The sequence below is a fragment of the Acidobacteriota bacterium genome (genome assembly GCA_028875725.1).
In the GTDB taxonomy this organism is placed as follows: domain Bacteria; phylum Acidobacteriota; class Thermoanaerobaculia; order Multivoradales; family Multivoraceae; genus Multivorans.
Map to the genome: position 1 here is coordinate 111,585 of JAPPCR010000023.1, position 57,671 is coordinate 169,255.

The following is a 57,671-nucleotide window of genomic DNA, read 5'->3' on the forward strand; positions in this document are numbered from 1 at the left end:
GTCGGTCAGCTCCTCGAAGGACTTGACCCGCTCCCCGAGAACGTTGCCATCCACGTCGCAGAGCGCCGCGCACTCGACCCCGTCGATGTCGAGCATCGAGCCCATGTTGCTCGAACCCATGCCCCTCACGCCGATCGCGCCGACCCGGATGCGGTCGCTCGGAGCCACCGCCTTGCCGCGCGCCGGCCGCGCGAACGCCGCGCCCGCCGCGCCGAGCCCGGTAGCGGCTGCTCCGAGACCGCCCACGCCATGAAGAAAGGAACGCCTGGTCGTCGTCATCGTCTCGCTCCCCGCTGGAAATCCCCAGTGACCCGAATGCCTGTACACTGCGCCATGCAGACCGCGCATGATACCCACTTGAAGGCGCCGCTCTCCCGCGCCGATCTCATCGGCAGGCTTCCGAAGACCGACCTTCACGTCCACCTCGACGGTTCGCTCCGGCTCGACACCCTGATCGAGCTTTCGCGCGACGCGCGGCTGGAGCTTCCCTCCCAAACGCCGGAGGGCCTCCTCGAGCTCGTCTTCAAGGAGAGCTACGACGACCTCGAGGACTATCTGCGCGCCTTCTCCTACACTTCGCCCGCGCTCTGCACGGCTGAAGCGCTGGAACGGGCCGCCTACGAGCTGGGGGCCGACAACCTGGCCGAGAACGTCTGCTACGTGGAGGTGCGGCTGGCGCCTCAGCTCCACACCGGGCCCGACCTCGACATCGCCGGCGTGCTGGCCGCGGTCGACCGCGGGCTCGCCCGCGTCCAGCGCGAGCACGAAGCGACGGACAACGTGCGGAACGGCGCCGAGCCACCCTTCCGCTACGGGATCATCGCCTGCGCTCTGCGCATGTTCGGCGCCGGCCACAGCCCCTACTACCGGGGACTGTTCACCGCGCTCCACGGCTGGACCAAACCGGAAATCTACGCTGCCGCCTCTCTGTCGCTCGCCCGTTCCGTCGTCGAGGCGCGGGACCGGCTCGGGCTTCCCGTCGTCGCCTTCGACCTCGCCGGCGCCGAGGCGGGCAACCCGGCCGCCGTGCACCGCGACGCCTTCCTGTACGCGCAGCAGCACTTCCTGAAGAAGACGATCCACGCCGGCGAGGCCTACGGGCCCGAGAGCATCTTCCAGGCGATCACGCTGCTCCAGGCGGACCGTATCGGCCACGGCACCCACCTCTACGCCGCCGACCGGCTCCGCCGCGACAACCCGGACTCCGCGGCGGCCAGGGACCCCGAGCGCTACATCCGCAACCTGGCCCAGTACATCAGCGACCGGCGGATCACTCTCGAGGTCTGCATCACCTCGAACCTGCAGTCCATCCAGCGCCTCGAGAGCTTCGCGGACCACCCCTTCGGCCGGATGATCGAGGACCGGCTCTCCGTCACCCTGTGCACCGACAACCGGCTCATGTCCCGCACCACCGTGACCAGGGAGATCGCCTCAGCCTGCGAGGCCTTCGACCTGTCGCTCGAGGACCTGCGCAACGTGATCATCTACGGCTTCAAGCGCAGCTTCTACCCCGGCACCTACATCGAGAAGCGGGCCTACGTGCGGCGGGTGATCGACTACTACGACGAGGTGGTGGCGGCGGAGACCTAACCCGCCGCGGCCATCCGCGCCTGGCGCCGCCGCCACCGCTCGCGCGCCTTCTCGGCCTCGGCCTCCCGGTTGCGTGGCGGCGCGGTCGTGGTGAGTTCCTGGAGCAACCGGGCAGTCGTTTCGGCGACGGCGTTCACCGCCCGTTCGAAGGCGGCTTCGTTCGCGCGCGACGGCTTCGTCGAACCGCTGACCTTGCGCACGTACTGAAGCGCCGCGGCGCGCACTTCCTCGTCATTGGCCGGCGGCTCGAAGTTGTAGAGGACACGGATGTTCCTGCACATGGTGGTCTCCTTCAGCGGACGGCGTCACTCGCCTTCGCGTACGTGGGCCAGTCCGGTTCGTACTCGCTGCTCTGGTCGCCCCAGGCGGTCCAGAGGTCCGAGTGGCGGCCGCGGGCGAACAGTTCGAGGTACGGGCCCGGACTGCACGCTTCGATGATGTCGTAGAGCTCGTCCGGTTTGCGGGAGTGCTCCCGCTTGCGCGATCGGATGATGTTGACCTGGCGGCGGCCGGGAGCCAGCGTGCGCAGCTTGCCGCGGACGCCGAACAGGACGAGTTCCGTCGTGTTGCGGAAGTAGAAGCCGACGCCGCGGCCGTCGGGGCCGCCGTCCTTGCGCACCTTGTGCCAGACGAGGTTCGTCTTGTAGGTGAAGCCCCAGCGCTTCATCACGTCGAGGCCTTCCTGGAGGAGGGCGTTGGGCACCCAGAGGTAGAGGTGGGCGGCTTCGGCGCAGGCGGCGGCCACCGGAATGGCTTCGATCTCGGCCCGCGACAGGGTCGCGTAGCGGCTGAGGCGGTGGTGCTCGGGCGCCACCTTGCCGGTGCGGTTGGTGAACTGCCAGGGCGGGTCGGCGAGGACTGTGCCGAAGGCGCTGTTGGCGTGAGCGCGTTCGAAGTCGGCGGCGGCCGTCAAGCGGGGCGGCATGGCGTCATCGTAGCGCCGAGTAACTCATGAGGAGCCAGGCGTCCGGGTCGATCCGGAGCCGCTCGGGGCGGGCCGGTAGACGCAACGAGGCGGTCGTCCGCTCGCCTTCGACGTCGACGCGGCCGCGGACGGTGCGGCCGTCGTCGAGTACGGCTTCCACGTCCAGAGGCAGCCGGTAGATCGTCGGACCGAGCTGGGTCACCGTCAGCTCGACCGCCGACGTCGCCTCATCGAACCGCCACGCGATCTCCAGCTCCGGCACGCCGGGCCGGCGCAGCCACTGGCCGAAGAACCACTCGAGACTCCGGCCGGAGGCCTCCTCCATCACCGCCACAAAGTCGGCGGTCGAGGCGTTCCGGTCGCGGAAGCGCTCGTAGTACGTCCGCATCCCCTTCCAGAACGTGCCGTCGCCGACTTCGCCCCGGAGCATGTGCAGCACCCAGGCTGCCTTCTGGTAGACGTTCGGGCTGAGCAGGCGCCGCGGGTCGGGCACGGACTCCGGCACGATGACCGAGTCCGGCGCCTCCGCCGCGTACGCGAGCACCCGCTCCCGCGCCGCGTCCATCTGGCCCATGAAGCGGCCGCGACCGTACGTCCAGTCGAGGTAGCAGGCGGTCAGGTAGGTCGCGAAGCCCTCGCTGAGCCAGACGTGCGGCCAGTCGCTCTCGGTAACGGCGTCGCCGAACCACTGGTGGGCGATCTCGTGCGCGATCAGACCCTCGATGCCGCCTTCGCGGTCGACCGCGTCCTCGTCGTAGAACACGTTGCCGGCGTTCTCCAGGCCGCCCCAGCGGGTCGTGGTCTGCACGTTGGCGAGCTTGGCGTACGGGTAGTCCCCGAGCCGTCGCTCGAAGGTCCCCAGCACGCGCGGCCCCGGAGCGAACGCCCGCAGGCCGACGTCCCGATCCTGCGGGTAGACCCAGATCTCCACGGGCACACCGTTGACTTCGCCTTGCCGGTGTCGGACGAAGCGCGCGACGCCGACCGCCATCACCTTGGTGGCGATGGGAACGCGACTGCGCCACTCGGTGCGACGCATGCCGTCGCCCAGGTCGACCGCCTCGACGAAGGCGCCGGTGGCCACGACCTGGTATTGCGCCGGCGCCGTGACGACGAAGGCCACGGTCGCCTTGTCCGAGGGATGATCGACAACCGGCAGCCAGTGGTGGGCCCGATCCGGCCAGTTGTCGGCGAAGAAGGTCCGCTCGCCGTGGCGGTTCGTGCCGATCGCGAAACCGTCGGCGGGGACGCCGCGGTAGCGGATCTCGATGCGGCGTCGTTCGCCGGCAGTAGCCTCGCGGTCCAGCGCCACGAAGAGCCGGTCGTCCTGCTGCCGGAACTGCAGAGCCATGTCGGCGAGGGTCGCCGAGGAAACGACCATGCCGCCGGCTTCCGGGCCGCCGTCCGCGGCCGGGTCGTCGAGATCGAACTCGACCTCGCCAACGGGTCGCAGGACGCGAAAGGCGATGGCCGCCCGTCCCTCGATCTCGTCCGTCTGGTCCGAGAGGTCGAGTTCGAAGCGATAGTCGAGGACGTCGATCGCCGCGCCGGGAAACTGCGCCCGGGCGCCCGGAGACACGGCCAGAAGGAGCGGCAACGCCAGACGCACCGCAACGTGCCCCAGTCGACGGACCGGGGTCACGTGCGGTCTCTGGCGCCGGCGTGCGCCGGCGTCAGTCTCAGTCGTTGAGGAACTTGTAGACGAGCGCCGCCACCGCGCCGCCGACCAGCGGACCCACGCCGTAGAGCGCCAGGGTGTTGGCGTCGAAGCCGCCGCCCGTGATCGCCTCCATGACCTGAGGACCGAGACCAACTGCGGGATTGAACGCACCACCGGATACACCAGCGCCCGTGTAGAGGGCAGCCGAGAGTGTAAAGCCGATGGCCAGGCCGCCGACAGGGTTGCCGGCCGACCGCGAGGACATCATGTTCAGGACGACGGTGACGAGCGCGAAGGCGAGCAGCGCCTCGGCCACCACGCCGTGCATGACCGGATGCTCGGTCGGCATAGGCGCCGTGCTGCCGCCCATCAGGTAGCTGTGGACGAGCCAACCAAGGCAGGCGCCGACAACCTGGGCCACCATGTACTGGACCATGTCGGCCACGCCGAGCTTGCCGCGCATCCATGCGGCCAGGCTCACTGCCGGGTTGAAGTGTCCGCCGGACAGGTGTCCGCCGCTGTAGACCATCACCGCCAACATCAGACCGACGGCGATGGGGTTGTTCCCGCTGAAGGCCACGGCCATCATCAAGAACAGCGTGCCGATGCACTCCATGAGCAGCTTGCGCATGTGCCTTTCCTCCCTTGGTTTCTGCTTCTGCCTCTTCCTCCTTGTTTACGCTCAGCCGGAGACCAACCGGCGGCGTTTCCCTAACGATGTTAGCCTCCGGTTATCGTCGCCAGACCATTGAATTTTCCTGATTTTTCCTAAGGGGAGGCAGGCATCAAATGAAGTCAAGAGCCGCCGTGGCCCACGAAGCCGGCAAGCCACTCGAGATCGAAGAAGTCGACGTCGAAGGCCCGAAGGAAGGCGAGGTCCTGGTGCGCGTCGTCGCCACCGGCGTCTGCCACACGGACGCCTACACCCTGTCGGGCGCCGACCCGGAGGGACTGTTCCCCGCGATCCTCGGCCACGAGGGCGGCGCGATCGTGGAAGAGGTCGGGCCCGGCGTGACCTCCGTGGCGCCCGGCGACCACGTGATCCCGCTCTACACGGCCGAGTGCCGGGAGTGCAAGTTCTGCCAGTCCGGCAAGACGAACCTCTGCCAGGCGATCCGCGCCACCCAGGGCCAGGGCGTGATGCCCGACGGCAGCTCCCGGTTCTCGAGTGGCGGCAGCTCCCTCTACCACTACATGGGCACGTCGACGTTCTCCGAATACTCGGTCATTGCCGAGATCTCGACCGCCAAGGTGAACAAGGCGGCGCCGCTGGACAAGGTGTGCCTGCTCGGCTGCGGCATCACGACCGGCATCGGCGCGGTGCTCAACACGGCCAGGGTCGAGCCCGGCTCGACGGTCGCGGTGTTCGGCCTCGGCGGTATCGGCCTGTCGGTGATCCAGGGCGCGGTGATGGCGAAGGCGGGCCGGATCATCGCGATCGACGTCAATCCGTCCAAGTTCGACTTTGCCCGCTCCCTTGGCGCCACCGACTTCGTGAACCCGGCCGACTACGCCGACCCGATCCAGGAGGTCATCGTCGACCTGACCGACGGCGGCGTCGACTACTCGTTCGAGTGCATCGGCAACGTCGAGGTCATGCGCGCCGCCCTGGAGTGCTGCCACAAGGGCTGGGGCGAGTCCGTGATCATCGGCGTCGCCGGTTCCGGTCAGGAGATCGCCACCCGCCCCTTCCAGCTCGTCACGGGCCGCGTCTGGCGCGGCACCGCCTTCGGCGGCGTCCGCGGCCGCACCGACATCCCCGGCATGGTCGACCAGTACATGGCCGGCGAGATCGAGATCGACAGCATGATCACGCACACGATGGGGCTCGACGACATCAACCACGCCTTCGACCTGATGCACGAAGGCGAGAGCATCCGCTCGGTGGTGCTGTACTAGCAGCGCAGGGAACTGGCCGCCGCTGGGTGCGCGGGTCTGACGTCCGACCGCCCGCGGACGGGCGCTCGGACCGTGACGCTGACGGCGCGGGGGCGCGCCGCCAGGGTGCTGACCCGCTGCCGCCGAAGGCGGCCAGAGACACGCGCCGGCCACCAGGCCGGCTCCGTTTGGCGCGCCGGCCCCTGCCTCGGCCTCAGTCTGCCTGCGCGATCGGGTTCAGGACCATCGTCATCTGACGGCCCTCCAGTCCCGAGCGGGTCTCCACCTCGCCCACGCCCTCGATCGCGTCGCTCACCTTGTCCAGGATGGCGATGCCGAGTTCGGGCCTGCGGAGCTGCCGGTAGCGGAAGAAGATCGTCACCTTGACCTTCTTGCCCTCGCGGAGGAAGCGGAGCGCGCGGTCCGTCTTGATCTGGTAGTCGTGCGGGTCGATCGTCGGCCGGTACTTGACCTCCTTCAGATCGATCGTCGCCGCCTTCTTCCGCGACTCGCGCTTCTTCTTGTCGCGCTCGAACTTGACCTTGCCCCAGTCCATGACCCGGACCACGGGCGGATCCGCGTTGGGACCGACCTCGACGAGATCGAGCCGAGCGTCCTGGGCCCTCCTCTTCGCGTCCTCCAGGGGAACGACGCCTAGCTGGGCGCCGTTCTGATCGATGAGCCGTACCGGGGTCTTCCGGATCCGGTGGTTGATGCGCGGCTCGTTTGATGGGCGTGCGATCTCGAGGCCTCCTGTGCTGCTGCCTACCGGCGCGGGCCGGAACGGACGGCTACCTTAGCCGCTTCCCGCCCGCGAGTGTGTGCGGATCCAGTCAGTTGAACGGACACGGCCGCGGCCGCAACGCGGCCTTCGCGACCCGTCCTCACGAACGGGTACTCACGTCAACCGGCCACGGCCCGCTTCGCCGGGGCGTCTGCAGCCCGTCGAGCCCGCTTCTTCTTCGTCGCCTTGCGCTGTGCCGACGCCTTCCTGGCCGGCTTGGACTCGGCGGTTGCCTCCGCCTCCGTCTCGCCGTTCTTCGACAGGCTCGCCTTCAACGCCTCCATCAGGTCGATGATCTGCGCCTGCGGCGCCTCCGTCTCGTCGTCCGCGAGCTCGCGGCCGTCGATCTTGCTCTGGATGGCGTCCCAGAGCCGCTTGCGCACCTCGTCCGTGTACTGGTCCGGCTTGAAGTCATCCGACGCGATCTGCTCGATCAACTGCACAGCGAGTTCCACTTCGCCCGGCTTGAGTTCCGCCTCCTCGCCGAGCGGCACCTCGTCAAACGACTTCAACTCGTCCTCGTACTTCAACTGCTGCATCAGGAGACCGGAACCGTAGGGACGCAGCATGACGAGGTACTGCTTGCCGCGCGCCGCGTGCTTGGCCAGCGCCGAACGGCCCGTCTTTCGCATCGCCTCGCTGAGGAGGCGGTAGGCGCGTTCGCCGCCCTTCTCCGGGCCGAGGTAGTACGACTTCTCGAAGTAGATCGGCTCGACTTCCGCGAGCGGCACGAACTCGGTGATCTCGATCGCTGGCGACGCCTTCTCCTGGAGTTCCTTGATCTCCTCGTCGCTGAAGGTGACGTACTGGCCCTTGCCGAACTCGTAGCCCTTGATCGTCTCTTTGCGCTCGACAACGTCGCCGGTGCGAGGGTTGATCAACTGCTGCTTGACCCGCGAATTGTCGCTCGGGTCGAGCATGTTGAAGCGAACCGCGCCGGAGGTCTCCGACGTGGAGTACAGACGGACAGGAATCGAAACCAGTCCGAACGAGACGGTGCCGCCGCCAACGGTACGAGCAGGCATAGACGGCGGACTCTAGCACCGGAAGCCGTTTCGCGGGGCATGGAGCCGGTCTGTGAGAATGCTGGCCTCATGCCGCACGGCAATCTGGAGGCCTACCGTCGCAAGCGTTCGAGCGAGGCGACGCCCGAGCCGATGGGCTCTCGAGCCGCGGCCGGCGGCGGGCGCTTCGTCGTCCAGAAGCACGCCGCCCGCCGGGTCCACTTCGACCTGCGGCTGGAGCTCGAGGGCACGCTCAAGTCCTGGGCGGTGCCGCGCGGGCCAAGCCTGGACCCCGAGGTCAAGCGGCTCGCGGTGGCCACCGAGGACCACCCGCTGGAGTACGCCGACTTCGAAGGGTCCATCCCTGCCGGCAACTACGGTGCCGGCGCGATGATCGTCTGGGACAGCGGCCGCTGGGTTCCGCTCGAGGACCCGGTTGCCGGGATGGAGAGCGGCAAGCTGCTGTTCGAACTCCAGGGCTACAAGCTGCGCGGCGTCTGGACCCTGTTCCGCACGGGCGGTCGACGGCAGACCGACGACGGCAGCCAGTGGCTGCTGATGAAGAAGCCGGACGCGGCGGCGCGCCCGCGGGAGGTGGAAGGCGGCGACGAGGACGGGTTGCCGCCCGAGTCCGTGCTGTCGGGCCTGACCATCGAGGAGCTTCGGGACGGCTGCGACCGGATCGAAGAGGTGCGGACCGGGATCGAAGCGTCGGATGCGCCGCGCCGGCCGGTGGACCCGCGCTCGCTGCCGCTGATGCTCGCGACAGCCGCTGACCGGCCATTCTCGCGCGCCGGCTGGATCTACGAGTTGAAGTACGACGGCTATCGTCTGGTCGCCGCCAAGGAAGGCGGCAGCGTCTTCCTCCGATACCGGCGCGGCGGCGACGTCACGACGCTCTACCCCGAGCTGGCCCGCGCCCTGCGCCGCCTGCCAGTGGACTCGCTCGTCCTCGACGGCGAGGTCACCGTCCTCGACGGCGGCGGCCGGCCCAGCTTCGCCAGGCTGCAGACGCGCGCCCTGCTCAATCGTCCGGTCGACATCGAACAGGCCTCGGTACGCCAGCCGGCAACGCTGTTCGCCTTCGACCTCGTTTCGTTCGAGGGCCGCGACCTTCGGCCGCTGTCCCTGCTTGAGCGCAAGGGCTGGCTGGCTCAGATTCTGCCGCCCGCCGGACCGCTCCGCTACTCGGACCACATCGAGGAACGGGGCGAGGCGTTCTTCCAGCAGGCGGTCGCGATGGGACTCGAGGGCACCATGGCGAAGGACGGCGCGTCGCGCTACACAGGCCGCCGGTCGTCGTCCTGGGTCAAGCTGCGCGCCGAGCGGACGGGGGACTTCGCCATCGTCGGCATGTCGCCGCCCAAAGGCAGCCGGGTCGGCCTGGGCTCGCTCCACCTGGCGGTCTGGAACGCCGAGGCCGGCGGCCTGGTCTACGCCGGGCGCGTCGGCACCGGATTCAGCGATGCGGATCTGAGGCACCTGGCGGAGCTCCTCTCGGCGCGCCAACGCGAGGATCCTCCCTGCCACGCGCCGGTCGGCGAGGATGGAGCGGCCGGGAACGAGCTGACCGACGGCCACCTGATGGGCGGCCGCATCGAGGACCAGACCTGGGTCGAGCCGGACGACGGGTTCATCTGCGAGGTCCGGTACAAGGAGTGGACTCCCCACGGCATGCTCCGGCATCCCGTCTTCCTCCGCCTGCGTGACGACAAACCGCTCGAGGACTGCGTCCGCCGCGCCGCGCCTCACGGCGTTGAAGCCGCCCAGCCGGCACCGCCGAAACGGCAGGTCGAAGTCACGAACGAGTCCAAGGTGTTCTGGCCGGACGAGGGCTACACGAAAGGTGACCTGATCGACTTCTACGCCGCCATTTCACCGGCGATGCAGCCCTACCTCTCCGACCGCCCGCTGGTGATGACCCGCTACCCCGACGGGACCGAGGGTAAGTCCTTCTTCCAGAAGAACGCGCCCGACTTCGCGCCCGACTGGCTGCAGACGGTCAGGCTGACCAGCCCGCGGACCGGCAAGGACGTCGAGTACTTCGTCTGCCAGAACCGGGAGAGCCTGGTCTACGTGGCCAACCTGGCCGCGATCGTCCTCCACGTCTGGTCCAGCCGGTTGCACCAGCTCGGCCAGCCCGACTGGTGCATCCTCGACCTCGACCCGAAGGACGCGCCCTTCGGGGACGTGATCGAGATCGCCCTCGCCATCCGGCGCCTGTGCCGGAAGATCAAGCTGCCCAGTTTCGTCAAGACCAGCGGCTCGAGCGGCTTGCACGTGCTCCTGCCGCTGGGCGGCGCCTGCACATACGAGCAGTCCCGCAGTCTGGGACAACTGATCGCGCAGATCATCTGCCGGCAACTGCCGGAGATCGCCACCGTCACCCGCAATCCCGAACGCCGCGGCGGCAGGGTCTACATCGACTTCGTCCAGAACGGCCGCGGCCGCCTGCTCGTCGCCCCGTTCAGCGTCCGTCCCCTGCCGGCAGCGCCCGTGTCGACGCCACTGCGCTGGTCCGAAGTCAAGCCCGGCCTCGATCTCCGCGACCACAACATCCGGACCGTGCCGAAACGGCTCAGGAAGCTGAAGACCGACCCGCTCCGCGGCGTGCTGACGGAGACGCCCGACCTGCTGGCCGCGCTGAGGCACCTCAGCGAGCTTGTGTAGGACGTCAGAACTGAAGCCGCAGCCCCGCCCGCACCCGCCGGCTGGTCTGGAACGCGACCGGCAGTGACTCGCGCAGATCCGGCCTTGCCCCCTGAGCCGCCGCGGAGACGAGCAGGTCGGTGCGGCCCGGGCCGACGAAAACCGGGTCGAGGTAGGCAAGCGGCCAGAGCTGGTTCGCGGCGTCCTGGTCGAAGACGTTGAGGGCCTCGGCGAACAGGGAAAGCCGCCGGTCGTCCGAGCGAAGCGGCACGCGGTAGGTCAGAGACAGGTCCGCGCGCTTGAGATCGGCGCTCTTGACCGGCGCGTCCGCGCCGGGCGCCAGGGGCGTCAGGCCGGTGCTGAGGATGCGCCTCGCTTCGTCGACCCGCACCGTCAGGGCCCGCGGCACGTAGGCAGCCCCCGTGCGGAAGCGGTAGACCAGAGCCATCAGCCAGCGTTCGCCCGGCGACAGGACGAGCCAGCCGGAGAGCTGGTGCTCGCGGTCGAGGCTCAGGCGGCGGCTGTCCGTCGTCACATCGAACATGTCGCAGGGCACGGGCGAGGAGCAGACGTCGAGCGCGGCCAGGACCGGATGGGCGCCAGGCAGGGTCCCCGCCTCGAGCCCGAGTCCGCCGGCCTCGTGGTTGCCGGTGAGGCGGCTCAGGAGGTACGAAAAGTGGATCCTCCAGGAGGGGCTGAAGCCGACGTTCGCATTGAGCTCGGCGCCCCACCAGTCCTGTGCGAGTTGGGGAAGCTCGCCGCCGGCGCCGCGGCCGGGGGTCAACAACGTCGGGACGACCTCCCCGCCGGCCAGTAGCGGCATGAGACGGATGCCGTCCCGCAGGCGCCGTCGCGCGACGCGGGCCGAAATCACGACGTCGGGCAGGAACTGATAGCCCGTCCCCAACTGGAGTTCGCGGACCCGGCCCGGACGGAGATGCGGATCGACCGCCGCACTCGCGAAGTCGAGGCCGGCGCCGCTGTAATCGCCGGTCGCGTCCAGCGTCGCGACCGCGTCGAGGTCGGAGCGACCCGCCCGCGGCCGGGAGACGTCAATGTGCCACCAGGCGGCGCCGCCGTAGACCTTCCATCTTCCGCGGCCGGCGACGTCCCAGACGAACGCGAGCCGCGGTTCCGTGCGGTCGTCGAATTCGAGGTCAATGGGGCCCACCTGTTCCTCTTCAGCGCGAAGTCCGCCGTGCAGGGTCAGGTGCCTCCTGAAGGCGCCGCCCACGCGCCATGCGTCCTGCACGTAGAGGGCGCGCTTCTCCTGCCGCAGGCCGGCGGCGCCGAGCGGTCTACCGCTCCAGGCGTCGAGCCTGCCGCCCGGAAAGCGCAGCATCCGTCCGGAGCCCTGGGAACGGACGAGCTCCAGGCTGCTCCGGGAGTCCTGGATGCCAATCTCCAGCGTGTGGTCGAAGAGGAAGAACGACGGCTCCACCGCCCAGTTCCGGCGTTCCGCAGCGCGACGGACCCGGCCCGCCGGCGCGGCCTCGTACCAACCCGCCAGCCGCCCGGAGGCGGGCGCCACGAAGTACAGACCCGCGTCTTGCCAGGGGTCGCCGTCCTCGATGAAGTCGGATCGACCGCCGAACACGCGCAACCACAGGCGGTCGGTGACTCCCCACTCGACGTTGAGGCTGGTCGTCTGCCGTCGCGACCGGTCGCTCTCGATTCCGTCCAGCGACGGAAGGATCTCGAGTGCCGGTCGCCGGCCGTCGAGGTCGCCGGATCCGGCATGGTGCTTCAGGGTCAGGTTGCTGGCCGAGCCGGCCCACCAGTCGAGCTTGCCGACCGACTGTTCGATCGTCTCGACCCAGGTCATCGGCGCGCCCGCACCGAACAGGCTCTCCGTGCCGCGGGTGCGGCTTCTCGAGTAGCCGCCGAATGCACGGGCCCGCTTGTCCCGCAGCGGGCCGCCGGCAAAGACGGTCGCCTCGTCGCCCTCGATGCGTCTACGGTCCCTGCCGCCGGCCGGCGATTCTCCGGCAGCGAACAGGCGCAGGGCGAGCCGCTCGCCGTTGTCGAGCGGTTCGACCGTCGACCAGCCGCCGTTCACCTGCCATTCGGTCCCGCCCGAGCGAGTGATCAGGTCGATGTGGGGTCCTGCCATCGTCGCCGCCAGTTCCATCGTCCAGACGCGCACCTGATCCACCCAGCGGGGATCGATGGCGGTCGACCCCGGTTCGCGAAGCGCGCTCTCCTGACCGTCGACGCGGTAGTTGGCGAAGCCGGGCGGCCAGCCGTTGACCGCGATGTCCGAGTCCAGCGCGTCCAGGCCAGAGGCGAGGTCCAGGTTGAGCGCCGCCACGGGACCGGGTAGCTGCCGCAGGTCGTCGCCCGCCAGGACGTTCCCGTCGCTGCCGGTGACCACGTCGAGCAAAGGCGAGGAGACGAGGTCGAGCGCCGACTCACTGCCCGCCCTCATCTGGAAGTCCACACGCAGCACGCCGCCCGCGACCAGGATCAGGTTCTCGACCACGGACGTCGCGTAGCCGTCCACGGTCGCCTCGACGTAGTAATCGCCCGGAGGCAGGCCCGGCGCCCGGAAACTGCCGCCGCGACCGGCGCGAACGGTCTGGGTGCTGTGCAACTGGTCACCGGTGATCCTGATCTCGGCGCCGGGCAACGGGACGTCGGTCGTGGCGTCGCGCACCTGGCCGTTGATCTCGCCGTTCAGACCGGCGGAAGCCGGGCGCGGCCAGAGAAGAGCCATGCCGGCGAGCGCCACAACGAGCACGGTCGACACCGCTGGCGCCGCCGACAGTCGACTCGGTTCGCGTTTCGGCAGGAGCAGGGAAGCACAGGCGGACACCAGACCGACGACGGCGCCGGCCTGCAGCACAGACGTCAGTTCGAAACGATCGGCGAGTCCTCCGATTCCCCAGGTGGCAAGCCCGCCCGTCGCGAACAGGAAGCCGAGCGCCGTTCCCGAAGCCAGACCCCGGCGCCAGGGCAGCAGTTCCTGGGCCATGACGATCAGGATGGAGTGCGACGCCCCGAGCAACGCTCCGCACGGCAGGACGACGGCGAAGATGAGGCTCCCGGAGCCCGGCACCAGGGCCAGCAGCAGGGAACCCAGCAGCGTGGTCAGGAAGACGACGGGACGCCGCCCCCAACGGTCGGCCCAGGCCCCCGCCAGCACCGCGGTCACGGCGCCTCCGAGCAGGAACAGCCCGCTGGCGAGCCCCTGGGCCGAGGAGCTGTACCCCTGCTGGCTCAAGAGGAGAGGCAGGAACGCCATCGTTCCGAACATGGCCCAGGAACGGCTGGCGAACACCACCGCCAGGAGAGCGATGACGCCGCCGCGCACCGGGCGCCGCCGGCTGGCCCGCGTTTCCGGCGCAGCGGGCGGAGTCTCATCGGCCGACCGCACCTGGCCGGGCGCGCGATGGAGCCGCCGCGGGCCCATCGCGAACACCATGAAGATCGGTACGGGCACTGCCAGGAGCACGAGCCAGTAGATCCCGTTGAGCCCCGCCCGATCGAGAGCCAGCCCCGCCAGAAGCGGCCCGGTGGTGAGCCCGAGCTGACCGCAGAAGAAGAAGATGGCCGTGAACGTGGCCGAACGGGCGAGGTTCACCGTACTGGAGTGCATGACTCCCAAGGGATGAAAGGCGCCTGAGGCAACCGCCGCGAGCGCGAACGGGACGAGGAACAGCAGGAACCTCCCCGTGGCGGCGGCCGCATAGACCGCCAGCGCCATGCAGGCCAGGTTGAAGGCGACGCTGAACGGTCCGAGAAAGCGGCTGCCGACCCGATCGACCAGCCAGCCGAACGCCGGCTGGGTAGTGCCGGCCAGGACCTGGAACAGGCCCACGGCCAGCCCGATCTGGGCGGCGCTGAGACCGAGCGGCGCCTGGAGGAAGGCCAGCAGCACCGGCCCCATGCTGTTGAAGATGTCGATCCCGAGGTGACCTATGGTCACCGCCGCGAAGATTCGTCGCCCGTTCATGGCGAACCGATCCCGGCGTGAGCGTAGGTCACCGCCGCGAAGATCCGTCGCCCGTTCATAGGGAACCGATGCCGGTGTGAGGGTACGTCACCGCGGCGAAGATGCGCCGGCCGTTCATCCGCGGCCCGCTACCCGCCCGCGGGCGCGTCCCCTCTTGGTGCGCTGACGTCGCCGCCCCGGCGCGGATCCGCCACGCCAAGCAGGCTCGACCCCTCTACCAGGACCGCGGACACGTCCCCGCTCAGGCCGCGCTCGACCAGCTCGTGGCCCCTCGCCGCCAGAGCCTCGAGCGTCTCGGCGGCAAGACCGCCTTCCTCGTAGAACACCTGGTCCGGCCACGCCTGGTGATGCACCCGCGGACTCTCGACCGCCTGCCGCAGCCCCATTCCGTGGTCGATGACGTTCGAGATCACGTGGTAGACGGTGGTGATGATCGTCGGGCCGCCGGGTGTGCCGACGACCATCATCAGTTCGCCCTCGAGGTCGAGCACAATGCTCGGGGTCATGGACGACAACATCCGCTTGCCCGGGACGATGGCGTTGTTCTCGCCCTCGACCAGGCCGAACTGGTTCGGCTGACCCGGCGAGGCGGCGAAGTCGTCCATCTCGTTGTTCAGCAGGAAACCGGCGCCGGTGACGGTGACGGCGTTGCCGAAGCCGCTGTTGATCGTCGTCGTGACCGACGCCGCGTTGCCCCAGCGGTCGACCACGGAGTAGTGGGTCGTCTCGGTGCTCTCCGCGGGCGGCGCGACCTCGATCGGCGGCAGCGGCCGCGCTCTCTCGGGATCGATCCGGGCCCGCAGCCCGTCGGCGTAGTCCTGCGACTCGAACTGCCCGCGCGGTACGTCGACGAAGTCCGGGTCGCCGAGCAGGGTGTTTCGGTCCCGGAACGCGAGCCGCATGGCTTCGGCCTCCAGGTGGATCAGGTCGGGACTGCCGAACGGCGGCAGGGGATCCCAGCCCTCGAGGATGTTCAGGATCAGGCCCAGGGTCAGGCCGCCGGAAGAAACCGGCGGCATCGAGTAGATCGTGTGTCCGCGGTAGGCGACCTCGACCGGCTCGCGCCACACCGGCGCGTAGTCCTCGAGGTCCTGGAGCGAGATGAGCCCCACGCCGCGCTCCATCTCAGCGACGATCAGGTCGGCAACGCGGCCGCGATAAAAGCCGTCCGGACCCTGGTCCGCGATCGCCTGAAGCGTGGCCGCGAGGTCTGGCTGTTCCAGCATCGCCCCCGGTGGCGGTGCCTCGCCATCGACCAGGAACTGCATCGCGCTGGCCGGGAACCGGTTGAGGCGCGGCGCGGCCGACTCCAGACTCCGCGATCGCGGCTCGTCGATCTCGTGGCTCCGGGCCAACTCGACCGCCGGTGCGACCAGGTCGCTCCAGGGCAGGGATCCGTACGTCCGGTGCATCTCCCAGAGCCCGGCCACCGAACCCGGCACGCCGGCCGCGAGGTGACCGACAACCGCGCTCTCCGCGACCTTGCCTTCATCGTCCAGAAACATGTCGCGGGTCGCCGCACCCGGCGCCTTCTCGCGGTAGTCCAGCGCACGGACTTCGCCGTCGTTCGACCGGTAGATCAGAAACCCGCCGCCGCCGATGTTGCCGGCGGCGGGCAGGACCGCGGCGAGCGCGAAGCCGACAGCTACGGCGGCGTCGATAGCGTTTCCGCCCTGTTCCAGAACCCCGGCGCCGACGTCGGAGGCGAGGCCGTGGCCGCTGACGACCATGCCGTGTGCGCCCTCAGCCGCCGGCGCCGTGCCGCCGAGACCCCAGGACGACTGTCCCGAAGCAGCTTCTCGTACCGCCTCGGGCCCCGCGCAGGAAACGCCGAGCAGGAACGCGGCGACCAGAACGCCTGCAACCGGGCGGCGAGCGAGCGGACGCGAGGCAATGGTCGCGAGCCGGCTCATCGCGGGAGGCACGGTATCAAAGCAGCCGGATACGCTTGTTCCATCCCTGCCCGGAGACGGCCTCCCTACACCGGAGAAGAACCATGCAGACCAAGCTCCCCGAGCTGACGATCGGCATTGAGGAGGAGTACCAGATCATCGACCCCGAAACCCGGGAGTTGAAGCCCTTCATCCAAGAGTTCCTGGAGCAGGGACAGATCGTGCTCCAGGAGCAGATCAAGGCGGAGCAGCTGCAGTGCCAGGTCGAGGTCGGCAGCGAGGTCTGCCGCTCGATCGACGAGGCCCGCCAGGAGCTCATCCGGCTGCGGCGCTCGATCGGACACCTGGCGTCGCGGAACGGCCTCCGCATCGCGGCCGCCAGCACCCATCCGTTCTCCTCCTGGCAGGAACAGGACGTCACGGAGGCGGAGCGCTACGTCACGATGCAGGAGACCTTCGGCGACGTTGCACGGCGACTGCTGATCTTCGGCATGCACGTCCACATAGGCATTCCCGATCGCAACCTGCGAATGGACATCATGGACCAGTCGCTCTACTTCCTTCCCCACCTACTGGCGCTGTCGACGAGCTCGCCACTCTGGCAGGGGCGGGACACCGGGCTCAAGTCCTATCGGTCCGTGATCTTCGAGAGCCTGCCCCGCTCGGGCCTGCCGCCTTCGCTCCGGTCCTATGCCGAGTACGAGCGGCTGGTCGACGTCCTGGTGCAGACGAGGTGCATCGAGGAGCCGACCCAGATCTGGTGGGACGTCCGCCCCCACCCCAAGTTCCCGACGATCGAGTTTCGCGTCTGCGACGTATGCACGAAGATCGACGAGGCGCTGTGCCTCACCGCGCTTCTGATGGCGATCGTGGCCAAACTGATCCGGTTGCGCAGGAACAACCAGGCGTGGCGCCGCTATCCGCGCCACCTGATCTACGAGAACAAGTGGCGCGCCATGCGCTACGGCATCGACGGCAAGCTGATCGACTTCGGCAAGGGCGAGGAGGTGCCGCTACGGTTCCTGACCCTGGAACTGCTCGAGTTCGTCGACGACGTGCTCGACGAACTCGGCGTCCGCAAGGAAGCCGAGTACGTCCACACGATCCTCGCCGAAGGCACCAGCGCCGACCGCCAGATCGCCCGCGCCGAAGGGGGCAACCTCCACGCCGTCGTCGACGGCCTGATCGAAGAGACCCGCGAAGGCTGCGACTGATCGTTGGTGACCCGTCTGCGGCCCGGTCCGGAGGGGAGGGTCCCGGACGGACGCTCACCCCCTCTTGGTGAGTGGAGGGATGGGGGTTCGCTTCGGTCGACTTCGCTCCGACTCGATGTCGGTTGATGCAGCAACGTGGGCAGTCGCTCGTCTCTAGCCCGCCGGGACCCTCCCCTCCGGACCGAGCCGCAGACTAGACGTCGTTGCACACTGGGTGCGCCGGCGCCCCCGCCGGCTGCCGCCACAGGCGGCCAGAAAGACGCGCCGCGAAGCGGCGACCGCATTGGCGGACCCTAGAGAGAGTCCTGGGGTGTGCCGCGCGACGGCCGAGCCATGAACAGCGGAACCACTGCGAGGAGGGAGAAGAAGAGGAGAGCAGGCGCGAGAAAGCCAGGCCAGATCCAGATCCTGTTGCCGCCCGCAGCACTCTCGTACGTCGGCACGGGGACCGCGCCCTCCTGCTGCAGCCGCCGGACCCGGTCCGGCGGGAAGGCGTGGCGCAGGCTGCCGTCGGGATTCCGTACTTCCTCCAGCACGGCCGGGTAGTAGCGGTTCAGGATTGCCTGTTCGGCCGCGGCGGTCGGCCAGTCCTCCGCGTCGAAGGCCTCGTTGCGGGCCTGGACGTGCCAGGCGGCCTCGGACAGGAAGTGGTCCTCGACCTGCCAGGGCTGGAAGGGTGGCGTCGGCGGCTGATTCGCGGGCCAGCGGGCGCGTCGGTCCTCGTTCAGGCTCTCGAGCCGCTCGGCGCTGTAGTTGCTGCGGAAGCTGCCGAGTTCCGGGTCGCTGATCCGGTGGCCGAGGTTCGTCAGGTCGACGAGGCCGACCGACGCCACGGCGAAGACGACCCACAAGCCAGCAAGCGCGCGGCGTTCGGCTGGGCTGGGCGCATCGGTGTCGAATCCGAACAGGCCCGCCCCGAAGACGACGCCGCAGCCGGCGGCGGAGGCGTTCAGCAGGCAGTCGTAGAAGTCGCCGGCGCGGACCCAGACCAGCCACTGGATGAACTCGTCGGCGATCCCGAGTAGGGAAGTCAGAACGGCGGCAGAGAACGCCGCCGCGATGGCCGATCGGCCGCCCCTGAGGAAGACCCGGTAGAGCAGCAGAGCGACCACTCCGTAGAGAACCAGGTGCATTCGCTCGAGAGCGGACTCTTCGGGGCGTCCGCGGGCGAGTGCTGTCGCCTGGACGGCCGCCCACAGCAGACCGAGCGCCATCGCGATCCAGTTCTTCCGTCGCAGGCGCCGTGCCGAACGAACCACCCAAACCACGAAGGCCGCCGCCGCGACCCAGAACAGGATCGTCGGGACGATCACAAGAAGCGAACGGTCGACGTCCTCCTGAATCCACCGGGTGAGCCGCCCCAGGAAGGGCGCCGAACCGACGATCCACAGGGCGATCAGGGCAGGTGCCGCGAAGCGGCGCATCGGCAGAGCACGCTAGCAGCCTGAGGGCGACACGGGTGTAGGCTCACGGCAGGAGGCAGGAGGGAACACATGGCAGAGCCAGCGCGAATCGACGCTCACACCACGGAAGGAGCCCCGCATCATCGTCCCGTCTCGGCGAACAGCGGCGGCGACCTGAGAGAGGCGCTCGACGATTTCCTCGAACTGAAGGAGATGGTCGCGGCCCAGGAGGCTGATCGTGCCCTGCACGATCAGCCGCAGATGGTCAGTCGCTTCTACGATGTCGTCACCAAGTTCTATGAGTACGGCTGGGGCCAGTCGTTCCATTTTTCCCCACGACGGTCCGGCGAGAGCCTCCGGGACGCCGTCCGCCGTCACGAGATCAGCATCGGCGAACTCCTGGCCCTCGGGCCAGGAACGAAGGTCGCCGACATCGGATGCGGCGTCGCCGGGCCGCTGGTCACGATCGCGAATTCCACGGGCGCCAGCATCACGGGGATCAACCTCAACGCGTACCAGATCGCGAGAGGCCAGCGATCGCTGCGCCGCGCCGGCCTTCAGGAAACATGCGGTTTCCTGCTCGCCAGCTTCATGGACGTGCCCGTCGACGACGGCTACTTCGACGCCGCCTATTCGTTCGAATCGACTTGCCACGCGCCCGACAAGACCCTCTGCTTCAAGGAGCTCTATCGGCTGCTCAGGCCGGGAGGCGAGCTTGCCCTGATCGACTGGTGCCTGACCGACAGCTTTGACGAGGACGACCCCATCCATCGCGACATTCGGGACCGACTCGAGTTCGGAAACGCCACGCCCAACCTGCTCACGACCTCCAGCCAACTCGACCTCGTTCGGGCCGTCGGTTTTGAGATTCTCTCGGGCCGTGACCAGGCGCTCGAGTGCGACCCCGACGCTCCCTGGTACCGCTCGCTCCAGGGGCGCGACCTTTCGCTCGCGTCGCTTGGGCGGATTCCCGCCGGCCGATGGTTCACGGCCAGGGCGACCAGCCTGCTGGAGCTGCTCCGCATCGCGCCGGCCGGCACCGGCGAGGCCGCCCGCATCCTCAACGTCGCGGCCGATTCCCTCGTCGAGGCCGGCGTGGCGGGCATCTTCACGCCGTCCTTCCTGATCCACGCGCGCAAACCGGGCGGCTCGGTCTCTTCGTAGCGGTTGGAGGTCCATCGTGGGCTTCAGGACTCGCCGTTCAAGGCACCGGGAACCCCAGACATCGGACGACCTGCGTCTCGCCAGCTACCCCCATCCCTATCCGGACGGCTGGTACCGGCTGATGACCTCGAAGTCGCTCCGGCGCGGGCAGATCCGCTACCTGGAGTGCCTGGGCCGCGCGCTGGTCGTGTGGCGCAGCCAAGACTCGGACGACGTGCACGCGATGCAAGCGTTCTGCCCCCACCTCGGCGCGAACCTCCGGCATGGCCGCGTCCGCGAGAACCGGATCGAGTGCCCGTTCCACAACTGGCAGTTCACCGGTGACGGCCGGGCCGCCTGCGTGCCCTACAGCGACAGCGCCCCGAGCCGCGTCGCGGCCGAGAGCTTTCCGGTACAGGACGTGCATGGGCAGATCTTCATGTACCACCGAAGCGGCGGCGCCAGACAGGAGGCGGGCGACGAGGTGCCGTACCCCGTCCCGCGGCTCCCGGAAGTCGACGAGGGGAGGTTCGCTTTCCGAGGCCACTACGACGCCGGCCGCGTCCACATGCACATCATCGAGTTCGTCGAGAATGCCGCCGACTTTGCCCACTTCATGTACATCCATGAGCAGATGAACGTTCCGTGGACCGGAATCCCGGTTCCCGGCATCAAGATAGAACACACGCCCGGCGTGGAGTTCCCGGAGGACCGGCCCTGGACGATGGACTTCCTCGACGAAGCCGTGCTCAAGTTCCGCGGCCGTCCTCTCGAGCGGACACGGACAAGGGCGCGGGCCACGTTCACGGGCGCGGCCAGCATCGTGAACTTCAGGTTCTTCATTCCCGACGCCGGAGAGATCGACCTGTGTCAAACGCACCTGCCGGTCGGGCCGCTCGAGCAACAGGTCGACTTCCACTGGTTCGCCGACCGAACGGTCCCGCGGCTGCTGGCCTGGTACGTCGTCGGCAACTGGATCTCCCAGTGGCGCCACGACATCCGGATCTGGGAGAACAAGACCTATCTCGACCACCCGACCCTCTGCCGCGACGACGGACCCGTAGTGCGCATGCGGCGCTGGTACCGGCAGTTCTTCCCGGATCCGCAACCGGCGGGGAAGCGACCCGGGATGCCGCAGCGGACGCCGAGCGAGCGTACTGAAGGCCGGCTGGTCGGTGCAGTCTCCAACTGACGTGCTGCGCTTTCTGACAGCCGCCTTGTGCGTCCATTTGACCGGCCTGACCGCACCGGCGCCGGCCGCCGACCCGGAGTCGAACCCGGTGGTCCGCATCGAGCGCTGGATCGAGGGCGGCGCCCGGGTCGACTGGTCCCGCCAAGGCGACTGGCTGGCCTACGACAAGGCCGGGGAGGACGGCCGCTACGACGTCTACATCACATCCACGGACCTTCTGGCCGAGCGCTGCCTGACATGCGACATGTACGCGCTGCGCAAGGACAACGCGATGAACCCGGTGTGGCATCCCTCGGGCGAACGGCTCATCGTGCAGGTCCAGAGCCACCCGAAGCGGCTCAAGTTCGTGGCCGATCCGCTGCGGCTCCTGACTCCCGACCGCGGCGTTCACAGCGAGCTCTACGACATCGACCGCAGGGGTGAGCACTTCACCCTGCTCACCCGGTTCGCGGCCAGCGGCTCGGCGGTGCTCGATCCCCACTTCGCCTTCGACAGCGACCGGCTGGTGTGGAGCGAGCGGATCAAGGCGCGCAAGGGGCGTTACGGCGCCTGGCAACTGCGCAGCGCCCAGTTCCAGGTCAACCGCAGCGGCATCGCCAAGCTGCGCAGGATCAGGACCTACGCGGTGCCGGTCGACGCGCTGATCGTCCCCCAGGGCCACACCCCCGACGACCGGGGCGCCCTGGTCGCGGCGAACCTGGAACCCGGGCAATCGCCCGACACGCTCGACCTCTACCGCCTGCGCTTCGACGGCGGCGAACCCGAGCGGCTCACCCACTCCCGGGGCGGCGCCGACGAGTACGCCCGCCTGTCGCCCACGGGCCGACACATCGCCTTCACGTCGAACGCCGGGATCCGCGGCACCGAGCCCGATCAGACCGTGCCTTCCTCAGCACGTCGCGAGCTGTGGCTGATGGACGCGGACGGCTCGAACAAGCGCCGGCTCACGTTCTTCAACGACCCGACCTCCGAGGACAGCCTCGGCCACACCTACGTCGGCGATATGGCCTGGAGTCCAACCGGCGACCAGATCGCCGTCCACGTCCTCTGGGGCGGCAGCCGCAACGGCGACCGCCCGCGCGAAGCGCTGTACCGTATCCACCTCGACCCGTCTTTCCGGCGCTAAGGAAACGCATATGAGAAAACGTCCCGCCTCGTTCCTGTTGGCCGTCGCGCCGGCGGCACTCCTTGCCGCCATGCCCGCAGCGGCGCAGGACGACCCCCACGTCTTCCGCGGCGCGCGGCTGCTGCCGATCGCCGGGGAGCCGATCGACGACGGCGTCCTCGTGGTCCAGGGCGGCAGGATCACCGAGGTCGGCGGACCCGACACGCGCACGCCCCGCGGCGCCGTCGAGCACGACGTCAGCGGCAAGGTGCTGATGCCCGGGCTCGTCGACACCCACTCGCACATCGGCTCGGTCTCCGGCGGCGACCGCTCCTCACCGCTGCATCCCGACGTGCGCAATCTGGACTCGATCGACATCGCCTCCGACAGCATCTGGCGCGCCCGATCCGGCGGCATCACGACGGTCAACATGATGTCGGGATCGGGCCACCTCATGTCCGGGCAGACCGTCTACGTCAAGCTCCGCGACGGCGCCCGAACGATCGAGGACTGGCTCTTCTGCGACGATCCGCTGACGGGTATCTGTGGCGGCCTCAAGATGGCGAACGGCACGAACTCCATCGGCCAGCCGCCCTTCCCCGGCACCCGCGCCAAGTCCGCGGCCCTGGTCCGCAACCTCTACCACGAGGCCGTGGAGTACCGCGAGAAGATGGCTGCAGCCGAGGCCGAGGGGGACGACGAAGGCGGCGACGGGCCAGCGAAGCGCGACCTGCGGATGGAGGCCCTGGTCGAGGTGCTCGACGGCAGGAGGATCGTCCAGCATCACACCCACCGCCACAACGACATCGCCACCGTCCTGCGGCTCAAGGAGGAGTTCGGGTTCCGGGTCGTCGCCCAACACGGCACGGAGGCCTGGAAGGTCGCCGAGGAACTCGCAGCCGCGGACGTGCCGGTGTCCATCACCTGGATCGACACGCCGGGCGGCAAGGAAGAGACGATGGGCTGGAACATGGAGATGGGAGCGATCCTGGAGCAGGCAGGCGTCGACGTCAGCTTCAACACGGACGACTCAGTGACCGATTCGCGCCTCCTCGCCCGGGGCGCCGCGATCGCGGTGCGCTACGGCATGTCGCGCGAGAAGGCGATCGAGGGACTGACCCTCGCGCCGGCGCGGGCGCTCGGGCTCGAGGATCGCGTCGGTTCGCTGGAGGTGGGCAAGGACGCCGACTTCGTCATCCTCTCCGGCGACCCGCTCAGCGTCTACACGAAAGTCGAGCAGACCTGGGTCGAGGGGACGATGATCTACGACCGGGCGAACCCGGACCACCGCAAGTACGCCGTCGGCGGCTACAAGGTCTACAACATGACCGCCCACGAAGACGAGATGATGCGCCAGTTGCTTGAGAGGGAGTCACATTGAAGAACGTAACGTTGGCCGCCCTGCTCGTCGCCGCGACGACGGGCTCCGCGGTCGCCCAGGTCGCGGTCCGTGCCGGCACCCTCCACACCGTGTCCGGCGCGCCGATCGAGAACGCGGTGGTCATTGCCGGCGCCGACGGCAGGATCGAATGGGTCGGCCCCGCGGCGGAGGCGAACATTCCGGACGGCGTGGACGTCCTCGAAGCCGCGGTCGTCACGCCCGGACTCGTCGACGCCCGCTCGGTCGTCGGCCTGTCCGGCGCCCTGAACAGCAACGTCGGCCCGGTGCGGGACCAGGACCAGCTCGAACGGTCGTCGCCGCTCCAGCCCGACCTGCGGGCCATCGACGCCTACGACGCGAACGAGACCCTGGTCGAGTGGGTCCGCTCGTACGGTGTAACCACGCTCCACACGGGCCACGGGCCGGGAGCCCTCGTCAGTGGCCAGACGATGATCGCCAAGACCAGGGGCCGCAACGTCGAGCAGGCCACCTTGATGCCGGTGCGGATGCTGGCAGCAACGCTCGGCAACGCGGTGTCCTCGAACTTCCAGTCGCCCGGGACGTCCGCCAAGGGGATCGCGATGCTGCGGAGCGCGCTACACGGCGCCCGGGCCTACCTCGACCAGGTACGCAAGGCGGAGGAGGCCGGCAGCGCCGGGAACGGGGAAAGCAACGGCGACGGCAATGACGAGGAGGACGTTGACGCCAAGCCCGCACCCCAGCCGCCGCCTCGCGATCTGTCGAAGGAAGCACTCGGCCAGGTGCTGGACGGCGAACTCTCCCTGCTGGTGACCGCGAACACGGTGGCCGAGATGGCCTCGGCGCTCCGTCTGCAGCAGGAGTTCGGCTTCGACCTCGTGCTCGACAGCGCCGCCGAGTCCTACCTGCTGCTCGACGAGATCCGCGAGGCAGGCGTGCCGGTCCTGCTCCACCCGACGATGAGCCGGGTCCGCAACGGTTCCTACGAGACCGCCGCCCAACTCGCCGACGCCGGCATCCCGTTCGCCATCCAGACCGGTTTCGAGGGTTACGTTCCCAAGACCCGCGTGCTGATCTGGGAAGCGGCCATCGCCGCCGCCAACGGCCTCGGCATGGAACGCGCGCTCGAGGCAGTCACCCTGAGCCCGGCCCGCATCCTCGGCATCGATGACCGCGTCGGCTCGATCGAAGTCGGCAAGGACGCCGACCTCGCCCTCTTCGACGGCGACCCGTTCGAGTACACGAGCCACATCTGCGGCGTGATCATCGAGTCGGAGGTGATGTCGGCGGAGTGCCGGTAGGCGGAGGCCGCACGCAGCCGGTGAACCTCGCCGGCCCGAACCATGTGGAGTCCCGATCAACTGTCACAGGTCGTTCTGGGCCTGCTGTCCTTTGCCGTCCTGGCCAGCTTCGTGGTCCGCGCTCGGCGGGCGCGCGCCCGGAAAGCCGACGCACGGCGCCCACAGGCTCCCTCCCACGGCGAGAGCGACGACGGTGATCTCATCGGGATCACCTACGAGTGGATCGACGAACCCCTCAGGGCCAGCGAGATCCTCGGCCTGGAACCCGTAGGAAGGTGCCCGCCGCTGACGGGGATCCCGCCGTTTCTCGCCGTGTTCATGGCGAACCGACGCTCCCATTCGACGCGGTTCAACGACCTGGTCGAGTTCGATCAGGCGTTCCACGAGATCGGAGATGGCCGGATCGCTTCGGTCCTCCTGATGCTCGAGCACGACCGGGAGCAGGTGGAGCGGTTCCTGCTCGCGCACGAACTCGAACTGCCCGCAATGATCGGGGCTCCTCCAGGATTGGAGGGCCTTCTCGCGAAACACCAGGACAGAAGTGTCCCCGGGCAGATGGTCATCCTCAACTCCACGACGGGACGAACCGTCGTGCGCGTCCTCCTGGAGAGCTTCCGGATGGGCTTCATTCCCCTCGCCTCCAAGAAGGCCCTGATCGAGAGGGTCCTCCGGCGATGACAACGGGAGACGGAGTCGGAGGCGCTTTCCTCCTCGAAAGGGCGCGGATCGGCAGCGACTCCGAGCCCGGCTTCGTGCTCGGAAACCCAGCCGCGATCGCCGTCGATCGGGAGCGACGCGTCTACGTCGCCGACATGGCCAGCATGACGGTCAAGGTGTTCGACGAAGCCGGCGGTCCGCTGCGTCGTTTTGGCGGTCGCGGCCGCGATCCCGGCAAGTTCCTCACGATCGGGCCGATGGCCCTGATCGGCCCCGGCGAACTGGCGATCGTGGACGACGCGCGGGGCGCTCTCTCCACCTGGTCGACCGACGGAGAGTTTCTCGGTGAGTTGACCCTGCCGGACGACGCGCACGACATCGGCCAGGTCGAGCCGTGGGGTCCCGAATCCCTGCTTCTGCTCTACGACAGCAGCGAGCGGGGGCGCATGCGCGCCGAGGACAAGAGAGGTCTGTTGTTCCACCAGACGAGCCGCACCTCACTGGCCACGGAGTTCCAGTTCGGAACCGCCGAACTGGGGTTCAACCACGATCCGACGCCGGAGCTTCACTTCGAGTCCTTCAGGCCGCCCGGCTCCTTCGCCAGGATCGGGCCCGGCGAGATCGCCTACTCGCCCGCCTTCTACGAGGGCAACCTCTATCTGTTCGGCCAGGAAGACGCCAACGGTCCGTGGCGCTTTCGTGGCGTGCTGGCCGGCTTCCAACCCTCCGGAAGAGCCCTCGAGCAGCTACAGCCAGCGGGTGGAGTCCTCAAGAACCTCGCCGCGACGGTCTACTCGGACCGCGGTGTCCAGCACTTCCGGGCCGTCCACACCAGCCTGGGCCTGTTCTCGACCCGTGCCGGTTCGCTCGTCCACTTCCTTCGCGTCCGCTTCGAGCAGGGCCGAGACGCGATCCTGATGCAGACGTTCTCGTCGACCGGCGAGTCGCTCTTCTGCCAGCAGAGCAACCTCCTGACGAAGGAGCTGCTCGAAGGAGGACTCGAGCACGAAGTCCTGGCCATGGACGACCGGCGGCAGGTCTACGTCGTCAGCCGGACGCCGGACTGGCGCGTGCCGACGGTCCGCGTGTTCGAGGTGCGGCCGGGCAACGACGACTAGCTCCGGCATCAGCGGTTGATACTGTGGCCAAGGAGTCCTTGACGGATCGCTGTGGCGCGGATCGCGGAGGCACATGACGCGCTGGACAGAAGAGAGACTTGGCGGCTTTTCGCTGCTGTTCGGAACCGTGGCGGTGGCCATCGGCTACGCGTTCTCACCCGGCCGCGGCATGGTGGATACGGTCCCCAGCACCAGCCTCGGGGATCTGACGCTGGCGATGGCGCGCAACGCCACCCTGTCCTACACCGTGGCCGTCGTCCTCGTCCTGGGCGCCCTGCTCATGCTGAACGGCATCGTGACGTTGCGGCGGTACACCGCCCCCGTGCCGCGGCTCGGCCTGCTCGGCATGGCGGTTGGTGCGTTCCTGCAGATGGTGATGCGAGGCTTCGACTACATGCTGATCGGCATGGGCGAGGCGGCGCTGGGGCCCGACCCGGAGCAGTCGGCGCAATGGCTGGAGTCGGCGCTGGGCATGCAGCGCACGGTATGGGGTCTGCACTTCACGGGCAGCGTAGCCGGCTATGCGGGGATGGCGATTCTGGCCTTCGGCCTCATCTCCCGTCCGGAACCGCTACGCCTGCCGCCGGTGCTGAACGGCATCGTCGCACTGCTGGCCCTGGGGTCGCTGGCGCTGTTCATCGCCGCATGGCATTCGAACACGCTGGAACTGTCACTCGCTCCAGTGTTCGGGCTGATGTCCGCCAGCGGCATCGTCTACATGGGACTCCTGGGGTGGCGGTTGGCGGCATCCGGGGCAGGTGAGAGCGCTCGGGAGTCCCGTATCGGCTAGACTATTGCCGTTTTGCGACGCAAATCGGCAATAGTCCCGCGCTTCTGCAGGCTACCGGAGCAGAGTTTCTTCCTCTTCGGGCCTCGGGGGACGGGTAAGTCGACCTGGCTGCAGGACCAGCTTCCGGACGCCCTCTATCTGGATCTTCTCGACCCGGCTCTCTACAGGGCTCTCCGGGCTCGCCCGGAACGCCTGCGCCAGATGATCGACGCAGAACCGGACCGCAGCGACGTGGTCATCGACGAAGTCCAGCGCGTGCCCGAGCTTCTCACGGTGGTCCACTCCGTACTGGAGTCGCCGGACACGCGGAGATTCGCGCTCACCGGATCAAGCGCGAGGAAGCTCCGCCGAGGGGGCGTCGATCTCCTCGGGGGCCGAGCCTTCTACAGGACGATGCATCCCTTCATGGCCGCGGAGACGCCGGACTTCTCCCTGGACCGAGCACTCGCCGTCGGACTCCTGCCCCTGGTGACCCGCGCGCCGGATCCCGAAGAGATGCTCGAGGCGTATGCTGGGCTCTACCTGGAGCAGGAAGTCCAGACCGAGGGCATCGTTCGCGATGTCGGGGCTTTCGCCCGCTTCCTCGAAGCCGTCAGCTTCTCGCACGGTGCCCAGCTCAACGTAGCCTCCGTCGCCAGGGAGTGCGAAGTACCGCGCCGCACCGCCTCCGGCTACGTTGCCATCCTGGAGGATCTGCTTCTGGCCTTCCGCCTTCCCGTGTTTCGCCGGCGGGCGCGCCGCAAGACAGTCGTCCACGACAAGCTCTACCTCTTCGACGCCGGGGTCTTTCGAGCGCTCCGCCCAACCGGACCGCTGGACAGTCGAGCCGAAACAGAGGGCCCCGCCCTCGAAGGTCTTGTGGCGCAGCATCTCCGCGCCTGGGCCGCCTACTCGGAGGGGACCTCCAAGCTGTTCTTCTGGCGCACGCGAGGCGGTTCGGAGATCGACTTCGTGGTCTACGGAGGGGCCGGCTTCTGGGCCTTCGAGGTCAAGAACTCACAAACCGCGCACCGAAGCGACCTGCGTGCGCTCAGGGCCTTCCTGGCCGACTACCCGGAAGCTCAGGCCGCCCTGCTCTACCGCGGCGCCGACCGTCTTCTGGTCGACGATGTCCTCTGCGTGCCGGTGGGCGAATTCCTGCACGGCGTCGTTCCTGATCGACCTCTGCTCAAGTAAGGCTCAAACGAGTGACGAGTCGCCGTGCGGCCCTTCGTCCTCTTCCCCGGCTGCGGAACCGAACCATGTCTTGAGCGTCTCCCGCGCCTTCTCGCGGTGCTCCGGCTTGATGTGTGTCGCCACCATTGCAAGAGCCAAGACCAGGACACCCAGGTCATCGGAGAATCCGACGACTGGAATCAGGTCGGTGATCGCGTCGAAAGGCGCGATGAAGTAGCCCAGCGCGCCGATGATCGTTGCCTTCGCCCTCTTCGGCGTATCCGGATCCAACAGGCAGTAGTACAGCGTGAGCGCCTTTTCGACGACCTCCTTCCCCGCCCGTACGGCAAAGCCGCCCAGCTTCTTCCAGAAGGACTCCTCGCTGTACTCTTTGGAGTAGTCGGTTGCGTCGGTCATGGGGCGAATCCTATAGCTCCAAGCGCAGGTTCCGGCTAATCCGTCGGTTTGCGGGAACTCCCGCAACCCGCGTTTCGAGCCAGACACCGGCTGGCCGGCGCCTGCGCGGCCGGACTTCTTCAAGCAGGTCCTGGCCCCCGGTCGGCAGCCTCGACAGTCAGATTCGGCGGACCCTCTTGAGGTGCTCCCACGCCTCGGTCAGCATTCGCGTTCGGTCGGTCGCGTACTGCATCATGTCCTCTGGCAGCCCCTTCGCAGCGAGCCTGTCAGGGTGATACTCGGTCATCAACTTCCGCCAAGCCTGCTTGATTTCCGCATCCGACGACGTGGGATCGACCTGAAGAAGCCGATAGGCATCCGCCGTCACGGCCTGTTCTTCCTCACCAGGGCTCTGTCCGCCTCGGCCACGGGGTTCCTCCGGATCGCCATTGCCGCTGTATGCATGCCAGTCACTGCGAGCCTCCGCGATGAGGGCTTTGAGGTGGGCCTCCGACAGACCGAGCCACCCACACACCTGTTCCAGAAGCTCCCGCTCGCGAGCGTGAAGCACCCCGTCGACCACCGCGGCCCGCACGGCAATACCGACTAGCGCAACTTTCAGTTCCGGCTCCTCGATCCCCAGCCGCACACGCGCCAGGGCCTGGTGGATTTCGAAGTGCGGCGAAGCCCCCTCTCGAAACAGGTTTCTTGCCTGTTCGCGTGCAGGTTCGGCGAGCCCAAACCGGTCCATAACTCCGATCGCGAAACGTATCTCGGCGTGCGTCACCGCGCCGTCAGCCTTCGCCAAGTGACCCATGACCAGGAAGACCGCCCTGAAGAACAAATCAGACGAGTCGTTGGGACTCCCATCAACGCCTGCGGAGGCGTGCGGCTCTGCGGGTTCGGAAGCTCGCGACGCGGCGACGAGCCCCACCACCACGGCCCCGACGACGAGGACGATCAAGACACCGACAAAGCGATTGACGTCGAGCCAGGCCGCAACCCCCGATGCGGCGAGAGAAAGGCCTACGATCACCCAACATCCCGGAGACGCGTCTGACTTCCCGTTGCCCATCCCTCAGCTGCAGCCGTGCCCTACTCGCGCAGGGGGAACTCCGGCAGCCCGCGTTCGAGCCACACGCCCGCCTGCATCACGCGATCGATCCGCCGCGTATCGCGGATGTCCGCCAGGGGATCGGCGGTGAGCAGAACCAGGTCCGCGGCCATGCCCTCGGCGACCGAGCCGAAGTCGGGGTCGTCGGTGAGTTCAGAGGCCGCGGCCGCGCCGGCGGCCGCCAGGGCTTCGAGCGGCGTCAAGCCGGCGTCCTCGACGAGGGTTTCCAGTTCATGGTGGGTGCCCCAGCCGTACGCGATGTTGCCGGCGCCGCTGTCGGAGCCGACGGTGAGCGCGACTCCGGCTTCGTTCATGCGGCGGACGAACCTCGTCACGTAGTCGTAGGCGACGCGGCGCCTGGCGGTCGACTCGCTTTCCAGCATCGCTGCCCGGTTCTCGGGATCGAGCAGTCTCTCGAACGCCGGCGGCTGGATGCCGGCCCGGAACTCCTCGTCGTCGAGCAACTCGGGGTGCTCGGCGACCCACCAGAAGGTCTTGGCCTGGCCGAGAGCGGGCGCGAACGAGAGCCCCTTCTCCAGCGCCATGGCGACGAACTCGTCGTCGACCTCCTCGTCGCGCACGCCGTGGACGAAGAAGCGGACCCCAGCGTCGACCAGTTGCCAGACGTCGTTCTCGAAGAAGACGTGCGCGGCAACCGGGATGCCGTGCTGAGCGGCTTCGTCGGCGATCGCGGAGCGGATCTCCGGCTCGATCTTCGGCCGCGTGTCGAGGAAGGTGTCGACCCACATCTTGATCAGGTCGACTTCCTGGGCGGCTAGCTCGCGCACCATCTCGCGGGCTTCCTCTTCGGTGGCCGGACCCAGCTTGCCCGGCGGGAAGCCCTCGGGGTGCGTGAATCCCACTCCCGCAGTGAAGATGCGAGGGGCCGGCACGTTGCCGGCACGTGCCTCGCCGATCATCGCCGGCGTCTGGCCGTGGTCGGAACCGAGGCTGCGGACGGTCAGCACGCCGGCGTGGAGTTGCAACGCCCAGGACCACTCCTCCAGGCCGTCGCGGTAGTGGTTGTGGAGGTCGACGAGACCGGGGATCAGGAACTTGCCCGTGGCGTCGACGACTTCTCCGCCCTCGGGCACCGGCACGTCGGCGCGTGAACCGGCATGCTCGATCCGGTCGCCGCGGACGATGACGACGGCGTCCTCGACCGGCGGTGCGCCGGTGCCGTCGATCAGGGTGGCGCCGGCGATCGTGATGGTGCCGGCGCCGTCGATGGCGGGCTGGCTTGGGGCGCAGGCGGCCAGGGCGACGAGTGAGGCGACGGCGAGAGGCCGGAGCGGAGCCGGATGCCGGCGAGGGCGCCGGCGCACCCAGTCTGTGTCTTTCTCAGTCAAGGAAGACCTCGGCGAGCGCGATGCCGCTCTCGCCGGCCACGGCATAGAGGAGGAAGACGCGGCCGTCCTCCTCGTAGATCGCGGGATCGCGCAACTGGTTCACCTTGCCGTAGGCGGTGCTGCGAACGGACGGCTCGAGCGGGGCGTCGGCGCCCTCCCAGTCGCGTTCCGGACGCAACACCTCGACCGGTTCGGACTCGGTCCACTCCATCCAGTCGCCGGACAGGTCGATGCTGCTCAGAAGGATCCGTTCCGGCGCCTCGCCGACCTGCGTCCAGAACACCCACAACGTGTCGCCGCGGAGCAGCACGGCCGAATGGCGCATGTCCGGGTTGAACAGCAGCGGGCCCTCTTCGAAGTCGGTGAAGCCATCGGTCGAGCGGTAGAACTGGCCGGGCATGGCGAGCGAGTAGCTCAACCCGCCGTAGTGGAAGATCCGCATGTAGGTGCGGCCAAGTGACTGGGGCTGAGCCTCGAAGTCGATGCCGTCGGTCGAAGTGGCGACCCGCGATATCTGCCTGCCCACGTCCTCGAGGCCGTGGAAGTACATGACGATCCGCTGGTTCTCATCGTCGACGTGCACGTCCGGCGACGCGATGTGGGTCGCCGTGATCTCCTTCTGGACGTCGTGCGACAGCTTCAGGCCGCGGCGCTCCTCCCACTCCGCGACCATCTCGGGCGTCACCTCCGGCGGCTCGACCAGGAAGTGGGAGTGCTCGATCTGCAGGCTGCCGGGCACGTGGATCGACCACGGCCCGAGCAGGTCGTCGGCGTAAGCGAGCCGAATGTAGTGACCCTTGTGGTCGGCGAAGTAGAGGTAGTACCTGCCGAGCGGGTCGGAGACCCAGTCCGGCACGCGGATCAGTGACGGTCCCTGGATGTTCTCGCCGATGCTCGGGTCGAGTTCCGGGCCGATGATGGGCGCGTCGAGGAGCCGTTCGACGCGAACCGGAGCGGCGGCGGTGTCGGGCTGTGAGTCGGAGTCGGCGACAGGTCCGGTGTCGGGGGGCGCACAGGCCAGGGCGGTGATCGAGGCGGTCAGGGACAGGGCCACCGGGAGCGATCCCGCTCTCATCGGCTGATCGGGAGGGTTGAGGACTTCATCGCCTTCTATGCTAGTGGCACTCGGGCTCGCCGCTTCGCGGCATCGCCCGGATGCCGGCGGGGACGCCGGCGCACCCAGTGAGCAAAGCCGTTGCGCCTTCAACTTCTCTGCTGCTCCCCCAGAGGCCTCGCTTCGGGCGAAGGGTCCACAGGACGGGCGGCTGCCGTGGCGGCTCTTGGCGTCCTGCTCTTCTGCACCGGTGCCCAGGCACAGTACGGCGCCGAGGACGGCGAGTGGCGCCATCACGGCGGCGACGACGGCTTCACGCGCTACACGGCGCTCGACCAGATCGACGGCTCGAACTTCGGCCGGCTCGAACCGGCGTGGAAGTGGTCGTCCGCTGATTCGCGGATCGAGGCGAACTCGCCATACCGGCGGCAGGTGTTCCGGTCCTCGCCGCTCGTCATCGACGGACGCCTCTACATCCCGACCGAGTTGAGCCAGGTCGCGGCGCTCGACGCCGCGACCGGCGAGGAACTCTGGGTCTACGACCCGAAGAGCTACGAGCGCGGCAAGCCGGCGCAGAACAACTACTACACGCGCGGCCTCGAGTACTGGAGCGACGGCGAGCAGGAACGCCTGTTCATCGCCACGATCGGCAAGCAGCTCATCTCGATCGACCCGGCCACCGGGCTGCCCGACCGCGGCTTCGGCGAGGACGGGGTGGTCGAGCTGTCCCGCAACCTCGGCCGCGAGAACATCGTGCTCCGCAACATCAGCCACGGCCAGCCGGTGATCGTCGTCGGGGGCACGATCGTCGTCGGCTCGCGCATCTACGACTTCCCGCTCCAAAACAACAACCCGCCCGGCCACGTGCGCGGCTACGACGTGCGGACCGGCGAGTTCAAGTGGCGCTTCCACACGATCCCCCAGGAGGGCGAGGACTTCGTGGAGACCTGGGAGAACGACTCCTGGAAGATCACGGGCAACGCGAACGTATGGGCGCCGATGACCGCCGACCAGGAGCTGGGCTACGTCTACCTGGCCACCAGCACGCCGACAAGCGACTACTACGGCGGGCTCCGGCACGGCGACAACGTGTACTCCGAGAGCCTGATCTGCGTCGACGCCGCGACCGGCGAACGGGTCTGGCACTTCCAGACGGTCCACCACGGTGTCTGGGACTACGACATCGCCTCGGCGCCGAACCTGATCGACATCGTGGTCGAGGGCAAGCTGATCAAGGCGGTCGCCCAGGTCTCGAAGACCGCCTTCACGTACGTCTTCGACCGCGCGACCGGCGAGCCGGTGTGGCCGATCGAGGAGCGGCCCGTTCCCTGGGAAAGCACGGTCCCGGGCGAGAAGCTGGCGAAGACCCAGCCGTTCCCGACGAAGCCGCCGGCGTTCGACCGCCAGGGAGTCAGCGAGGACGACCTGATCGACTTCACGCCGGAGCTGCGGGCCGAGGCGCTCGAACTCGCGGAGAAGTTCATCCTCGGGCCGATGTTCATGCCGCTGATCCGCCGCGGCGAGGGCGGCAAGGAGGCGATCCTGGCCGTGCCCGGCGCCGGCGGCGGCGCCAACCATCCGGGGGCCGCTGCCGACCCGGAGACCGGGATGCTCTACGTCCAGTCGTCGACCCGGCCCTCGGGGATGGCACTGGTCGAGCCGGACGGAGCGCGGAGCTTCTGGCCCTATGTGCTCGACCGCGTGTCGACGGCCGGGCCGCGCGGCCTGCCCCTGCTCAAGCCGCCGTACCGTCGCATTACGGCGATCGACCTGAACCGGGGCGACATCGCCTGGCAGGCGCCGCTCGGCGACGGGCCGCGCAACCATCCCGCGATTCGCCACCTGAACCTGGGACCGCTGGGCGGACGCTCGTCGAGCGCGGTGACGGAGGGCGGCATCCTGGTCACGAAGACGCTCGTCGTCACGCATGCCGCGCGCTTCGAGGTCTACAACGACCGCTCGACGGTGCTCGGCAGTTCGCTCCAGGCCTACGACAAGTTCACCGGCGAACTGCTGGCCGAAGTGCTCACCGAGCGCGCGCTGCACGGCGCGCCGGTCAGCTACATGCAGGACGGCCGGCAGTTCATCGCCGTCACCGGCGGCGGCATGACCGAGCCGGCGGAGATAATCGCTTTCGCCCTGCCGGAGAGCGAGGCTCCTTAGAGCAACAGGGGGAACAGCCGATGCGCATCCAACTCCTCGTGGCCGCAACGATCCTGGTCGCTCCCGTCGCGGCCGTCGCCCAGGACGACATTCCCCGCATCGCGAGCGGTCGGCCGGACCTCTCGGGCACCTACGACATCGCCACCCGCACACCGGTGATGCGCGATCCGAAGTACGGCGACGATCCCTACATGAGCGCGGAGGACGCGCATGGGATCGCAGCCGCGACCGAGGCGGGCAGAGCCCAGGCCGACATTCCCAGCGACCCCGACCGCAAGGCGCCGCCAGTCGGCGGCGACGGGCATCGCAGCAACATCGGCGGCCACAACCCGTTCTGGTTCGACTTCGGCACGATCCCGTTCCAGATCGACGGCAAGTACCGCAACTCGATCATCACGGACCCTCCCGACGGCCGGCTGCCGCCCAAGACGGACCGCGGACGGGCGCTCACGCCGCGCGGCCTCGGCGCCTACAACCGGAACCCGGGCGGGGCGTGGTGGATCGAGACCGGCGAGGACCTCTACGACGAGCCGGAGGTCCAGACCCTGGGCACGCGCTGCCTCTACGCCGGCGGCCCCACGGTGCCGGTCCGGCCTTCCGCCTACAACAACCTGAAGACGATCACGCAGACGGACACCCACGTGGCGATCCACGTGGAGTGGATGCACTGGACCCGGATCGTCCGCCTCGACTCCGAGCACGCGCCGCAGGAGTACCGCTCGTTCGGCGGTGATTCGGTCGGCTGGTGGGAGGACGACACCCTGGTCGTCGAGACGACGAACTTCCTGCGCGCCCCGCATGTTCCCCACGACGGCCTGCGCGTCGTCGAACGTTTCAAGCGGCTCGACGCGGACACGCTGTTCTACGAGTTCACCGTGGAGGACTCCGACTACACCGCGCCGTACACCGGCTCCCTGCCCTGGCCCCGGACGGACAAGAGGCTCTACGAGTACGCCTGCCACGAGGGGAACTACTCGATGGGCAACATGCTCCGCGGCGCGCGGCTGCTCGAAGAGGAGGCCAGCGAGAAGCAGCCGTAGCCCCGGCTTCGCTGATACCCTCCCTCCGGCCCAAACCCCAGACCGGCGCTTTCGAAGCGCCCATAGACGCTCCGGAAGTCCCTTCTGGCCAATCAAGTACTCGATCCGTACACCGTCCGCCACGGCGAGGCCGTGGCCCCTCCGGCGACCTTCCGGGAGCGGCTGAAGTACCTCGGACCGAGCCTGATCGTCACCGGCGCCGTGATCGGCTCCGGCGAGCTCGTGCTGACGACGAGCCTGGGCGCGGTCGCCGGTTTCACCCTGCTCTGGTGGATGCTCCTCTCCTGCTGGTGCAAGTCGCTGATCCAGGCGGAGATGGCGCGCTACACGATCGAGTCGGGCGACACCTACCTGCGAGCGATGAACCGGCTGCCGGGACGCATCTGGAGGATCTCCTGGCCGATCTGGCTGGGGCTGATCGCTTACGTCCCGGGGACGATGGGACTGGGCGGCATCATCGGCGGCGCCGGCCAGTCGATGTCCTTCCTCGCCTCGCTGGGGAACATCGAGCTCGACGGGGTTCTCTGCACCGGTCTCATCGCCGTCGCCGGTTCGATCATCCTCGGCACCGGCTCCTACAAGTGGCTCGAACGCGTGATGCTGCCTCTGGTCATCGCATTCACGTTCTGCACGCTGATCTGCCTGATCGCGATGCAGTTCACCGAGTTCCGGACCACGCCGGGCGAGATCCTCGGCGGCATGAAGCCGGACATGACCCTGTTCGTCGCCGTCGCGGCCCTCGCGCTTTCGGCCTACGGCTACACCGGCACGACCTCGGGCGACATCTCGTCCTACACCTACTGGTGCGTCGAAAAGGGCTACCCGAGCTTCCTCGGCGCCGACCGCAACGACCCGAACTGGGAATCCCACGCTCGCGGCTGGATGCGGGTGCTCCACACCGACGTCTGGCTGGCCCTGATCATCGTCACCTGCGCCACGATCCCCTACTACATCCTCGGCGCCGGGGTGCTGAACAAGATGGGGCTGACGCCGGAGGGGAACGACGAGACGATCGGGGCCCTCTCCAACATCTTCACCCAGACCCTGGGGCTCTGGGCGGTGTGGATCTTCGCGATCGGCGCCTTCTGCATCCTGTTCTCCACCGTCCTCTCTGGAGCGGGCGGCGGCGGCCGGACGATCCCGGACTACCTGATGGAGATGGGCCTGATCGAGCGCTCCAACCTGGCGCTGCGCAAGAAGATCATCCGCGGTTACCTGGTCTGCCTGCCGCTGGCCGCCTTCGGGATCTACTACTTCGTCACCGACTTCGTCATCCTGATCATGGTCGGCGGCCTGACCTCGGCGATCTTCCTGCCGATTCAGGCCGGCGCCACGCTGTGGCTGCAGCGGACGCGGATGGACCCGCGGATACGGCCCCGCCGGTTGACCTACATCGGCATCTGGGTCGTCTTCGCGTTCGAGGCCGCGATGGCGCTCCTGGTCATCCGCTACGTCGTGCTGGCCGACCAGTTCGACTGGCTGTTCGGCTACCTGTTCGGCTGAGGAAACCAAAGCGTCTGTGCGCCGGCCCTCTGGCCGGCTCCGTCTGGCGCTAGCATGGCCCTCATGCTTCGGTACATCCTCACCGCCACCCTCGTTCTCCTGGCCACCGCGGCAGCCGCCCAGCGCCCCGGCGAACGCGTCGACCGTATGCGTGAGAGGAGTCGCCAGATCGACGCCCGGCTGGCCGACGACCCCTACGTCGGCATCCACGGCAGTTCCGGCATCGAACGCGGCCTCTACAGGATCGAGTCGACCGGCGTGTCGACCGAGCCGGTGCGCAAGGCCGCCGAGAAGTTCCTCGCGGCGCTGACGGCGGAACAACGCGCGAAGACGACGTTCGCCGTCGACGACGACGAGTGGCGCAAGTGGATGAACCAGCACTTCTACGTTCGCCAGGGCGTCGGCTTCGACGAGATGGACGAAGGGCAGCGGGAGGCTGCCTTCGGTCTGATGCGCGCCTCGCTCAGCGCGGACGGGCTCAGGCTGAGCCGCGACATCATGAACCTCAACCGCACCCTGGGCGAACTGAACGGCGACAACTTCGACGAGTACAACGAGTGGCTGTACTGGATCACCGTGATGGGCGAGCCCTCGGCCGACCAGCCCTGGGGCTGGCAGGTCGACGGCCACCACCTGATCATCAACTACTTCGTGCTCGGTGATCAGGTCGTGATGACACCGCTGTTCGTTGGTTCGGAACCGGTCATCGCCGAATCCGGCAAGTTCAAGGGCACGGCGATCATGCAGCGGGAACAGGACCAGGGGCTCACCCTGATTCGCTCCCTCTCCCCGGAGCAGCAGGACAAGGCGATCATCGAGACCTCGAAGGACGGCAACGACAACCTCGGCGAAGCGTTCAGCGACAACATCGTGCTTGACTACGCCGGCATCCCCGCCGCGAAGCTGTCAGCCGAGGCCAGGAACCGACTGCTCGACCTGATCGGCCTCTATGTCCACAACATGCGCGAGGGCCACGCCAGAGTGCGGATGGCGGAGGTCGAGGCCCATCTGGACGAGACCCACTTCGCCTGGATCGGCGCCACGGACGAGGACGCCGTCTTCTACTACCGCATTCACAGCCCGGTCATCCTGATCGAGTTCGATCACCAGCGGCCCGTCGGCATCCGGCACCTGGTCGAGGGCCGCGCGCCCATCCGGCAGCACATCCATGCCGTCGTGCGGACGCCGAACGGCAACGACTACGGCAAGGACCTGCTGCGGCAGCACTACGAGCGGGACCACTAAGAAGGTCGCCGCTTCGCGGCGCACCCAGCGTCTACCGCTTCGCTGCGGCAATGTGCTACCGTGTGCGTCATCATGGCCGGAACCGATGTCGGGACGTCGCAAGTGGGTATCCGGGCACTACGTCAGAACCTCAGCGTCTACCTTCGGCGCATCCATCGCGGCGAACGGTTCGAGGTGACCGATCGTGGGCGACCCGTCGCCCTGCTGATACCGCTCGGGGGAGACCTTTCTCCAGTGGAACGACTCGTAGCCCAAGGGCGGGCGACCATGCCGGCGGGGAACGTGCTCGACCTTCCGCCGCCCACCGGCGAGCCGCCGACGGCGGCGAGCGACGCCATCATCGCCGATCGCGAAGACCGACTCTGAGCGTCGGTGATCTACCTCGACTCCTCGGCCATCATCAAGCTCGTCGTCGCCGAGCCGGAGTCGAACGCACTCCGCGCCTACCTGGCCGAGCACGAGGACCATGTGTCGAGCGGCCTCGCGCGGGTCGAGGTCTTTCGAGCGCTGCGCCGGACGAACGACAGACCAGCCGTACTGCGCTATGCCGACCAGGTCATTGAGAGAATCGTGCTGGTCGCCGTGGACGGGCCGGTCATTGCCAGCGCAGCATCCCTGGACCCACCGCTACTGCGGAGCCTGGACGCCATCCACCTCGCCACGGCGCTTTCCCTGGAAGAACTCGACGCTCTGGTGACCTACGACCGGCGGCTCGGCGCCGCCGCCAAGGAAGCAGGGTTGGTCGTCGCGTCGCCGGATTGAGTCAGCCTTCCTGGTTCGCCTGCTCCTCGTCGGCGCATAGCGCGCACGAGGCGTCGTAGCAAAGGCGGGCGCTCAGCACCATGGCGCCTGCGATCGTCAGGCTGCCGGCGGATGACGTCACCGTTTCGGGCAGCGGCTCAAGCCAACCCGCCAGGGAGGCCGCCCAAAGCGCAGCTCCTCCGGAAAAGGTGAGGATCACGGGAGCGTTCCTGCGGGCCGGGCCCAGGAGGAGCATCGCCGAGCCGAGAAGAACGGTCACGGCCCAGGCGGCACGTTCGACGCCTTCGGAAAGCGCGAGCGCCGGCGCCGTCACGACGAGAACCGGCGTGAGTGCGCAGTGCAGGCCACACAAGGCCGCAGCGCACGCCGCGAGCCGTGAGCCCGAAGTCAGATACGAGATCGACTGAGCGGTTGCGAGAGAGTTCTTCATTCTGCTACTCCACCGTCACCCAGATCGGGGACGACCAGGCCATGTTGCCGTCGACCTGGATCACCCGCACGTAGTAGAGGTGCTCGCCCGGTTCCACGTCCGCGTCGACGAACTCGAGGCTGACGTCCGCCTCCAGGTTCTGGCGATTGTAGAGGAACGTCTGATCCCGGATGATGTCGATCTGGCGGATCGGCGTCGTGCCGATGACGCGGACGCTGAGCCGGAAATCGCCGTCCGCGGTCAGGATGTCGCCCTGGAGGTACTCCCTGCCTCCGGTCCGCAGCCGGTAGTCGAGGATGATGTTGTCCGTCGCGCCGTAGCTATGGCGCTTCTTCATCGCCTCGAGCATCCCCTCGCGCGTGAACTCCTCGGCGATCGTGGCGGCGTAGGAGATGTGGGTCGAGAGGTGGTCCGACGCGGCCTGCACGCCCAGCTTGTAGCCCTTGGCCCAAGCGTTCCAGACGTAGCCCTCCGGCCGAAAGCCCCCTGGAGCTGAGCGCGGGTTGCCGGTGCGGGCGGCGCGCGGCGCCCCCTCGTACTCGTTCGAGACCCGATCGCCCTGGTAGATCTCGACCAGGGGCTCGACCTCCGGATCGTTGTCGCGCCAGTCCGTTCCCATGCTTGAAGCCGACGTGTGGGAGATGGCGATGCCGTCGTGCTCCTTCAGGTACTCGTAGAGCCTCGCCGCGCCCTCCTCATGCGTCCGCTCCGCCTCGGTGACCGGCAGCGTCGGCGTGCCGCGCTCCGCGAACAGGATGTTCCGGTGCCCGTCGGGGAAGGAGATGCTCCGCTCGTAGCCGTAGAAGGGCTGGAAGCGGCCCGAGACCGAGAAGACGTCCACCGTCTGGTGCAGGAGCCAGTTGATGTACTCGATGTCCGGGCCGCCCAGGAAGTTGTGCTCGCTGGCCAGCAGGAAGTCGAGCGAGGCGACATCCATCGCGTAGCGGTAGGTCTGGATCAGCGAGCCATCGTTGTTGCCGTCCATCGAGATCTCGGTGTGGCGGTGGGTGTCGCCGCGGTAGATCCGGTACGTCTTGCCCTCGGATTCGATCTCGTAGCTGCGGATCCTCTCGAGGTCCTCCGCCTCGTTCTCGTGGATCACGTATCCCGGCACCTCGTCGACGACCAGGGCCACCAGTTTCGGCGGCACGACCTTTGTCATCAAGCGCGGCAGCTTCGCGGCGTAGACGTCGGCGTGCTCGAACAGGAAGCCCGAGTAGTCCCGGTTGTCCGTCGGCCAGCTCGCCCAGACGTCGCCGTTGCCGTCGGCGGCCAGCCCCCAGCGGGCGTCCTGCCGGAAGCGCGTCATCGGGATGTGCTGCGGCCGGAGCCAGCGGTCTCCCTGGAGCGTCGTGCTCCAGACCTCCCAGGCGGCCCGGTGGGCAGGGGACTCGCTGAGGATGTCGGCCTGGCGGGTGGTCCGGTGCCGGAAATGAAGCCAGATGCGTCCGTCGGCGTCCGGGAAGAGCACGGGGAAGTCGTTGTAACCCTGGAGCTCTTCGGGTAACGCGTCGTTGATGTCCGCGGCCGGCGACCGCCACTCCCAGCCGTCGTGGACCGCGACATTCATCGTGCGCCACTCATAGAGCCGCGTGCCCTCCCGATTGAGCACCCAGCCCGTGTCCTTGCCCCAGTTGACACCGCTCTCGTTCCAGGCCGCCCAGACCCGGTCCTGGCCGTCGACGGCGAGACTGATGTGCGCCTCGTACTTGGCCGTCGAGGCGACCGCCATCTCCTCGCCCCACTCGCCGCCGGCCCAGCGTCGGACCAGCACGTCGTAGTTGCCGGCGCCGTAGCTGTCCCAGCCGACGTACACGCCGCCCTTCGAGTCGGCGACGATCACTGGCTCCCAGTCGTTCGCCGGCGACGACGAGATCTGCTCCGCCTCGGACCAGCGTTCGCCGTCGTAGCGGCGGGCGAAGACGTCGGCGGCGCCGTCGCGGAAGCCCTGCCAGACCACCCAGAGATTGCCCTCGGCGTCCGTCGCCAGGTTGTGGAACACATCCGGCTGCGGCGCTTCGGTCAGCCGTTCCGCCGGCGACCAGGCATCGCCGTCCAGGACGCGGGCGTAGAGATCCCAGTTGCCGTCCACCTGGGCCGAGTAGACGACCCAGGGGCGGCCGTCCCCGTCGCGGCCCATCTTCACCAGGTAGTGGTCACCAGGCTGTTCCGTCAGGATCTGGACCTCTCCCCAGCCCTGCCCGTCGAATCGCCGCGCCAGCACCTCGTTCGCGTTGTCGCGATAGCCGAGCCAGGCGGCCCAGACCTCGTCACCGTCACTGCCGAGCAACGTCGCGAAGTCGTTCTGGTAGTCGTCGGAGGTCAGCCGCTCGACGCCGGGCACGCGCTCGACCGTCACGTCGCCGGCCAGGAACCGCAGCCGGCGGCCAACCGCGACATCGGCGAGCCGGACCTCGAACTCGCCGTTGGCGGTGGCGAACATCAGGTGCGAGCCGCCGTTGCCCCGCACGTCGACGACCAGTCCGGGCGATCGGACGTACTCGACCGGACCGACCGTCTGCGTATCGTGCATGGCGCGGGGGGTGAAGTGCGGCCCCTTGTAGCTGGCCAGCTTCCAGGTGTTGCCGGACACTTCCTCACCCGGCCGGGGACGCCAGTTGCGCACTCCGAGCAGTTCTCCGCCAGAGATCTCGACGGAGCCGTCCCAGTCGCGGGCGGCCGAGTCGTTCACGCCCAGGCGAACGAGGAGCGAGACGACGTCGTCGCCGGCGAGGGCGCCAGCTTCCTGCGACGCCGCGGGCGGACACAGGGCGAACAGGGCGACTGCCGCCACGGCAGCCGAGGCGAAGGCGACCTTGTTGTGTGACATTGCCAGCTAGCTTAGCGGGCGCTGGGCCATACTCTACGGCTCCACTCAGACAGGAAGAGGTGTTCTCGATGCCGAAACGGTTCCACTGCCTACTCGCCGCCGCCGTCGCAGCCGTGGCTCTCGGCGGCCCGACCGTTCATGCCCAGTCCGGCGACGCCTTCGTCCCCGTCACCGACGAGGTGCTTGAGAACCCGGCGCCCGGGGACTGGCTCATGTGGCGGCGCACCGCGAACGGCTGGGGCTACAGCCCGCTGGACCAGATCACGCCGGAGAACGTCGGCGATCTGCGGATGGTGTGGACCCGCTCGCTGAACGACGGCAGCCAGACCGGCACGCCGCTCGCCTACCGCGGCGTCATGTACATGCCGAATCCCAACGACGTGATCCAGGCGCTCGACGCCGCGACCGGCGATCTGATCTGGGAGCACCGGCGCAAGGTCCCTGAGGACGCGAAGGACTACGTCGGCGGCTTCCTGTCGCAGAACAACCGGAACATCGCGATCTTCGCGAACCTGATCATCGACACCAGCGTCGACGACCACCTGTTTGCGCTCGACGCCGAGACCGGCAAGATGGTCTGGGAGACGATGGTCCTCGACTACAAGGTCCATCCCGCGCTACAGGGCGCCGGCCCGATCATCGGCAACGGCAAGGCGTTCTCGGGCCGCAGCTGCTCGCCGCGCGCCGGGCCCGAGGCCTGCGTGATCACGGCCCACGACGCGTTGACCGGCGAGGAGCTGTGGCGGCGCCTCACGATTCCCGCCCCCGGCGAACCGGGCAACGAGACCTGGGGCGACGTGCCGTTCGAGAAGCGAGTCCACGTCGGCTCCTGGATGCCGCCGAGCTACGACCCGGAGCTCGACCTCGTCTTCGCGGGTACCTCGGTCACGGCACCGGCGCCGAAGTTCATGCTGGGTGGAACGGACAGGACGCACCTGTACCACAACTCCACGCTCGCCCTCGACGGCGATACCGGCGAGATCGTCTGGCACTACCAGCACATGAACGACCACTGGGATCTCGACCATCCGTTCGAACGCCTGATCGTCGACACCGCGGTGGCGCCCGATCCCGACGAGGTGGCCTGGATCAACCCGAACATCGAGCCCGGCGAAGTGCGCAAGGTGATCACCGGGATCCCCGGCAAGACGGCCCTCGTCTACTCCATCGACCGGGAGACCGGCGAGTTCCTCTGGGCGCGGCCAACCGTCTACCAGAACGTGATCCAGAGCATCGACGGCGAGACCGGCAAGGCGACCGAGAACCCGGAGGTCATCTTCCACGCGCTGGAGGAGGAGCGGCTCATCTGCCCGAACATGCACGGCGGCAAGGACTGGGAGGCCGGCGCCTACAGCCCGGAGACGAACACCCTGTACTACCCGCTGCGCAACATGTGCATGCCGACGCTGACGACGACCGACCGGAGCGCGTCCCACCCGTACTACGCCTTGAGCGTCCGCCACGAACTCGCGCCCGGCACGGAGAACCTCGGCACCGTCTACGCGATCTCCGCCGAGACCGGCAAGACGGTCTGGCTGCACGAACAGCGCGCTTCGACGACCTCCCTGGTCGCCACTGGCGGGGGATTACTCTTCGGCGGCGATGTGAACGGCCGCTTCAAGGCCTACAGCCAGGAGACGGGCGAGGTGTTGTGGGAAGTGAACCTCGGCGCGCCGGTAACCGGCTATCCGATCACCTACGCCGTCGACGGCACGCAGTACGTGGCGGTCAGCACCGGCATCTCGGCGACCACATCGAGCTTCCTGCGGCTGACGCCCGAGTTGAAGCCGGGCTTCGCGAACAACCTGTTCGTGTTCGCGCTGGAGTACTCGGCACCGTAGATCCGCGGACGCTACGGCGGCATGCGCTCGACCGCTACTCTCTGAAGCAGCACCGGGTCCGCGGTCAGCTCCCGAGCGCCCGCGGGGTACCCGTTGGCGCTCAACAGGAACGCGACGATATCGATGTAGGTCTGGTCGCCGAGAGTCTCGGGCTCTTCCGGCGGCATGGTCGACTCGATGCTCTCGAAGATGTCGGCCACGTTGAGCCCGCGCCAGCGGAACCTGAACGCCACGCCGGTGAGACCCGGCGCCATTTCGCCGCCGCCCAGGCCCTCGCCGTGGCATTCGGCGCATTGCGCGTCGTAGGCGGCCCGACCTCGCTTCGCCTGTGCTTCGGTGAAGATGCCGTCGAGAACGGAGGCCGGCGGTGCGGCCGGTTCAGACTCCGCTGCCGCTGGCGGTGCCTGGGCCGGAGCGGACGGCGGCGTCGTCACGATCGCCGTCGAGCAGGCCAAGGTGGACGCCAAGACCGGTACTGTGACCCCGACCGCAGTGAGGAAGGCCCTTCGGGTTGCCATCGTCGCCAACGTACTACGCGGTCGCCTCGCAGGTACAGAGACCTCCGGGCCCGCTCCTCAGAACGACGACCCGGGCTCCCGAAGGAACGCGATCTCCTCTGGCGTCGAAGAGCGGCCGAGGACGCGGTTGCGATGCGGGTAGCGACCGAAGCGATCGATGATCACCTTGTGCCGCCGCTCGAAGTCCAGACTCTCGGGGTCGTCGAGGCTCTCGAACAACGTCATCGCGTCCTCGTGGATTCGCGGCGATTCGCTGTGCTGGTAGGGCATGTACATGAACTGACGCCGGACCGGCGGAACAGCTTGATCGGCGCCAATCCGCATCACCTCCTGGGCCAGCGCCAACGCCATCGCGTCGGCCGCGAAGGCGCGCGGGTCCTCGCGGTAGAGGTTGCGCGAGAACTGGTCGAGCACGACGATCTCGGCGAGACGACCTTCCGGCGTATCCCGCCAGCCGTGCAGCTCCCCCTGGACCGCCCGGTCGTGAAGCGCTCCGAACCGTGACCGGATCTCCGCGTCGAACCGCGGATCGCGGGTCCACCACTGCTCGGGGCCGCTCTCTTCAAACCAGAACGACAGGACTTCTTCGATCATGTTCATGTGGTCTATCCTCTACTACCTCCATGCTTCATAGAGTGTCCCGCCTGTTCCTGGTAGCGATGGCCATTGCCGTCTGCGGCCCGGCGACGTCGCAGGGGGCGACTGCCGCCGAGCCCGCTCCCGCCGTCGACTTCCAGCGCGACGTCCGGCCGATCCTCTCCGACAACTGCTTCGCCTGCCACGGTCCCGACGAGGCGACCCGCGAGGCGGATCTGAGGCTCGATACACGGGACGGGGCGTTCAGTCCGCGGCCTCCGGCGGGCCGCAGCAACCGGCCTCGCGGTCCGGCGGTCGTTGCCGGCGATGTCGACGCCAGCCTGCTGGTCGAGCGCATCACCCACGCGGACCCACTGCGGCGGATGCCGCCCGAGGTATCGCAGAAGTCACTCTCCGACGAGCAGATCGGGACCCTTACCCGCTGGATCGGGCAGGGCGCTGCCTGGGACGAGCACTGGTCGTTCGCCGCCATCGAACGGCCGGCGCCGCCCGCAGTCGAGGACGATGCCTGGGCCCGCGATCCGCTCGACCGCTTCGTCCTTGCACGTTTGGAAGCGGAGGAGCTCACACCCGCCGAAGAAGCTGACCGCCGCACCCTTGCCCGGCGCGCCGCCCTCGACCTGACCGGACTTCCGCCCGATCCGGGCACGCTCGCGACCTTCCTCGACGACTCGGAAGAAGGCGCCTACGAGCGCCTCGTCGACCGTCTCCTCAGCTCGCCCCACTGGGGCGAGCACCGCGCCCGCTACTGGCTGGATGCCGCCCGCTACGGCGACACCCACGGCATCCACATCGACAACTACCGTGAGATGTACGCCTACCGCGACTGGGTGATCAGGGCGTTCAACCGGAACCAGCCGTTCGATGAGTTCACGGTCGATCAGATCGCCGGCGACCTGCTGCCGGATCCGACCCTCGACCAGTTGATCGCCACCGGCCTCCAGCGCAACAACATCACGACGAACGAGGGCGGCGCCGTCATCGAGGAGTACGAGGCGATCTACGCCAAGGACCGCGCGGAGACGATCGGCAGCGTCTTCATGGGGATGACCGTCGGCTGCGCGACCTGCCACGACCACAAGTTCGACCCGATCAGCCAGCGCGAGTTCTACGCGCTGACCGCGTTCTTCCGGAACACGACCCAGTACGTGATGGACGGCAACATCTCCGACCCGCCGCCGACCCTGGTGGTGCCCCACGAAGATGACCGCGATAGCTGGTACCGCCTGCGCGAGGAGGTCGGCGAGATCGAGGACGCGATGGCGGAACGCCCGGACGCGATGGAGGCGGCGTTCGAGGAGTGGCTCGGCACCGGCGCCCACCGGTCCATCGAAGCTCCGCTGGGGACGGCCTCCGAACTCCTCCGGCTCGACCTCGACGGCGAGGAGCCGGCCGCGATTCTGAAGGGCGAACGGCAGCCGCTCCCTTCGTCGCAGGGGATCCGCATCGAACCCGGCCCGAACGGTCTGCCCGCCGTGCTCTTCGACGGAGAGTCCTGGGTCGAACTGCCGAACCTCGACGTCAACACGGACACGCCCTTCTCGCTGGCCTTCTGGGTCCGTATGCCGGAACCCGAGGGTACCTACACGATCGCCAGCCAGTACGACCCGAAGGACGGTAACCGCGGCTGGGCGATGACCCTGGCGGCGCGGGAGCTCTACTTCGGCCTGTACGGCGATCGAGCGGGACCCGGCCGGGGCGTCACCAGCATCCTGATCAACCCGAACAACACACAGCGGCTCACGCCCGGCGAGTGGACCCACATCGTCGCGACCTACGACGGCTCCGGCGAGCGCGGCGGCATGCACATCTACCGTGACGGCGGTCGCGTTCCCGAGCAGGGCAGCGAGTACTTCAGGAAGGTCGAGGGTCGCATCCGCACCGACCGGCCGTTCTACCTCGGCCGCGGCGACGTGAGGGGCGACGGCAAGCCGCGGACGCTGGCCGGCGGCGCCGTCGCCGACCTTCGCGTTTTCGACCGCGTCCTGTCCGTCGAGGAAGCGAAGGTCGTCTCCGAGTGGAACGCGCTCCGGACGGCTGCCGCCAAGGCGCCGGTGGCACTCGACGCCCCCGAACGCGAGGCGTTGCGGCGCTCCTACCTCAAGACACACGACGAGGAGTGGCGCCGGCTCGCCTCCCGCCGGCTCGAGATCGAAGCGGAGTGGCGCGAACTCCGCCGCCGCGGCACCGTCACGCACGTGATGCAGGAGCTTCCTGGAAGCGAGGCGGCGGCCCACGTCCTGTACCGGGGAAACTACGACCAGCCGCGTGAGCGAGTGCTGGCGGGCACGCCGGCCGCGCTGCCGCCGATGCCGGAAGGCCTGCCCCGCAACCGGTTGGGCCTCGCCCAGTGGCTGGTGGACGAGACGAACCCGCTGACGGCGCGGGTCACCGTCAACCGGTTCTGGCAGCAGGTCTTCGGCACCGGGCTCGTCACGACCAGCGAGGACTTCGGCGCCCAGGGCGACGTGCCGACGCACCCCGACCTCCTCGACTATCTGGCGACCGAGTTCCGGGAATCGGAGTGGGACGTCAAGGGCTTCTTCCGGCGCTTGGTGACCTCGTCGACCTACCGGCAGGCGGCCACGCTCACGCCAGAGAAGCTGGAGCAGGACCCGGACAACCGGCTGCTGTCGCGCGGCCCGCGTTTCCGCATGGACGCGGAGATGGTCCGCGACACGGCGCTCGCGGCCAGCGGCCTCCTGGTGCGCACGATCGGCGGCCCGAGCGTCAAGCCGTACCAGCCGGAAGGGCACTGGGAGCGGGTGGCGATGAACGCCAGCAACACGTCCCGTTACCAGCAGGACTCGGGGGACAAACTCTACCGGCGGAGCCTCTACACCTTCTGGAAGCGCGCCGCGCCGCCGCCGTCGATGACGATCTTCGACGCCGGCAACCGCGAGCACTCGATGGTGCGCCGCGAACGGACGAACACGCCGCTTCAGGCACTGGTCACGATGAACGACACGCAGTTCGTCGAGGCGTCGCGCTTCCTCGCCCAGCGGGCGATGCGCGAGGCCGGTGACGACTTCGACCGCCGGCTCGACTACCTCACGACCCGGCTGCTGGCCCGGGACTTCGACGACTCGGAGCGGACGGTGGCACGACGGACGTACGAGGGCCTGATCGACCTCTACAGCGCCGATAAAGCGGCGGCCAAGCAGCTCGTCGACGTTGGCGAATCGGCCCACGACGCCGGCCTGCCCATGGCCGAGTCCGCGGCCTGGACGATGATGGCGAGCCAGTTGATGAACCTGGACGAGTCCCTGAACAAGTAGCCGGAGGACCTGGAATGGACCCATTCAAGGAAACCGTTCGAGCCGAGACGAGACGCCAGTTCTTCGGCACCGCCGCACGCGGCATCGGCGGCCTGGCGCTCGCCAGCCTGTTCGCCGAGGACGCCTTCGCTCTTCCCGCGGCCAGGGACCGCTTCGGCGGCCTGCCGGATCTGCCGCACTTCGCGCCGAAGGCGAAGCAGTGCATCTATCTCCACATGATGGGCGCGCCGCCGCAGATGGACCTGCTCGACTACAAGCCGAAGATGAAGGAGTACTTCGACCAGGACCTGCCCGGCTCGATCCGGCAGGGGCAGCGGCTGACGACGATGACCTCCGGGCAGTCCCGCTTCCCGATCGCCCCGTCCGTCTTCGAGTTCTCACAGCACGGCGGGAACGGCGCCTGGTTCTCCGAGCTGCTGCCCCATACCGCGAGCATGGCGGACGACATCGCGATCATCCGCTCGATGCACACCGACGCGATCAACCACGAGCCAGGCATCACCTTCATCCAGACCGGACAGCAGATTCCGGGCCGGCCATGCATCGGATCCTGGTTCGCCTACGGCCTCGGCAGCATGAACGAGGATCTCCCGACCTTCGTCGTGATGAACGCGGAGCGCAGCCACCCGTCGGCTGGCCTGCAGGCGATCTCGGCGAAGCTCTGGAGCGCCGGTTTCTTGTCACCCGAGTACGCCGGCGTCGGCCTCCAGACGGGAGACGAACCGGTGCTCTATCTCAAGGATCCGCAGGGAGTCTCGCCGGATGTCCGGCGACGGGTGCTCGACGGCATGAGTGAACTGAACCGGCTGCGCCATCAGCAGGTCGGCGATCCGGAAACCCTGGCCCGCATCGAGCAGTACGAAATGGCGTTTCGCATGCAGTCCTCGGTGCCCGAGATGGCCGATCTGGCGAGCGAGCCCGAGAGCACCTGGGAACGCTGGGGCGAGGAAGCCCGGGAACCCGGCAAGTTCCAGAACGCGGCCCTGATGGCCCGGCGGCTGGTCGAGCGCGGCGTGCGGTTCGTGCAGATCTACCACCGCGGCTGGGACGTCCACTCCCTCCTGCCCACGGTGCTGCCGGCCCAGGCCCGCGACGTCGACCGGGCGGCCTGGGCGCTGATCCAGGACCTGAAGGAGCGCGGCCTCTTCGACGAGACCCTGGTCATCTGGGGCGGCGAGTTCGGACGCACGATCTACTCCCAGGGGGCCCTCACCGCTGAGAACTACGGCCGCGACCACCATCCGCGCTGCTTCAGCATCTGGATGGCCGGCGGCGGGGTCAGGGGCGGCGTCGTCCACGGCGAGACGGACGACTTCTCGTACAACATCGTCAAGGACCCGGTGCACATCCACGACTTCCAGGCCACGGTGCTGCACCTGTTCGGCATCGACCACGAACGGTTCACGTACCGGCACCAGGGCCTCGACGCCCGGTTGACCGGCGTCGAGAAGGCGCGGGTAGTCAAGGAAGTCCTCGCCTAGGCGCGGCAGAAGTCAGAAGCCGGCGGGGACGCCGGCTGCCGCCGCAGGCGGCCAGGGAGTCGCGCCGGCCGCAAGGCCGGCTCCGCTAGCGAGCCCTCCTAGGAACCGCCGGCGTAGCGCCGGCTGATCGCCGCCTGCCGCGCCGCCACGATCCGCGCGCGTTCCGCGGGATCAACCCTCACGGTTTCGGCGGGAAGGTACTGGTCGAGTTCGTCCAGCTTGACGACGCGGGCGTTGATGCCGGTCGGGTACGCGCTGCAGTACGTCCACCGGGCACAGAGCGAACCCTCGGCCCAGCCGGCGGTGTCCAGCCAGTTCTGCACGCCGGGGTCCCGGCGGCTGATGACGTAGCGCACGCGGCCGTCGGCGTCCGCGTGCGCGGTGCGGTGATTCAGGCTCGACTGGTGGCTGGCGTAGTCGAGCGACTCCATCCAAGGATTGGCGAGCTGGATATTGGTGTACCTGCAGTCGGCGACCGGCACGTCCACCAGCAGGGCTTCATCTTCCTCCAGCCGGAAGTAACCCCGGGCGCCCGCCTGGAAGGCGTCGGCCATCGCCAGATTCGGGTCGGACTCGGCGGGTTCTTCCACCGTGTTGGGCCGCAGCCTGAGCTGAAACGTGATCCGATGCGCGAGCGTCAGGAGCTCTCGCAGGGAACGGGTCTGCGTCACGGCGTCATCGAGAGCCCGTGCCACCGATTCCGGCGTCGGGCGGGGCGCGCCAGTTCCCAGCGTGGTCAGATTGAGAATCTCCCACAGACCTTCGTCGGTCTTCTCCCAGTCGGAAACCAGGCGCCGTACGACGACGATGTGCGCATCCGGTTCCAGCTTCAGCCAGTCGCCTTCGGCCCGTACGGCGCTAAGCGTCAGGACGAAGTCGCCCTTCTCGTCGACGTCGAGATCGTCCGAGGCGATGCTCGAAACGGTGCGGATCTGCCTCGCCGGCGTATGGCCGAGCATGCCGCTGTAGACATTGATCGTGACGAGGTCGAAGCTGGTCGTGTTGCCACGCAACCGGTAGACGTGATCGCCCCGCACGGCAAACACGAGATAGGGATTGTCCGGATTGTCCCAACCGACGCGGGCGACGCCGTTGGGGAAGCGCGAGAACTGCGGGTAGTCCGGGTCCCGCAGGTCGGTGTACTCGGCCAGGAAGGTCGAGAGATAGCGGGCGATGTGGCGGTACCCCGCGGCCGCGGTCTGCTCGTCCCGATTGAACGGCGCGCTCTCGATGGCACGGCCGAGGTCCGCGACCTCCTCGGCGAACCGGCTCCAGGCCGCGTTCACCTCCTCCTGCTCCTCCGTTTGGGGATTGAAGAAGAACGCGAAGTACAGCGCCAGCACGATGACGGCGAGGGCCACCAGGGAGTAGAGAAGGATCTTCATGGCTGGTTCTCACGGTTGAGGCACATGCGGCCCATGTTGCTGGAAGGACCAGTCGGGTGCAATTGAGGAACTGGGTGCGCCGGCGTCCCCGCCGGCATCCGGTGCTAAGCACCGGCTCTGCCCACCGCTACCATGACAACCGTGGACGCCCCCAGGACCGCCGGGCAGCACCCGTTCACGATGGCGCCGCTCGGAGTGTGGCTGCGGCTGATCGCGGAGAACGGCGGCGTGCCGCCGCGATACTGGGGCAAGCTGGCGAAGGTGCTCGCGATCAGCGCTCTGATGACCCCGCTACGGGTCGCCGAGCGTCTCCGCTACGGCCCGTCGAGGATGGCGCGCGTCGCCATCGACGAGGCGCCTTTGTACATCCACGGTTTCGGCCGCTCGGGCACGACGCATCTCCACAACCTGCTCGCCCAGGACCCGGGTTTCGGCCTCGTGTCGACGTTCCAGGCCATCGCGGCGCCGATGTTCCTGACCGCGCGCGGCCGGCTGGAGCGCCTCGTCGCCAATGGGATGCCCGCGACACGCCCCATGGACAACATGGCGGTGTCGGTCGAGCTGCCCCAGGAGGAGGAGATCGCCCTCGCCAACACGTCGCACCTGTCGTTCGTACACCACCTCTCCTTCCCCAACCGGGCGAGGGAGTACCAGGAGAAGTTCGCCACGATGCGGCTGACCAGCTCAGAGATGGCCCGCTGGGAACGCGCCTACCTGGACGTGCTGCGCAAGGCCACGCTGGCCTCCGGCGGCCGCCGGCTCGTGCTGAAGAGCCCAACAAACCTCGGCCGCACCGCGGCACTCCTGCGCCTGTTCCCCGACGCGAAGTTCATCCACATCGTGCGCAACCCGTACGTCGTCTACCGGTCGATGACGAACCTGTACCGGCACGTGCTGCCCGTCTGCCAACTGGACGATGCGGATCCCGAAGACGTCGTCGCCAGCATGCTCGACTCCTACGCCGCGATGATGAGGCGGTACATGAGGGACCGCGGATCGATCCCGAAAGGACACCTGGCCGAAGTGCGCTTCGAGGATCTCGAACGAGCCCCCATGGCCGAGCTCGAGCGGCTCTACGACGAACTTGCGCTGCCGGGCTGGGAGCAGGCCAGGCAGCCGATGGCGGACTATCTGGGAACCCTGTCGGGTTACCGCAAGAACGCCTATCGGATCGACGCGGAGACGGTCGACATCGTCGACCGGAACTGGGGATTCGCCGTCAAGGCCTGGGATTACCGGCCACCGAAGCAACGATCGACGAAGACAAAGCAAGAGGACACCAACCCATGATTCAGGCTGAAGAACGCAGCGACATCACGCCGCTCTGCCCGCACTGCGAGCATCCCGTGAGCATCTACTTTCGGGAGATCTCGGGATTCCTGGGCAAGCGCTACGTCTACTTCTGCGCGCTGTGCAAGAAGGTGCTCGGCGTGTCGCACCGCAAGGGCTTCTTCATGGGTTAGCACCGCAGAGTCGTGTCCAGTAGGTTGAATCCGTGACGATGCTGGTGTCGACCTACCCTGGTCGGGGCAACGTGCAATGTTCCCGTTCATGCAGACGGCCCAGGTAGGACTGCAGGTTCCCGAATCCTCCCAGTAGGCCGTCGTCGGCGCCCCAGCTCACGGTGTAGCCGACGATGATGTCGGTGACGGTGAAGCGGTCTTCCACAAGGTAGTGCGACTCCCCGAGTACCGCATCCAGTACTGCCGCGCTGCGCCGGAACAGTGCGTTGTTCTGCTCGATGATGGCGGGAACCTGACGTTCCTTCGGCATCAGAACGTCGACGCTGTTGATCTCGGAACTCCACAGCCACGGTTCCATCTCGGTCAAGGCGAAAGAGACCCATTGATCGTGGAGCGCGCGCGACCACGAGCCCGGCTTCGCTATCAGGCCACGCTCGGGTGACAGGTCTGCGATGGCGGTCGCGATGGCAGCGGATTCGAACAGGGGACGCCCGTCGATGATCGCGACCGGCAGTTTCCCCAACGGGTGGACGGCGCGCAACTCGGCGAGGCCGGCCTGGCCGCCGATGCCTACCGACTCGTAGGCCAGGCCGGCCTCGAGGAGGGTCCACCGGCAGCGCGCGGACCGCGTGGGTGCATGTTCGTAGAGCGTGATCTGTGGCATCGCGGGTGCTCGCACCGGGCGGATCGCCTTGGGGGGCGCGCACTTTAGCGGACGCGCAGTCTCAACACGCAAGGCCCGGACGGACATGGCCGACGGACGTTCCCTGCGGCTCAGTCGATACGGAGGCGGTCGAACTCGTCCCAAGCGGACATGTCGGACAGGACGACCTGATCGCCCGGAACCAGACCCTCGACGATCTCGATCGTGTTCGCCGAGATTCTGCCCAGGAGCACACGGGTTCGGGTAGCGCCGTTCCCTTCGCCGTCCAGACGGAAGAGACTGACTTCGCTCTCTTCCTGACCGACGACCGGGCGGCCGACGAAGACCACATCCTCGAGCCGCTCCAACTCGATCGTGCCGGCGACGGTCAGGTCCGGTCGGGCCCCGCGCGGCAGGTCGCCTTCCAACCCGACATCGACGGTCACCGTCCCCTCTTCGACCGCTGGATCGATCCGTGCGACCCGGCCGGCGACGATGCCGTTTCGCGTGTCGACCGACGCCACCTGTCCGATCTGGACGTCCTTCGCCTGCGTCTCGGCGATCCGCAGTTCAGCCTTCAGCGCCGCCGGGTCGCCGACCCGGGCCAGACTCGTGCCCGCGGTGACGCGTTGCCCCTCCTCGACCGGCACCTGTTGGAGGACGCCGCGTATTCCCGCGCGGACCCGCAGGGCCGCGACCTGATCGAGACGGAGTTGCCAGAGAGCGCGTAGACGATCCACCTCCGCCCGCTCGACGGCGAGCTTGGCCGCCTTCGTCGTTTCCGCGATGCCGAGACGCTCCTCCTCCAGCGCGAAACGCGTCTCGTGTTCCCGCTTCGACGCCTGCGCCCGCTGGAGTTCGATGGCCGAGGCCAGACCGTCCTTCGCCAGCTCGGCGTCGGCGTCCGCCTCGAGCCGCGCAACGACGAGAGCCGCCTCCACGCTCGCAAGCCCAGCCTTCTGCATCAGCAGTTCGCTCTCTAGTTCGACCTTCCGATTCTCGTAGCGGGCCTCGGCGGCGCGAAGGTTGAGCTCCGCTTCCCTGGCTTGGTGCTCGAGTTCCGGGTTGCTCAGTTCGACGATCAGCGAGTCCGGCGTCACCCTGGCACCCGGGTCGCTCACGATCCTCTCGACGGTGCCCTCCGTCGTCGCCGGAATCCAGCGGATGTTCTCCGGCACCAGCGTTCCCCGGCCCCGCACTTCACGGACCATCGGACCCCCCCGCACCGTGTCGATGTAGAGCGCGTCCCGGTCGACTCGCGGCGCCGACGGCTGTGCCTGCTGCAAGCCGAGCGTGACCAGCACGAGCAGGACGCTCCCGAGGGAGAAGTACGTCACCCGGCGGACCTTCTTCTTCCGCGCCAGGTCAGGTCTCGCGACGTCCATCAGGTCGTCGCCCGCCCGTCGAAGAGCTGGATCTCCCGCTCGGCATAGTCGGCGTAACGGGGGTCGTGGGTCACCATGCAGATCGTCGATCCTTCCTCGTGCAGGGTCCGCAGCAGGTCCATCACCGCCCCGCCGTTCTTCGAGTCGAGGTTGCCGGTCGGCTCGTCGGCAAGCAGGATCGACGGTTGTCCGGCAACGGCGCGGGCGACCGCGACCCGCTGCTGCTGCCCTCCGGAGAGCTGGCTCGGCAGGTGCTTCGCGCGCGGCGCCATCTCGACCTTCTCCAGTGCCTGGCCCACCAGTTCGCGGCGCTCCCTCGGCCGGATTCCCCGATACGTGAGCGGAAGCTCGACGTTCTCGAAGACGGTCAGGTCACCGATCAGATTGAAGTTCTGGAAGATGAAGCCGATCTCCCGGTTGCGGATGCGCGCTCGCTCGGACTGCTTGAGCTGCGCCACCGGATAGCCGTTCAGCGTGTAGTCGCCGGCCGTCGGCCTATCGAGCAGACCGAGGATCGACAGCAGGGTGGACTTGCCGCAGCCGGACGGGCCGGACACGGCCACGTACTCGCCCGAGTCGATGTCGAGAGTGACTCCATCGAGGGCGTGGGTTTCGATCTCGTCCGTGTAGAAGACCTTGGACACGTTCTCCAGATGAATCAGCGTATTCATGGTGTAGACAATCTACGTCATATGGAGTAGCTTGTCTACACCATGACGCCAGCAAGTCCTCGCAATCAGCTTCTCTACGGAACCCTGGACCTGCTCATCCTGCGGACGCTGCTCTACGGCCCGGCGCACGGCCACGCGATCGCCGGACATATTCAGCGCGTGTCGGAAGACGCACTTCGCATCGAAACGGGATCGCTCTACCCGGCCCTGCATCGGCTGGAGGCCCGCGGATGGATCGCGGCGAAGTGGAAGACCTCCGACAAGGGCAAGCGCGCCAGGTACTACCGTCTCACCCGGACCGGCAGGCGGCAACTCGCCGTCGAGCAGTCGCGGTGGCAGCAACTCTCGGTCGCCGTGACCAGGGTGCTTCGTCCGGCGGACTGAGCCGGGGAGACCGGGGAATGCTGCGGCAGGTCCTAAACCGCTTTCGGTGTCTCTGGCACCGGCGACGCAAGGACGCCGAACTCGAGGAGGAAATCCGCTTCCATCTCGCTGCGGAAGCGGAGGAACGGATCGACGCCGGCCTGGCGCCCGAGGAAGCACGCGCAGCCGCACAACGGGACTTCGGCAACGTCACGCTGACTCGCGAACTGACCCGCGAAGCCTGGGGGTGGGCACCGGCGGAGCGCTTTCTCAGGGACGTCGGTGCCGCGTTCCGGATGATGTGACGCAACGCCGGCTATACCTGCGCCGTCGTCCTCACCCTGGCACTCGGCATCGGACTGAACGCCCCGATGTACGAGATGCTGTCGAGGCTCTTCCTTCAGCCGCCACCCCATATCGAGGACCCGGGCGCCGTTCATCGCGTCTGGCTGAGCGAGCGCTACGACTCGGACGATCGCGGGGTCTTCACTGGCCCGGCCATCCCGTGGGATCGGATGCAGTGGTCCGAGTTCAGCGCCCTGAACGCCGACAACGCGCTTATCGACTCGGTCGTGGGCTACACGGCACCCCGGTCCACGCCGAACGGACGCGGTCAAACCGCCGAGAACCTCAGGGTCTCCTGGGTCACTGGAGAGTTCCTGGATCTCCTGGGAGTGGAGCCCACCATCGGCCGGTTGATCGGCCCGGAGGACGACGACGCGGCGGCGACACCCGTCGCCGTGGTTAGCGACGGCTATCAGCGAGCGAGTTTCACCAGTCCGCAGGAAGCACTCGGCGCGACACTCGAGTTCGACGACGTCACGTACATCGTCGTCGGCGTGTTGCCACCCGGCTTCTCCGGACCGGATCCGGACGGGGTCGATGTCTGGCTGCCTTTGGAACCGGCGGTAACGGCCGTGCGGGGAGACCGCTGGCGAAACTCCGGAAGTGGCTTCTATCTGACGCCGTTGTCCCGCCTTCCGCGCGGCCTGACCCTCGAGGCCGCCGGTGCCGCGGCGACCGCCGCCGTCCGCGCGGCACGCGCCGACTCGGCCTTCGGGGACTCGCTCGACCCCGAAGCGACCGTCGTGCTGGGTTCCATCCTCAGGACCCGGGGTCCCTCCTCGCCGTCCGGCGAGATTCGCCTTGCACTGGTCGTAGGCGGCGTCACGCTGCTGGTGCTCCTCATTGCGACCGTCAACATGTCGAACCTTCTGTTGGTGCGAGTGGCGGCGCGCCGCCGCGAACTGGCGGTGCGCAACGCGCTCGGGGCCGGCAGGTGGGGAGTCGGACGCCTGCTGGCGATAGAGAGTCTCGTGCTCGCCACGGTCTCCGGCGCCGTGGCGCTGGCCGTAGCCGCGGTTGCGGGTCGCACCCTGCGCCTC

Annotated in this window: 47 protein-coding genes and 2 pseudogenes (2 of these 49 cut by a window edge); 27 read left to right on the forward strand and 22 right to left on the reverse strand. The window is 68.1% G+C overall.

Annotated elements, in window-relative coordinates; all coding sequences use genetic code 11:
- Positions 1 to 279: the beginning of a Gfo/Idh/MocA family oxidoreductase gene (locus OXI49_16130; GenBank protein MDE2692032.1), read on the reverse strand. The gene continues 1,092 nt to the left of window position 1, outside the view; 279 of the gene's 1,371 nt are visible here — the first part of the coding sequence; its start codon is at positions 277 to 279; the stop codon falls past the left edge of the window.
- A 54-nt stretch (positions 280 to 333) separates the two neighbouring features.
- On the opposite strand from OXI49_16130, the gene OXI49_16135 reads away from it, so the two are divergent.
- Positions 334 to 1,590: an adenosine deaminase family protein gene (locus OXI49_16135; protein ID MDE2692033.1), complete on the forward strand. Its 1,257-nt coding sequence runs from the start codon at positions 334 to 336 to the stop codon at positions 1,588 to 1,590.
- Here the strand turns inward: OXI49_16135 and OXI49_16140 are convergent.
- From OXI49_16140 to OXI49_16155, 4 genes are read right to left on the reverse strand one after another with little or no spacing between them, the layout of a single operon-like run.
- A complete protein-coding gene (locus tag OXI49_16140; protein MDE2692034.1) occupies positions 1,587 to 1,871 on the reverse strand; it encodes a DUF2277 domain-containing protein in 285 nt (94 codons plus the stop codon). The two genes, OXI49_16135 and OXI49_16140, sit on opposite strands and share 4 nt — an antisense overlap.
- An 11-nt stretch (positions 1,872 to 1,882) precedes the next feature.
- Entirely contained in the window at positions 1,883 to 2,515 is a 633-nt protein-coding gene (locus tag OXI49_16145) for an MT-A70 family methyltransferase (GenBank protein ID MDE2692035.1), read from the reverse strand.
- A gap of 4 nt (positions 2,516 to 2,519) precedes the next feature.
- The gene (locus OXI49_16150) at positions 2,520 to 4,157 is read right to left on the reverse strand and encodes a M1 family metallopeptidase (protein MDE2692036.1); all 1,638 of its coding nucleotides are present in this window, start codon (positions 4,155 to 4,157) and stop codon (positions 2,520 to 2,522) included.
- Between the two features lie 37 nt (positions 4,158 to 4,194).
- Positions 4,195 to 4,806: an aquaporin family protein gene (locus OXI49_16155; GenBank protein ID MDE2692037.1), complete on the reverse strand. Its 612-nt coding sequence runs from the start codon at positions 4,804 to 4,806 to the stop codon at positions 4,195 to 4,197.
- Positions 4,807 to 4,964: 158 nt separating this feature from the next.
- Between OXI49_16155 and OXI49_16160 the strand changes: the two genes are divergently transcribed.
- A complete protein-coding gene (locus tag OXI49_16160; protein MDE2692038.1) occupies positions 4,965 to 6,074 on the forward strand; it encodes an S-(hydroxymethyl)glutathione dehydrogenase/class III alcohol dehydrogenase in 1,110 nt (369 codons plus the stop codon).
- Positions 6,075 to 6,267: 193 nt separating this feature from the next.
- Here OXI49_16160 and infC read toward each other — a convergent pair whose 3' ends face one another.
- Both infC and OXI49_16170 read right to left on the reverse strand, forming a co-directional pair.
- Entirely contained in the window at positions 6,268 to 6,768 is a 501-nt protein-coding gene (gene infC / locus OXI49_16165) for a translation initiation factor IF-3 (GenBank protein ID MDE2692039.1), read from the reverse strand.
- Between the two features lie 188 nt (positions 6,769 to 6,956).
- Positions 6,957 to 7,862, reverse strand: a complete 906-nt coding sequence (locus OXI49_16170; protein MDE2692040.1) for a Ku protein — start codon at positions 7,860 to 7,862, stop codon at positions 6,957 to 6,959.
- Between the two features lie 69 nt (positions 7,863 to 7,931).
- Between OXI49_16170 and ligD the strand changes: the two genes are divergently transcribed.
- Positions 7,932 to 10,511: a DNA ligase D gene (gene ligD, locus OXI49_16175; protein ID MDE2692041.1), complete on the forward strand. Its 2,580-nt coding sequence runs from the start codon at positions 7,932 to 7,934 to the stop codon at positions 10,509 to 10,511.
- Between the two features lie 4 nt (positions 10,512 to 10,515).
- Here the strand turns inward: ligD and OXI49_16180 are convergent, their stop codons facing one another.
- Together OXI49_16180 and ggt are read right to left on the reverse strand one after the other, a co-directional pair.
- Positions 10,516 to 14,445: an MFS transporter gene (locus tag OXI49_16180; protein ID MDE2692042.1), complete on the reverse strand. Its 3,930-nt coding sequence runs from the start codon at positions 14,443 to 14,445 to the stop codon at positions 10,516 to 10,518.
- Between the two features lie 128 nt (positions 14,446 to 14,573).
- A complete protein-coding gene (ggt, locus tag OXI49_16185; GenBank protein MDE2692043.1) occupies positions 14,574 to 16,358 on the reverse strand; it encodes a gamma-glutamyltransferase in 1,785 nt (594 codons plus the stop codon).
- A gap of 83 nt (positions 16,359 to 16,441) precedes the next feature.
- Here ggt and OXI49_16190 point away from each other — a divergent pair, with 83 nt between their 5' ends.
- Positions 16,442 to 17,551 (forward strand): carboxylate-amine ligase, encoded by a 1,110-nt coding sequence (locus OXI49_16190; protein ID MDE2692044.1) that lies wholly within the window; start codon positions 16,442 to 16,444, stop codon positions 17,549 to 17,551.
- A gap of 293 nt (positions 17,552 to 17,844) precedes the next feature.
- Here the strand turns inward: OXI49_16190 and OXI49_16195 are convergent, their stop codons facing one another.
- Entirely contained in the window at positions 17,845 to 18,975 is a 1,131-nt protein-coding gene (locus OXI49_16195) for a VanZ family protein (protein ID MDE2692045.1), read from the reverse strand.
- Between the two features lie 69 nt (positions 18,976 to 19,044).
- Between OXI49_16195 and OXI49_16200 the strand changes: the two genes are divergently transcribed.
- From OXI49_16200 to OXI49_16240, 9 genes are all read left to right on the forward strand, one after another.
- A complete protein-coding gene (locus tag OXI49_16200) occupies positions 19,045 to 20,118 on the forward strand; it encodes a methyltransferase domain-containing protein (protein ID MDE2692046.1) in 1,074 nt (357 codons plus the stop codon).
- A 16-nt stretch (positions 20,119 to 20,134) separates the two neighbouring features.
- Entirely contained in the window at positions 20,135 to 21,289 is a 1,155-nt protein-coding gene (locus OXI49_16205) for a Rieske 2Fe-2S domain-containing protein (protein MDE2692047.1), read from the forward strand.
- Entirely contained in the window at positions 21,273 to 22,415 is a 1,143-nt protein-coding gene (locus OXI49_16210) for a hypothetical protein (GenBank protein MDE2692048.1), read from the forward strand. The genes OXI49_16205 and OXI49_16210 overlap by 17 nt, the downstream gene beginning before the upstream one ends.
- A gap of 10 nt (positions 22,416 to 22,425) precedes the next feature.
- Positions 22,426 to 23,775 carry an amidohydrolase family protein gene (locus OXI49_16215; protein ID MDE2692049.1) on the forward strand — a complete coding sequence of 450 codons (1,350 nt, stop codon included), beginning with the start codon at positions 22,426 to 22,428 and terminating at the stop codon, positions 23,773 to 23,775.
- A complete protein-coding gene (locus OXI49_16220) occupies positions 23,772 to 25,055 on the forward strand; it encodes an amidohydrolase family protein (GenBank protein ID MDE2692050.1) in 1,284 nt (427 codons plus the stop codon). Before OXI49_16215 ends, OXI49_16220 begins: the two co-directional genes overlap by 4 nt.
- Before the next feature lie 42 nt (positions 25,056 to 25,097).
- A complete protein-coding gene (locus OXI49_16225; protein MDE2692051.1) occupies positions 25,098 to 25,733 on the forward strand; it encodes a hypothetical protein in 636 nt (211 codons plus the stop codon).
- On the forward strand, positions 25,730 to 26,830 hold the full coding sequence (locus tag OXI49_16230; GenBank protein ID MDE2692052.1) for a 6-bladed beta-propeller: 1,101 nt from the start codon (positions 25,730 to 25,732) through the stop codon (positions 26,828 to 26,830). The genes OXI49_16225 and OXI49_16230 overlap by 4 nt, the downstream gene beginning before the upstream one ends.
- Positions 26,831 to 26,903: 73 nt before the next feature.
- Positions 26,904 to 27,620 carry a hypothetical protein gene (locus tag OXI49_16235; GenBank protein MDE2692053.1) on the forward strand — a complete coding sequence of 239 codons (717 nt, stop codon included), beginning with the start codon at positions 26,904 to 26,906 and terminating at the stop codon, positions 27,618 to 27,620.
- 30 nt (positions 27,621 to 27,650) lie between these two features.
- Positions 27,651 to 28,796 (forward strand): DUF4143 domain-containing protein, encoded by a 1,146-nt coding sequence (locus OXI49_16240; protein MDE2692054.1) that lies wholly within the window; start codon positions 27,651 to 27,653, stop codon positions 28,794 to 28,796.
- Positions 28,797 to 28,799: 3 nt separating this feature from the next.
- On the opposite strand, the gene OXI49_16245 is transcribed toward OXI49_16240, so the two are convergent.
- From OXI49_16245 to OXI49_16260, 4 genes are all read right to left on the reverse strand, one after another.
- Entirely contained in the window at positions 28,800 to 29,192 is a 393-nt protein-coding gene (locus tag OXI49_16245; protein MDE2692055.1) for a YkvA family protein, read from the reverse strand.
- Positions 29,193 to 29,349: 157 nt separating this feature from the next.
- On the reverse strand, positions 29,350 to 30,207 hold the full coding sequence (gene djlA / locus OXI49_16250) for a co-chaperone DjlA (GenBank protein ID MDE2692056.1): 858 nt from the start codon (positions 30,205 to 30,207) through the stop codon (positions 29,350 to 29,352).
- A 59-nt stretch (positions 30,208 to 30,266) separates the two neighbouring features.
- The gene (locus tag OXI49_16255; GenBank protein MDE2692057.1) at positions 30,267 to 31,634 is read right to left on the reverse strand and encodes an amidohydrolase family protein; all 1,368 of its coding nucleotides are present in this window, start codon (positions 31,632 to 31,634) and stop codon (positions 30,267 to 30,269) included.
- Positions 31,627 to 32,709, reverse strand: coding sequence for a hypothetical protein (locus tag OXI49_16260; protein ID MDE2692058.1), 1,083 nt, complete (start codon positions 32,707 to 32,709; stop codon positions 31,627 to 31,629). The genes OXI49_16255 and OXI49_16260 overlap by 8 nt, the downstream gene beginning before the upstream one ends.
- A gap of 195 nt (positions 32,710 to 32,904) precedes the next feature.
- Here OXI49_16260 and OXI49_16265 point away from each other — a divergent pair, with 195 nt between their 5' ends.
- The 6 genes and pseudogenes from OXI49_16265 (at position 32,905) to OXI49_16290 (ending at position 39,401) form a co-directional block, all read left to right on the forward strand.
- The gene (locus tag OXI49_16265; protein MDE2692059.1) at positions 32,905 to 34,851 is read left to right on the forward strand and encodes a pyrroloquinoline quinone-dependent dehydrogenase; all 1,947 of its coding nucleotides are present in this window, start codon (positions 32,905 to 32,907) and stop codon (positions 34,849 to 34,851) included.
- Between the two features lie 20 nt (positions 34,852 to 34,871).
- Entirely contained in the window at positions 34,872 to 35,891 is a 1,020-nt protein-coding gene (locus OXI49_16270) for a hypothetical protein (GenBank protein MDE2692060.1), read from the forward strand.
- A 132-nt stretch (positions 35,892 to 36,023) separates the two neighbouring features.
- The gene (locus tag OXI49_16275; protein MDE2692061.1) at positions 36,024 to 37,394 is read left to right on the forward strand and encodes an Nramp family divalent metal transporter; all 1,371 of its coding nucleotides are present in this window, start codon (positions 36,024 to 36,026) and stop codon (positions 37,392 to 37,394) included.
- A gap of 147 nt (positions 37,395 to 37,541) precedes the next feature.
- Complete coding sequence (locus OXI49_16280; protein MDE2692062.1) at positions 37,542 to 38,639, forward strand: DUF3500 domain-containing protein; 1,098 nt, start codon at positions 37,542 to 37,544, stop codon at positions 38,637 to 38,639.
- Positions 38,640 to 38,711: 72 nt separating this feature from the next.
- Positions 38,712 to 38,843 (forward strand): annotated as a pseudogene (locus tag OXI49_16285) (type II toxin-antitoxin system prevent-host-death family antitoxin).
- Between the two features lie 168 nt (positions 38,844 to 39,011).
- Positions 39,012 to 39,401 (forward strand): type II toxin-antitoxin system VapC family toxin, encoded by a 390-nt coding sequence (locus tag OXI49_16290; protein ID MDE2692063.1) that lies wholly within the window; start codon positions 39,012 to 39,014, stop codon positions 39,399 to 39,401.
- A 1-nt stretch (position 39,402) separates the two neighbouring features.
- Here the strand turns inward: OXI49_16290 and OXI49_16295 are convergent, their stop codons facing one another.
- Positions 39,403 to 39,831 (reverse strand): MerC family mercury resistance protein, encoded by a 429-nt coding sequence (locus OXI49_16295; GenBank protein ID MDE2692064.1) that lies wholly within the window; start codon positions 39,829 to 39,831, stop codon positions 39,403 to 39,405.
- A gap of 4 nt (positions 39,832 to 39,835) precedes the next feature.
- Positions 39,836 to 42,661, reverse strand: coding sequence for a hypothetical protein (locus tag OXI49_16300; GenBank protein MDE2692065.1), 2,826 nt, complete (start codon positions 42,659 to 42,661; stop codon positions 39,836 to 39,838).
- A gap of 68 nt (positions 42,662 to 42,729) precedes the next feature.
- Here OXI49_16300 and OXI49_16305 point away from each other — a divergent pair, with 68 nt between their 5' ends.
- Positions 42,730 to 44,502: a PQQ-binding-like beta-propeller repeat protein gene (locus OXI49_16305; protein ID MDE2692066.1), complete on the forward strand. Its 1,773-nt coding sequence runs from the start codon at positions 42,730 to 42,732 to the stop codon at positions 44,500 to 44,502.
- A gap of 11 nt (positions 44,503 to 44,513) precedes the next feature.
- On the opposite strand, the gene OXI49_16310 is transcribed toward OXI49_16305, so the two are convergent.
- Both OXI49_16310 and OXI49_16315 read right to left on the reverse strand, forming a co-directional pair.
- Positions 44,514 to 45,020: a cytochrome c gene (locus tag OXI49_16310; GenBank protein ID MDE2692067.1), complete on the reverse strand. Its 507-nt coding sequence runs from the start codon at positions 45,018 to 45,020 to the stop codon at positions 44,514 to 44,516.
- Positions 45,021 to 45,077: 57 nt separating this feature from the next.
- A complete protein-coding gene (locus OXI49_16315; protein MDE2692068.1) occupies positions 45,078 to 45,614 on the reverse strand; it encodes a DUF924 domain-containing protein in 537 nt (178 codons plus the stop codon).
- Positions 45,615 to 45,655: 41 nt separating this feature from the next.
- Between OXI49_16315 and OXI49_16320 the strand changes: the two genes are divergently transcribed.
- Both OXI49_16320 and OXI49_16325 read left to right on the forward strand, forming a co-directional pair.
- On the forward strand, positions 45,656 to 48,895 hold the full coding sequence (locus OXI49_16320) for a DUF1553 domain-containing protein (protein ID MDE2692069.1): 3,240 nt from the start codon (positions 45,656 to 45,658) through the stop codon (positions 48,893 to 48,895).
- Positions 48,896 to 48,909: 14 nt separating this feature from the next.
- On the forward strand, positions 48,910 to 50,376 hold the full coding sequence (locus tag OXI49_16325) for a DUF1501 domain-containing protein (GenBank protein MDE2692070.1): 1,467 nt from the start codon (positions 48,910 to 48,912) through the stop codon (positions 50,374 to 50,376).
- 98 nt (positions 50,377 to 50,474) lie between these two features.
- Here OXI49_16325 and OXI49_16330 read toward each other — a convergent pair whose 3' ends face one another.
- Entirely contained in the window at positions 50,475 to 51,761 is a 1,287-nt protein-coding gene (locus OXI49_16330; protein MDE2692071.1) for a hypothetical protein, read from the reverse strand.
- Between the two features lie 141 nt (positions 51,762 to 51,902).
- Here OXI49_16330 and OXI49_16335 point away from each other — a divergent pair, with 141 nt between their 5' ends.
- Together OXI49_16335 and OXI49_16340 are read left to right on the forward strand one after the other, a co-directional pair.
- Entirely contained in the window at positions 51,903 to 53,051 is a 1,149-nt protein-coding gene (locus tag OXI49_16335) for a sulfotransferase (protein ID MDE2692072.1), read from the forward strand.
- A complete protein-coding gene (locus OXI49_16340; protein MDE2692073.1) occupies positions 53,048 to 53,224 on the forward strand; it encodes a hypothetical protein in 177 nt (58 codons plus the stop codon). The genes OXI49_16335 and OXI49_16340 overlap by 4 nt, the downstream gene beginning before the upstream one ends.
- Before the next feature lie 52 nt (positions 53,225 to 53,276).
- On the opposite strand, the gene OXI49_16345 is transcribed toward OXI49_16340, so the two are convergent.
- The 3 genes from OXI49_16345 to OXI49_16355 all read right to left on the reverse strand — a co-directional run bounded on the left by OXI49_16345 (position 53,277) and on the right by OXI49_16355 (position 55,923).
- Entirely contained in the window at positions 53,277 to 53,888 is a 612-nt protein-coding gene (locus OXI49_16345) for a glutathione S-transferase family protein (GenBank protein MDE2692074.1), read from the reverse strand.
- A 110-nt stretch (positions 53,889 to 53,998) separates the two neighbouring features.
- On the reverse strand, positions 53,999 to 55,252 hold the full coding sequence (locus OXI49_16350) for an HlyD family efflux transporter periplasmic adaptor subunit (GenBank protein MDE2692075.1): 1,254 nt from the start codon (positions 55,250 to 55,252) through the stop codon (positions 53,999 to 54,001).
- On the reverse strand, positions 55,252 to 55,923 hold the full coding sequence (locus OXI49_16355) for an ABC transporter ATP-binding protein (protein MDE2692076.1): 672 nt from the start codon (positions 55,921 to 55,923) through the stop codon (positions 55,252 to 55,254). Before OXI49_16355 ends, OXI49_16350 begins: the two co-directional genes overlap by 1 nt.
- Before the next feature lie 42 nt (positions 55,924 to 55,965).
- Between OXI49_16355 and OXI49_16360 the strand changes: the two genes are divergently transcribed.
- The 3 genes and pseudogenes from OXI49_16360 to OXI49_16370 all read left to right on the forward strand — a co-directional run.
- Positions 55,966 to 56,307 carry a PadR family transcriptional regulator gene (locus OXI49_16360; protein MDE2692077.1) on the forward strand — a complete coding sequence of 114 codons (342 nt, stop codon included), beginning with the start codon at positions 55,966 to 55,968 and terminating at the stop codon, positions 56,305 to 56,307.
- A 17-nt stretch (positions 56,308 to 56,324) separates the two neighbouring features.
- Positions 56,325 to 56,591 (forward strand): permease prefix domain 1-containing protein, encoded by a 267-nt coding sequence (locus OXI49_16365; protein ID MDE2692078.1) that lies wholly within the window; start codon positions 56,325 to 56,327, stop codon positions 56,589 to 56,591.
- A 33-nt stretch (positions 56,592 to 56,624) separates the two neighbouring features.
- Positions 56,625 to 57,671, forward strand: a pseudogene (locus tag OXI49_16370) (ABC transporter permease); it runs 783 nt beyond the window's last position.

What these genes read in the sequence shown, in the direction of transcription:
- OXI49_16135 (MDE2692033.1), top strand. Translation starts at nt 334, where the DNA reads ATGCAGACCGCGCATGATACCCACTTGAAGGCGCCGCTCTCCCGCGCC.
- OXI49_16140 (MDE2692034.1), bottom strand. Translation starts at nt 1,871, where the DNA reads ATGTGCAGGAACATCCGTGTCCTCTACAACTTCGAGCCGCCGGCCAAT.
- OXI49_16145 (MDE2692035.1), bottom strand. Translation starts at nt 2,515, where the DNA reads ATGCCGCCCCGCTTGACGGCCGCCGCCGACTTCGAACGCGCTCACGCC.
- OXI49_16155 (MDE2692037.1), bottom strand. Translation starts at nt 4,806, where the DNA reads ATGCGCAAGCTGCTCATGGAGTGCATCGGCACGCTGTTCTTGATGATG.
- OXI49_16160 (MDE2692038.1), top strand. Translation starts at nt 4,965, where the DNA reads ATGAAGTCAAGAGCCGCCGTGGCCCACGAAGCCGGCAAGCCACTCGAG.
- OXI49_16170 (MDE2692040.1), bottom strand. Translation starts at nt 7,862, where the DNA reads ATGCCTGCTCGTACCGTTGGCGGCGGCACCGTCTCGTTCGGACTGGTT.
- ligD (MDE2692041.1), top strand. Translation starts at nt 7,932, where the DNA reads ATGCCGCACGGCAATCTGGAGGCCTACCGTCGCAAGCGTTCGAGCGAG.
- OXI49_16180 (MDE2692042.1), bottom strand. Translation starts at nt 14,445, where the DNA reads ATGAACGGGCGACGAATCTTCGCGGCGGTGACCATAGGTCACCTCGGG.
- ggt (MDE2692043.1), bottom strand. Translation starts at nt 16,358, where the DNA reads ATGAGCCGGCTCGCGACCATTGCCTCGCGTCCGCTCGCTCGCCGCCCG.
- OXI49_16190 (MDE2692044.1), top strand. Translation starts at nt 16,442, where the DNA reads ATGCAGACCAAGCTCCCCGAGCTGACGATCGGCATTGAGGAGGAGTAC.
- OXI49_16195 (MDE2692045.1), bottom strand. Translation starts at nt 18,975, where the DNA reads ATGCGCCGCTTCGCGGCACCTGCCCTGATCGCCCTGTGGATCGTCGGT.
- OXI49_16200 (MDE2692046.1), top strand. Translation starts at nt 19,045, where the DNA reads ATGGCAGAGCCAGCGCGAATCGACGCTCACACCACGGAAGGAGCCCCG.
- OXI49_16215 (MDE2692049.1), top strand. Translation starts at nt 22,426, where the DNA reads ATGAGAAAACGTCCCGCCTCGTTCCTGTTGGCCGTCGCGCCGGCGGCA.
- OXI49_16225 (MDE2692051.1), top strand. Translation starts at nt 25,098, where the DNA reads ATGTGGAGTCCCGATCAACTGTCACAGGTCGTTCTGGGCCTGCTGTCC.
- OXI49_16230 (MDE2692052.1), top strand. Translation starts at nt 25,730, where the DNA reads ATGACAACGGGAGACGGAGTCGGAGGCGCTTTCCTCCTCGAAAGGGCG.
- OXI49_16235 (MDE2692053.1), top strand. Translation starts at nt 26,904, where the DNA reads ATGACGCGCTGGACAGAAGAGAGACTTGGCGGCTTTTCGCTGCTGTTC.
- OXI49_16245 (MDE2692055.1), bottom strand. Translation starts at nt 29,192, where the DNA reads ATGACCGACGCAACCGACTACTCCAAAGAGTACAGCGAGGAGTCCTTC.
- OXI49_16260 (MDE2692058.1), bottom strand. Translation starts at nt 32,709, where the DNA reads ATGAGAGCGGGATCGCTCCCGGTGGCCCTGTCCCTGACCGCCTCGATC.
- OXI49_16270 (MDE2692060.1), top strand. Translation starts at nt 34,872, where the DNA reads ATGCGCATCCAACTCCTCGTGGCCGCAACGATCCTGGTCGCTCCCGTC.
- OXI49_16280 (MDE2692062.1), top strand. Translation starts at nt 37,542, where the DNA reads ATGCGTGAGAGGAGTCGCCAGATCGACGCCCGGCTGGCCGACGACCCC.
- OXI49_16295 (MDE2692064.1), bottom strand. Translation starts at nt 39,831, where the DNA reads ATGAAGAACTCTCTCGCAACCGCTCAGTCGATCTCGTATCTGACTTCG.
- OXI49_16300 (MDE2692065.1), bottom strand. Translation starts at nt 42,661, where the DNA reads ATGTCACACAACAAGGTCGCCTTCGCCTCGGCTGCCGTGGCGGCAGTC.
- OXI49_16305 (MDE2692066.1), top strand. Translation starts at nt 42,730, where the DNA reads ATGCCGAAACGGTTCCACTGCCTACTCGCCGCCGCCGTCGCAGCCGTG.
- OXI49_16310 (MDE2692067.1), bottom strand. Translation starts at nt 45,020, where the DNA reads ATGGCAACCCGAAGGGCCTTCCTCACTGCGGTCGGGGTCACAGTACCG.
- OXI49_16315 (MDE2692068.1), bottom strand. Translation starts at nt 45,614, where the DNA reads ATGATCGAAGAAGTCCTGTCGTTCTGGTTTGAAGAGAGCGGCCCCGAG.
- OXI49_16325 (MDE2692070.1), top strand. Translation starts at nt 48,910, where the DNA reads ATGGACCCATTCAAGGAAACCGTTCGAGCCGAGACGAGACGCCAGTTC.
- OXI49_16330 (MDE2692071.1), bottom strand. Translation starts at nt 51,761, where the DNA reads ATGAAGATCCTTCTCTACTCCCTGGTGGCCCTCGCCGTCATCGTGCTG.
- OXI49_16340 (MDE2692073.1), top strand. Translation starts at nt 53,048, where the DNA reads ATGATTCAGGCTGAAGAACGCAGCGACATCACGCCGCTCTGCCCGCAC.
- OXI49_16345 (MDE2692074.1), bottom strand. Translation starts at nt 53,888, where the DNA reads ATGCCACAGATCACGCTCTACGAACATGCACCCACGCGGTCCGCGCGC.
- OXI49_16350 (MDE2692075.1), bottom strand. Translation starts at nt 55,252, where the DNA reads ATGGACGTCGCGAGACCTGACCTGGCGCGGAAGAAGAAGGTCCGCCGG.
- OXI49_16355 (MDE2692076.1), bottom strand. Translation starts at nt 55,923, where the DNA reads ATGAATACGCTGATTCATCTGGAGAACGTGTCCAAGGTCTTCTACACG.
- OXI49_16360 (MDE2692077.1), top strand. Translation starts at nt 55,966, where the DNA reads ATGACGCCAGCAAGTCCTCGCAATCAGCTTCTCTACGGAACCCTGGAC.
- OXI49_16365 (MDE2692078.1), top strand. Translation starts at nt 56,325, where the DNA reads ATGCTGCGGCAGGTCCTAAACCGCTTTCGGTGTCTCTGGCACCGGCGA.